The 57,671-nt window shown below is 62.0% G+C and carries 51 protein-coding genes and 1 pseudogene (1 of these 52 only partly in view); 25 read left to right on the top strand and 27 right to left on the bottom strand.

Annotated elements, in window-relative coordinates:
• Positions 1 to 564 precede the first annotated feature (564 nt).
• From AC1DVN_RS25555 to AC1DVN_RS25505, 11 genes are all read left to right on the top strand, one after another.
• The gene (locus tag AC1DVN_RS25555; protein WP_283567240.1) at positions 565 to 1,137 is read left to right on the top strand and encodes a LysM peptidoglycan-binding domain-containing protein; all 573 of its coding nucleotides are present in this window, start codon (positions 565 to 567) and stop codon (positions 1,135 to 1,137) included.
• A gap of 58 nt (positions 1,138 to 1,195) precedes the next feature.
• On the top strand, positions 1,196 to 1,957 hold the full coding sequence (gene lepB, locus AC1DVN_RS25550) for a signal peptidase I (RefSeq protein WP_477994356.1): 762 nt from the start codon (positions 1,196 to 1,198) through the stop codon (positions 1,955 to 1,957).
• 106 nt (positions 1,958 to 2,063) lie between these two features.
• Positions 2,064 to 2,417 carry a VOC family protein gene (locus AC1DVN_RS25545; protein WP_477994341.1) on the top strand — a complete coding sequence of 118 codons (354 nt, stop codon included), beginning with the start codon at positions 2,064 to 2,066 and terminating at the stop codon, positions 2,415 to 2,417.
• A 54-nt stretch (positions 2,418 to 2,471) separates the two neighbouring features.
• On the top strand, positions 2,472 to 3,521 hold the full coding sequence (locus AC1DVN_RS25540; protein WP_019745747.1) for a saccharopine dehydrogenase family protein: 1,050 nt from the start codon (positions 2,472 to 2,474) through the stop codon (positions 3,519 to 3,521).
• On the top strand, positions 3,518 to 4,102 hold the full coding sequence (locus AC1DVN_RS25535) for a TetR family transcriptional regulator (protein ID WP_021345843.1): 585 nt from the start codon (positions 3,518 to 3,520) through the stop codon (positions 4,100 to 4,102). The genes AC1DVN_RS25540 and AC1DVN_RS25535 overlap by 4 nt, the downstream gene beginning before the upstream one ends.
• Before the next feature lie 21 nt (positions 4,103 to 4,123).
• On the top strand, positions 4,124 to 4,750 hold the full coding sequence (locus AC1DVN_RS25530) for an SMI1/KNR4 family protein (RefSeq protein WP_020971117.1): 627 nt from the start codon (positions 4,124 to 4,126) through the stop codon (positions 4,748 to 4,750).
• Positions 4,747 to 5,847 (top strand): galactose-1-phosphate uridylyltransferase, encoded by a 1,101-nt coding sequence (gene galT / locus AC1DVN_RS25525; RefSeq protein ID WP_477994340.1) that lies wholly within the window; start codon positions 4,747 to 4,749, stop codon positions 5,845 to 5,847. The genes AC1DVN_RS25530 and galT overlap by 4 nt, the downstream gene beginning before the upstream one ends.
• Positions 5,847 to 6,977: a galactokinase gene (gene galK, locus AC1DVN_RS25520; protein ID WP_477994339.1), complete on the top strand. Its 1,131-nt coding sequence runs from the start codon at positions 5,847 to 5,849 to the stop codon at positions 6,975 to 6,977. The genes galT and galK overlap by 1 nt, the downstream gene beginning before the upstream one ends.
• Positions 6,978 to 7,096: 119 nt before the next feature.
• Positions 7,097 to 7,546: an RrF2 family transcriptional regulator gene (locus AC1DVN_RS25515; protein ID WP_003943059.1), complete on the top strand. Its 450-nt coding sequence runs from the start codon at positions 7,097 to 7,099 to the stop codon at positions 7,544 to 7,546.
• 31 nt (positions 7,547 to 7,577) lie between these two features.
• Complete coding sequence (locus AC1DVN_RS25510; RefSeq protein WP_477994338.1) at positions 7,578 to 8,771, top strand: globin domain-containing protein; 1,194 nt, start codon at positions 7,578 to 7,580, stop codon at positions 8,769 to 8,771.
• 92 nt (positions 8,772 to 8,863) lie between these two features.
• The gene (locus tag AC1DVN_RS25505) at positions 8,864 to 9,487 is read left to right on the top strand and encodes a LysE family translocator (protein ID WP_019745753.1); all 624 of its coding nucleotides are present in this window, start codon (positions 8,864 to 8,866) and stop codon (positions 9,485 to 9,487) included.
• Between the two features lie 2 nt (positions 9,488 to 9,489).
• On the opposite strand, the gene paaK is transcribed toward AC1DVN_RS25505, so the two are convergent.
• The 9 genes from paaK to AC1DVN_RS25460 form a co-directional block, all read right to left on the bottom strand.
• Positions 9,490 to 10,791 (bottom strand): phenylacetate--CoA ligase PaaK, encoded by a 1,302-nt coding sequence (gene paaK / locus AC1DVN_RS25500; protein ID WP_019745754.1) that lies wholly within the window; start codon positions 10,789 to 10,791, stop codon positions 9,490 to 9,492.
• A 41-nt stretch (positions 10,792 to 10,832) separates the two neighbouring features.
• On the bottom strand, positions 10,833 to 11,912 hold the full coding sequence (gene paaE / locus AC1DVN_RS25495; protein WP_477994337.1) for a 1,2-phenylacetyl-CoA epoxidase subunit PaaE: 1,080 nt from the start codon (positions 11,910 to 11,912) through the stop codon (positions 10,833 to 10,835).
• Between the two features lie 4 nt (positions 11,913 to 11,916).
• Entirely contained in the window at positions 11,917 to 12,375 is a 459-nt protein-coding gene (gene paaD / locus AC1DVN_RS25490) for a 1,2-phenylacetyl-CoA epoxidase subunit PaaD (protein WP_069145762.1), read from the bottom strand.
• A gap of 50 nt (positions 12,376 to 12,425) precedes the next feature.
• A complete protein-coding gene (gene paaC, locus AC1DVN_RS25485) occupies positions 12,426 to 13,343 on the bottom strand; it encodes a 1,2-phenylacetyl-CoA epoxidase subunit PaaC (RefSeq protein ID WP_007730623.1) in 918 nt (305 codons plus the stop codon).
• 28 nt (positions 13,344 to 13,371) lie between these two features.
• Positions 13,372 to 13,689 carry a 1,2-phenylacetyl-CoA epoxidase subunit PaaB gene (gene paaB / locus AC1DVN_RS25480; protein ID WP_020909477.1) on the bottom strand — a complete coding sequence of 106 codons (318 nt, stop codon included), beginning with the start codon at positions 13,687 to 13,689 and terminating at the stop codon, positions 13,372 to 13,374.
• The gene (gene paaA, locus AC1DVN_RS25475; RefSeq protein ID WP_047890228.1) at positions 13,686 to 14,654 is read right to left on the bottom strand and encodes a 1,2-phenylacetyl-CoA epoxidase subunit PaaA; all 969 of its coding nucleotides are present in this window, start codon (positions 14,652 to 14,654) and stop codon (positions 13,686 to 13,688) included. The genes paaB and paaA overlap by 4 nt, the downstream gene beginning before the upstream one ends.
• Positions 14,655 to 14,746: 92 nt before the next feature.
• On the bottom strand, positions 14,747 to 15,532 hold the full coding sequence (locus AC1DVN_RS25470) for an enoyl-CoA hydratase/isomerase family protein (RefSeq protein ID WP_477994336.1): 786 nt from the start codon (positions 15,530 to 15,532) through the stop codon (positions 14,747 to 14,749).
• 27 nt (positions 15,533 to 15,559) lie between these two features.
• Positions 15,560 to 16,417, bottom strand: coding sequence for a 3-hydroxyacyl-CoA dehydrogenase family protein (locus AC1DVN_RS25465; RefSeq protein WP_477994335.1), 858 nt, complete (start codon positions 16,415 to 16,417; stop codon positions 15,560 to 15,562).
• Entirely contained in the window at positions 16,414 to 17,142 is a 729-nt protein-coding gene (locus tag AC1DVN_RS25460; RefSeq protein WP_046379474.1) for an enoyl-CoA hydratase/isomerase family protein, read from the bottom strand. The genes AC1DVN_RS25465 and AC1DVN_RS25460 overlap by 4 nt, the downstream gene beginning before the upstream one ends.
• Positions 17,143 to 17,249: 107 nt before the next feature.
• On the opposite strand from AC1DVN_RS25460, the gene AC1DVN_RS25455 reads away from it, so the two are divergent.
• From AC1DVN_RS25455 to paaI, 4 genes are all read left to right on the top strand, one after another.
• Entirely contained in the window at positions 17,250 to 17,861 is a 612-nt protein-coding gene (locus AC1DVN_RS25455; protein WP_019745762.1) for a TetR/AcrR family transcriptional regulator, read from the top strand.
• 88 nt (positions 17,862 to 17,949) lie between these two features.
• Complete coding sequence (gene paaZ / locus AC1DVN_RS25450; RefSeq protein ID WP_477994334.1) at positions 17,950 to 19,992, top strand: phenylacetic acid degradation bifunctional protein PaaZ; 2,043 nt, start codon at positions 17,950 to 17,952, stop codon at positions 19,990 to 19,992.
• Between the two features lie 6 nt (positions 19,993 to 19,998).
• Entirely contained in the window at positions 19,999 to 20,310 is a 312-nt protein-coding gene (locus AC1DVN_RS25445; protein WP_003943191.1) for an EthD family reductase, read from the top strand.
• 66 nt (positions 20,311 to 20,376) lie between these two features.
• On the top strand, positions 20,377 to 20,745 hold the full coding sequence (paaI, locus tag AC1DVN_RS25440) for a hydroxyphenylacetyl-CoA thioesterase PaaI (RefSeq protein ID WP_046380079.1): 369 nt from the start codon (positions 20,377 to 20,379) through the stop codon (positions 20,743 to 20,745).
• 18 nt (positions 20,746 to 20,763) lie between these two features.
• Here the strand turns inward: paaI and AC1DVN_RS25435 are convergent, their stop codons facing one another.
• Both AC1DVN_RS25435 and AC1DVN_RS25430 read right to left on the bottom strand, forming a co-directional pair.
• The gene (locus AC1DVN_RS25435) at positions 20,764 to 22,554 is read right to left on the bottom strand and encodes a CocE/NonD family hydrolase (protein WP_477994333.1); all 1,791 of its coding nucleotides are present in this window, start codon (positions 22,552 to 22,554) and stop codon (positions 20,764 to 20,766) included.
• Between the two features lie 81 nt (positions 22,555 to 22,635).
• A complete protein-coding gene (locus AC1DVN_RS25430) occupies positions 22,636 to 23,082 on the bottom strand; it encodes a cupredoxin domain-containing protein (protein WP_019745766.1) in 447 nt (148 codons plus the stop codon).
• Between the two features lie 272 nt (positions 23,083 to 23,354).
• Here AC1DVN_RS25430 and AC1DVN_RS25425 point away from each other — a divergent pair, with 272 nt between their 5' ends.
• Together AC1DVN_RS25425 and AC1DVN_RS25420 are read left to right on the top strand one after the other, a co-directional pair.
• Positions 23,355 to 23,717, top strand: a complete 363-nt coding sequence (locus AC1DVN_RS25425) for a hypothetical protein (RefSeq protein WP_029537164.1) — start codon at positions 23,355 to 23,357, stop codon at positions 23,715 to 23,717.
• Between the two features lie 7 nt (positions 23,718 to 23,724).
• Complete coding sequence (locus tag AC1DVN_RS25420) at positions 23,725 to 24,864, top strand: cation:proton antiporter (protein WP_019745768.1); 1,140 nt, start codon at positions 23,725 to 23,727, stop codon at positions 24,862 to 24,864.
• Here AC1DVN_RS25420 and AC1DVN_RS25415 read toward each other — a convergent pair.
• The gene (locus AC1DVN_RS25415; protein WP_021331716.1) at positions 24,848 to 25,609 is read right to left on the bottom strand and encodes a DUF2127 domain-containing protein; all 762 of its coding nucleotides are present in this window, start codon (positions 25,607 to 25,609) and stop codon (positions 24,848 to 24,850) included. The two genes, AC1DVN_RS25420 and AC1DVN_RS25415, sit on opposite strands and share 17 nt — an antisense overlap.
• Before the next feature lie 75 nt (positions 25,610 to 25,684).
• Here AC1DVN_RS25415 and AC1DVN_RS25410 point away from each other — a divergent pair, with 75 nt between their 5' ends.
• From AC1DVN_RS25410 to AC1DVN_RS25400, 3 genes are all read left to right on the top strand, one after another.
• Positions 25,685 to 26,491 carry an alpha/beta fold hydrolase gene (locus AC1DVN_RS25410; RefSeq protein WP_019745770.1) on the top strand — a complete coding sequence of 269 codons (807 nt, stop codon included), beginning with the start codon at positions 25,685 to 25,687 and terminating at the stop codon, positions 26,489 to 26,491.
• Positions 26,492 to 26,597: 106 nt separating this feature from the next.
• Entirely contained in the window at positions 26,598 to 27,971 is a 1,374-nt protein-coding gene (gene gabT / locus AC1DVN_RS25405; RefSeq protein WP_021331715.1) for a 4-aminobutyrate--2-oxoglutarate transaminase, read from the top strand.
• A gap of 17 nt (positions 27,972 to 27,988) precedes the next feature.
• On the top strand, positions 27,989 to 29,425 hold the full coding sequence (locus AC1DVN_RS25400; protein WP_477994355.1) for an aldehyde dehydrogenase family protein: 1,437 nt from the start codon (positions 27,989 to 27,991) through the stop codon (positions 29,423 to 29,425).
• Here the strand turns inward: AC1DVN_RS25400 and AC1DVN_RS25395 are convergent.
• Complete coding sequence (locus AC1DVN_RS25395; RefSeq protein ID WP_477994332.1) at positions 29,401 to 30,933, bottom strand: PucR family transcriptional regulator; 1,533 nt, start codon at positions 30,931 to 30,933, stop codon at positions 29,401 to 29,403. The genes AC1DVN_RS25400 and AC1DVN_RS25395 overlap by 25 nt on opposite strands.
• Positions 30,934 to 31,081: 148 nt before the next feature.
• Here AC1DVN_RS25395 and AC1DVN_RS25390 point away from each other — a divergent pair, with 148 nt between their 5' ends.
• Complete coding sequence (locus tag AC1DVN_RS25390; protein ID WP_283567243.1) at positions 31,082 to 32,521, top strand: amino acid permease; 1,440 nt, start codon at positions 31,082 to 31,084, stop codon at positions 32,519 to 32,521.
• A gap of 121 nt (positions 32,522 to 32,642) precedes the next feature.
• Positions 32,643 to 33,767, top strand: coding sequence for a GGDEF domain-containing protein (locus tag AC1DVN_RS25385; protein ID WP_259118329.1), 1,125 nt, complete (start codon positions 32,643 to 32,645; stop codon positions 33,765 to 33,767).
• A 1-nt stretch (position 33,768) separates the two neighbouring features.
• Here the strand turns inward: AC1DVN_RS25385 and AC1DVN_RS25380 are convergent, their stop codons facing one another.
• From AC1DVN_RS25380 to AC1DVN_RS25350, 7 genes are all read right to left on the bottom strand, one after another.
• The gene (locus tag AC1DVN_RS25380; protein ID WP_021331710.1) at positions 33,769 to 36,105 is read right to left on the bottom strand and encodes a putative bifunctional diguanylate cyclase/phosphodiesterase; all 2,337 of its coding nucleotides are present in this window, start codon (positions 36,103 to 36,105) and stop codon (positions 33,769 to 33,771) included.
• A 237-nt stretch (positions 36,106 to 36,342) separates the two neighbouring features.
• Positions 36,343 to 37,965, bottom strand: a complete 1,623-nt coding sequence (locus AC1DVN_RS25375) for an MFS transporter (protein ID WP_029256518.1) — start codon at positions 37,963 to 37,965, stop codon at positions 36,343 to 36,345.
• A gap of 82 nt (positions 37,966 to 38,047) precedes the next feature.
• Positions 38,048 to 39,211, bottom strand: a complete 1,164-nt coding sequence (locus AC1DVN_RS25370; protein WP_046379481.1) for a VWA domain-containing protein — start codon at positions 39,209 to 39,211, stop codon at positions 38,048 to 38,050.
• Positions 39,208 to 41,394, bottom strand: coding sequence for a DUF5682 family protein (locus AC1DVN_RS25365; RefSeq protein WP_283567244.1), 2,187 nt, complete (start codon positions 41,392 to 41,394; stop codon positions 39,208 to 39,210). The genes AC1DVN_RS25370 and AC1DVN_RS25365 overlap by 4 nt, the downstream gene beginning before the upstream one ends.
• The gene (locus AC1DVN_RS25360) at positions 41,391 to 42,506 is read right to left on the bottom strand and encodes an ATP-binding protein (RefSeq protein WP_020909497.1); all 1,116 of its coding nucleotides are present in this window, start codon (positions 42,504 to 42,506) and stop codon (positions 41,391 to 41,393) included. The genes AC1DVN_RS25365 and AC1DVN_RS25360 overlap by 4 nt, the downstream gene beginning before the upstream one ends.
• Entirely contained in the window at positions 42,503 to 43,987 is a 1,485-nt protein-coding gene (locus AC1DVN_RS25355; RefSeq protein WP_172932711.1) for a DUF5691 domain-containing protein, read from the bottom strand. Before AC1DVN_RS25355 ends, AC1DVN_RS25360 begins: the two co-directional genes overlap by 4 nt.
• Positions 43,984 to 45,282, bottom strand: coding sequence for an SWIM zinc finger family protein (locus AC1DVN_RS25350; protein ID WP_283567245.1), 1,299 nt, complete (start codon positions 45,280 to 45,282; stop codon positions 43,984 to 43,986). Before AC1DVN_RS25350 ends, AC1DVN_RS25355 begins: the two co-directional genes overlap by 4 nt.
• Positions 45,283 to 45,398: 116 nt before the next feature.
• On the opposite strand from AC1DVN_RS25350, the gene AC1DVN_RS25345 reads away from it, so the two are divergent.
• Positions 45,399 to 46,706, top strand: coding sequence for an HNH endonuclease signature motif containing protein (locus AC1DVN_RS25345; protein ID WP_477994331.1), 1,308 nt, complete (start codon positions 45,399 to 45,401; stop codon positions 46,704 to 46,706).
• Positions 46,707 to 46,800: 94 nt separating this feature from the next.
• On the opposite strand, the gene AC1DVN_RS25340 is transcribed toward AC1DVN_RS25345, so the two are convergent.
• The 5 genes and pseudogenes from AC1DVN_RS25340 to AC1DVN_RS25320 all read right to left on the bottom strand — a co-directional run bounded on the left by AC1DVN_RS25340 (position 46,801) and on the right by AC1DVN_RS25320 (position 53,903).
• The gene (locus tag AC1DVN_RS25340; protein ID WP_019745783.1) at positions 46,801 to 48,090 is read right to left on the bottom strand and encodes a PucR family transcriptional regulator; all 1,290 of its coding nucleotides are present in this window, start codon (positions 48,088 to 48,090) and stop codon (positions 46,801 to 46,803) included.
• A gap of 35 nt (positions 48,091 to 48,125) precedes the next feature.
• A pseudogene (locus tag AC1DVN_RS25335) lies at positions 48,126 to 49,448 on the bottom strand (phytoene desaturase family protein); the annotation flags it as partial.
• 23 nt (positions 49,449 to 49,471) lie between these two features.
• Complete coding sequence (locus tag AC1DVN_RS25330) at positions 49,472 to 51,319, bottom strand: DUF3556 domain-containing protein (protein WP_477994330.1); 1,848 nt, start codon at positions 51,317 to 51,319, stop codon at positions 49,472 to 49,474.
• 85 nt (positions 51,320 to 51,404) lie between these two features.
• Positions 51,405 to 52,877, bottom strand: a complete 1,473-nt coding sequence (locus tag AC1DVN_RS25325; protein WP_477994329.1) for a class I adenylate-forming enzyme family protein — start codon at positions 52,875 to 52,877, stop codon at positions 51,405 to 51,407.
• A 132-nt stretch (positions 52,878 to 53,009) separates the two neighbouring features.
• The gene (locus tag AC1DVN_RS25320; RefSeq protein WP_269576734.1) at positions 53,010 to 53,903 is read right to left on the bottom strand and encodes a LysR family transcriptional regulator ArgP; all 894 of its coding nucleotides are present in this window, start codon (positions 53,901 to 53,903) and stop codon (positions 53,010 to 53,012) included.
• Positions 53,904 to 53,978: 75 nt separating this feature from the next.
• On the opposite strand from AC1DVN_RS25320, the gene AC1DVN_RS25315 reads away from it, so the two are divergent.
• Together AC1DVN_RS25315 and AC1DVN_RS25310 are read left to right on the top strand one after the other, a co-directional pair.
• Positions 53,979 to 54,599, top strand: a complete 621-nt coding sequence (locus AC1DVN_RS25315; RefSeq protein ID WP_020971145.1) for a LysE/ArgO family amino acid transporter — start codon at positions 53,979 to 53,981, stop codon at positions 54,597 to 54,599.
• Between the two features lie 113 nt (positions 54,600 to 54,712).
• Positions 54,713 to 56,035 (top strand): ClC family H(+)/Cl(-) exchange transporter, encoded by a 1,323-nt coding sequence (locus tag AC1DVN_RS25310; protein WP_477846041.1) that lies wholly within the window; start codon positions 54,713 to 54,715, stop codon positions 56,033 to 56,035.
• 123 nt (positions 56,036 to 56,158) lie between these two features.
• Here AC1DVN_RS25310 and AC1DVN_RS25305 read toward each other — a convergent pair whose 3' ends face one another.
• Entirely contained in the window at positions 56,159 to 57,346 is a 1,188-nt protein-coding gene (locus AC1DVN_RS25305) for a 4-hydroxybenzoate 3-monooxygenase (RefSeq protein WP_477994328.1), read from the bottom strand.
• Positions 57,347 to 57,445: 99 nt separating this feature from the next.
• A protein-coding gene (locus AC1DVN_RS25300) for an IclR family transcriptional regulator (RefSeq protein WP_019745792.1) crosses the window boundary here: on the bottom strand, positions 57,446 to 57,671 show its 3' end. 527 nt of this gene lie beyond the right edge of the window; the window shows 226 of its 753 coding nt (coding positions 528-753); the start codon falls outside the window, past its right edge; it ends in the stop codon at positions 57,446 to 57,448.

Below are 57,671 nucleotides of genomic sequence, written 5' to 3'. Positions count from 1 at the left end.
GATCGCCCCAGATCATTGTCCCCCAAACGTCCGGTTTTCGTGCGGTCAATCGAAGGTCGAGAGAATGCCCTCCTGCGGTATCCGATTCTCTGGATTCCGCAGGAGGGCTCATCCCGGGGCGCAGACAGCGGCCCGGGGCGCGACACATCTCCCTCATAAGGGTGCGCCAATCGATCAACAGGAGGCGCCGGCGTGCCGCAAGCTTGAATCTCGGAGAGACCCTGTTTCGGTGTTGTTTCAGCATGCCAATCGGCGCTCGTCTGCACATGGGTCGAATGGCCTGTTCAACTACCTGTTTCCGCTCAGCACCGAGTACACCGACGTTTTGTATCGGTCCGCAAAACAGGTATGTAACCGGGTAATTGAGCCGTTGTCGGCAAGCGTGTGAGACCGCGAATCTAGTCACGCCTCCGAACTGCAATCTGGAGACGAGGCCTTCACAGTCTGTCCACCTCAATCACATTTCAGCACTGACGATTTCGTCTACCGCGATATGCAGCAGAACACTCGATCCGCACGCCGAGCCGAGATCCCTGTCCCGTCAGACCGATCAAGGAAAATATCATGGGAAACCACCGGAAAAACAAACGTTCACACACCAAACGATTCGTCACGATAGCCGCAGGAGCAGGCGTTCTGACAATTGGCGGTGCAATCGTCAACACCGGCGTAGCCAGTGCGCACGACTGGTCGCAGGTGGCCATGTGCGAGAGTTCCGGCGACTGGAACATCAACACCGGCAACGGCTTCTACGGCGGACTTCAATTCACGCAGTCGACGTGGGATGCATACAAACCGGCAGGTGCACCGGCTCGCGCCGACTTGGCGTCGACAGCCGATCAAGTCGCGGCCGCGGAAGCAACCCTCTCAGCTCAAGGCATCGGCGCGTGGCCGGTATGTGGCGCTTACCTAGGTTGGGGCGGCACCACCCCTGATTCGACCTCCCCGACTCCCTCGACGGTAGCGTCGGCCGCGGCCGAGCCTGGCACAGCGGGAAACACGGTGACAGTCTCCGAGGGCGATACGTTGTTCAACCTTGCCGCTGCGAAAGGTATTCGTTGGCAGGATGTTTGGGTCATGAATGCGTGGATCGCCGATCCCGACCAGATCCGTGTGGGTGATGTGATCCGATTCTGAAGCAAATCGGCCGACAAAGTAGACCCTCGAATCGAGAACGTCGGTATCGGGCCGCCGACTGGTTGCGCCATCTATTGTCGGGAATGTGACGGAATCCGACGCCCACGAGGACTCGACTGAATCGACGACGGCTGATCACCCGAGAAAACGTCCACTGTGGCGTGAGATTCTCATCCTCGTTGTCGTCGCACTTGTCCTGAGTGTTGTCATCCAGAACTTCGTCGGACGCATATTTCTGATCCCGTCCGAGTCCATGGAACCGACGCTTCACGGATGCACCGGCTGCACGGGAGACAAGATTTTCGTCGACCGGATCAGCTATAGATTCGGGGATCCGCAACCTGGGGATGTGGTCGTGTTCAAGGGACCCGAATCCTGGAACGACGAGTATCAATCCATTCGATCGGACAACTCGGTGGTCCGGGCACTTCAAGGTCTCGGATCCATCGTCGGTTTGGTCCCGCCGGACGAGAACGATCTCGTGAAGCGGGTAATCGCGGTCGGTGGCCAAACCGTGCAGTGCCTGTCCGAGGAAGAGGGGCTTCGAGTGAATGACAAGCCACTGACCGAGCCGTACGTCGACAATCGCATTCCGGGCAACGGTACCTCTTGTCAAGGAAGTTATTTCGGGCCGGTCACGGTTCCCGACGGGAACCTGTGGGTGATGGGCGACAACCGCGCCCATTCGAAGGATTCACGTTTCCATCTCGATGACGAACGCAGCGGAACGGTGCCGATCGACAATGTCATCGGCAAGGTTCAATTGATCGTCCTTCCCTTCTCCCGGTGGGGCACCGTGGGCTCGTTCGATCCGCAGTGACAGATCGAATCAGCCAGTTAGCCCGCATCTTCGGACGGCACAGTCGACATGACTCCGCTTTCGGACGATCATCGAGCACATCTGTTGCCGAGGGTAGGAGAACCACATGCGTGCACGACGCATCACCGCCAATCTCAAAGTCGCCGATGTCGGAGCCGCCAAGAATTTCTACTCCGACTATCTCGGTCTGAGCACCGAAGAGTTCAACATGGGGTGGGTCGCTCGCTACACCTCTCCCGACACCGGCGCGAACGTACAACTCGTCACGCACGACGCCACTGCAGCCGAGGACTCGGTCATCTCCGTCCACACGGACGACGTCGACGGCGCCTACGAAGAGGCCCGAAGACTCGGCTACGAAATCGTGCACCCCGTTACGACCGAAGAGTGGGGTGTTCGCCGATTCCTCGTCCGGGCACCCGACGGCAACGTCGTCAACATCGTGCGACACCGGGACTGAGCACTGGAAAGACTCCATTCGACGTTTTAGGTCATTTGACCTAGAGTTGAGTGCATGACCGATTCATTGCAGTATTCAGCCGACGGCCCGATCCTCGTGGCAGGCGGATACGGAACCGTGGGCAGCGCCCTGACCGCCTTGCTCGCCCCCGACTTCCCACTACTCCTCACCGGACGCACCCCCGAGCGCGGCAACGAACTGGCCAGCCGTCACGGCGCTTCCGTTCGCCGCTGGGACCTCCTCGACCCGACGCCCTTCGACGCGTCCGTACGCGCGGTCGTGTCGACGGTCAACGATCCCCACGATCGTGTCCTGTCCGCCGCCGTCGAGGCCGGAATTCCCTACGTGGACATCACCCGCTGGACAACCCGCGTCGCTCGCGCCGCCACTCTGGCGGGTCAGAAGTCGCCGAGCGCACCGGTGTACCTGTCGTCTGGATGGATGGGCGGAGTAACCAATGTCGTCGCCGCAGCGCTGGCCGAGGAACTGGGTGGCGCGAGCACGATCGACGTCTCGATTCGCTACGACGTCAACGACATTGCCGGGCTCGACTCCGTCGACTTCATTGATCGCCTCGGCCAGGATTTCGAGGTGATGCAGCAAGGAAACCCGATCACCGTCAGCCCGTTGACGGATACTCGCTGGGTCGACTTCCCCGGATCGCGCACCAAGGTCGGAAGAATCGACACTCCGGAACAATTCACGTTCCCCATGACCCTGGGCGCCGAAACTGCCAGCACTCGAATAGGTTTCAGTTCGCATGCATCCACAACTGCGCTGCTCGCCGCCAAGAAGGTGGGTCTGTTCCGTTGGGGTCGCGGCGACCGCTTCACACCGCTACGACGCGGACTCCTGTACTCGCCTGGCAAGGGCGGGAGCGCGCAAGTACGCATCGACGTCACCGGCCCGAGCGGCACGACAAGCGCAACAATCGTCGACCCGCAGGGCCAAGCTCACCTCACCGCGGTGGGCGGCGCGCTTGCCGTCAGACAAGCCTTGGCCGACGATGCCCAGCCTGGAGTCGCTTTCCCCGAGTCGCTTCCGAACCCGCGCCGCACCGTCTCCGAGTTGGAGAGCTTCGGGGTGGCAGTATTGCGGGCATGACCCCCTCCAAGGGCGCCGCCCGCGCGGAAGCACTTCTCGACGCAGCAGAACAGGTCCTCGCCACGCAGGGCAATGCCAACTCGGCGATGCGCGATTTCGCAGCCGCAGCCGGAGTGCGGGTGGGGCACCTGCAGCACTACTACCCCACTCGTGCAGATCTCATCCGCGCAGTCATGTCACGGGCATTGTCCCGCTCACTGGATCGCCTTGCCGTCGTCACGGATACGGATCAGAGTCTTTCCCGTGAGGAATCCGAACACTTCATCGGAGTCCTGCTCGGAGAACAGGACGACCAGGCCACGGTGCGTCTGTACGTCGAAGTATGGGCCATTGCGGCGGCAGACCAAGAAGTGGCGGTCGTGGTTCGAGACTTCTACGCGCAGTACATCGCACACGTAGAGCGCGCTGTTGCGTGTGCACAACCGGATCTGGATGCGGCGGACCTGGGCGCGGCAGCGCAGACCATCGTGAGCCTGCTCGAGGGTTCCGCAATTCTCCGATCGGGAATCACCGGCCGAAAGTCCGAGGCTTCGGACCGAAAGCTCGTGGACACACTGCAGTACCTGATTCACGGGTCCTGACTCGGACGTATCGTAAAGCCCATGAGCGTTGCAAACGAATGGAGCCGAATCGAAGCGTGGTGCCGTACACACGCACCGGTGACGGCTGCAGCGTTTCAGCCAGGGCTCGGTGACGCCGTTATCGAGGAATTCGAAGCGTCGACCGGCGTCACGTGGCCCCACGAACTTCGCGAGCTGTATCGGGTGCACAACGGCAGCCTGACCCACGACGACCGGACCGGGCTCTTTCTCGGCAGCGTGCTTCCCGACAAGTTCTTCTACCCCATCGACGTCGCAACCGAAGTTCGACTCACTCTGCTCGAAACGTGGGACGAGACGATCTACGAGAATCCGGACCTCTACGCCGAGGACGAGATGGATCGACACGATCAACGCGACGCAGGCACTGCCGCAACCATGTTCATCCCCTCGTTCCTTCCCTTTGCCGGACTGGACGAGTACCACTACTTCGTGGACACACGAAACGGCGCACTCCATCATTGTGTGACCGAGTATGCGTCGGACGCCACTGACAACGGCGGTCCGATCTGGGCGTCCATCTCGGTCATGTTGGGCGCCCATGCCGCAGCGTTGGAAACAGGATCCACGATCGGAGTGTGGAAACCCGTTGTCAGCAAGGGTGTTCTGGAATGGGAAGTCGACGCATGACACCCAAGCAGGATCCGACCCGTCGTACCCTCGCCGACGGGCGTCAGATCTTCTACTTCGACGATGCCGGCCGTACCCGCGCCCACTCTGCGCGAGATTCCCGCGAATTGCCGGCTCTCGACCACTCGTCTCGGATGAGGTTCGACGTTCTCACCGGGGAGTGGATCACCATGGCTTCGCATCGCATGACACGGACACATCTCCCCTCCGCCGCCGAATGTCCATTGTGCCCGACCAACGAAACACGCACGCCCACAGAGATACCCGACGGAGACTACGACGTCGCGGTGTTCGAGAATCGGTTTCCGAGCTTTGCCGCGGCGCCCGAGGAAGCCATTGACGGTCCCGGAGACGGTGTGGGCGATCGCCCAGCTGTCGGCCACTGCGAAGTGATGTGTTTCTCGAGCGATCACACGGCGTCCGTCGGCGAGCTTCCACTCGAACGCATGCGCACGATTGTGGGTGCATGGATTTCTCGGACCGAAGAGTTGTCGGCGGATCCGGTTGTGGAACAGGTGTTCTGCTTCGAGAACCGCGGCGAAGAAATCGGGGTGACACTCACCCATCCGCACGGACAGATCTACGCATACCCGTATGTCACGTCACGCACCCGATCCATGTTGACGCAGGCGGACAAACACTTCGAGCGCACCGGTCGCTCACTGCTCGCCGATGTTCTGGCGTTCGAGCGCGAGGACGGGGCCCGGTTGATCTACGACGGCGATCACTGGAGCGCCTACGTCCCGACCGCCGCACGATGGCCCATCGAAATTCACCTGGCACCGCACCGAGACGTCCCGGACCTTCCCTCGTTGAACGACCAAGAGCGCGAAGAGCTTGCGGTCGTTTACCAAGATCTCCTGCGCCGTATCGATCGCTTCTATCCGGGCGTCGATCGGGTACCGTACATCGCGGCCTGGCACCAAGCTCCCGTCCGCATCGACCGACCTCTGGGTCGACTGCATCTTCAGCTGTTCTCGATCTTGCGCGCACCAGGCAAGCTCAAATACCTCGCCGGGTCCGAGTCCGCCATGGGCGCCTGGGTGAACGACACCATTCCCGAGGCAGTCGCGGCCCGCCTACGGGAGTTGAAATAGTGGATACCGTCTCGAAACCATCTGTGCTCCAACAGTTTCACGACACCCATGGCTATCCGGCAACCGGAGCCTGGGCGGCACCCGGTCGAGTCAACCTGATCGGTGAACACACGGACTACAACGGTGGATTGTGCCTACCGGTCGCTCTCGAGCAGCGAACGCTGGTTGCCGTCGCACTGCGCAGCGACGGGGTCGTCCGCGTGCACAGTCGGCAATCCGACGAGACATACACCGGGCCCCTCGGCGACATCGCAGCAGGATGGGCCGCCTACCCCACAGCCGTTCTGTGGTCTCTTGCGCGCCGAGGCCTCCCGCTCGGAGGAATCGATCTGGCAGTCGACTCGTCGGTACCGGTCGGGGCCGGGCTGTCGAGTTCCGCTGCCCTCACCTGTTCGGTTGCGTTGGCCGTCAATGAACTTCACGATTCACCATTCACCCGCGATGAGCTGGTACAGATATGCATCCAGGCGGAGAACGACGGCGTCGGCGCACCAACCGGCGGGATGGATCAATCCATTGCCCTCTTTGCCCGACCCTCGACTGCGCTCCTGTTGGACTGCCTGGACGGATCCACCGAACCCATCCCTTTCGAACTCCACGGTGCGGGGTACGAACTGATCGTCATCGACACTCGGGTCAAACACTCGCTCGCAGACGGACAGTACGGGTTGCGACGCTCTCAATGCGTCGATGCAGCAGCAGCTATCGGCGTCGGCAGCTTGCGAGAGGCTACTGCAGACCAAGCCGAGACAGTGCGAGACCCGATCCTCCGGGCGCGGGCACGGCACGTCGTGACCGAGATCGAACGGACACGGAAGACCGCAGAGCTTCTGCGCAGCAACAGATTCAGCGACGTCGGCGAGCTGTTCGACAACTCCCACGCGTCGTTGCGCGACGACTTCGAGGTCTCGTGTGAAGAACTCGACGTCGCCGTTGCCGCAGCACGACGCGGCGGCGCGATCGGTGCGCGGATGACCGGCGGCGGATTCGGAGGTTCGGCCATCGCATTGGTTCCGGAAGGAAGTCATGCGGAGGTCATCGCGTCGGTGAGCCGCGACTTTGCGGCGCGGGGTTGGCGAGCACCCCACTTTCTCGACGTCGTTGCCGGGGGTTCGGCCGCCCGCCTCTGAGCGAACGGTACGTTCAGCGCACTGGAGGCGCCGAACGTACCGTTCGCCCTGGTTGGGACCCCTCGAGATCCCCCTCACATAAATAGTCATCTCAGATGCGAATTATGTAGGTTCAGGTCATGCAACTGACGCAGTTCACCGATCTGGGATTGCGCGTCGTCATGCGGTTGGCCGTACTCGACGCGGATGCCTCCCCCAGCACCCGGGATGTTGCGCAGCAGCTCAACGTGTCGTACTCCCATGCCACCAAGGTGGTTACACGGCTCGGTGAGCTTGGCATCGTCACAACCAGGCGTGGTCGCGGCGGTGGGCTTTCCATCACCGAACTCGGCCGCACCGCCACCATCGGCTGGCTGGCCAGACGCCTCGAAGGCCCGGGTGAAGTCGTCGACTGCGAAGGCGACAAACCGTGCCCACTTCGCGGCGGCTGCCTCCTTCGGAGCGCTTTGCGCGAAGCACAGGAAGCGTTTTTCGTTTCACTCGACGCGGTCACGATCGAAGACGTCATCCGGCAGCCGTCCAAAACTGTCCTGCTACGCCTCACCACCCGGAGCGACGAAGCAGGCTGATCAATCGAATTTCGACCGAACGGAGCAGCTCATGCTTTCCCCACAGTCAACCGAGGTCATTCGCGCCACCCTTCCCGTGGTCGGCGCCGCCATCGGCGATATCACAACCCTGTTCTACCGCAAGATGTTCGACGCACATCCTGAACTCGAACGTGATTTGTTCAATCGCGGCAATCAGAAACAGGGCGAACAGCAGAAGGCTCTCGCCGGCGCCATCGCGGCATTCGCGACGCTTCAGCTCGAGCCGGACAGCGCCAAGGTCGATCTCATACTCTCACGTATCGCGCACAAGCATGCGTCGCTGGGAATCACGCCCGACCAGTACGCAATCGTGCACGAACACCTCTTTGCCGCGATCGTCGAAATACTAGGCGATGCAGTCACTCCCGACGTCGCAGCAGCCTGGGACGAGGTCTACTGGATGATGGCGGAAACCCTCATCACGATGGAGCGTGGCCTCTACCAACTCGCCGGCGTCGACGCCGGTGACGTCTGGCGCACGGTCAGGATCAGCGAACGAGTTCTTCAGTCCGCCGATACCGTCTCACTGACGCTCACTTCGCTAGACGGCAGTGCACTCCCCACCTTCGCGCCCGGACAGTATCTTTCGGTCGGGGTTACGCTGCCCGACGGCGCTCGCCAGATCCGCCAATACAGCCTGTGTTCGATACCGAGCAGCGCAGACTGGCGGATCAGCGTCAAGCGAATCTCCGGCACTCCTGATGGCGAAGTGTCGAACTTCCTCTACAACAACGTATTCGAAGGTCAGGAACTCTCCGTCACCACGCCTTTCGGTGATCTCACCATGCCGGATGACAACTCACCTCTCCTACTCGCGTCGGCCGGAATCGGTTGCACACCGATGATCGGGATGCTCAATCATCTCGTGGACACCGGCGCCGAGCGTTCGGTCTCTGTCATTCATGCTGATCGATCCATCGCGGATCATGCGCACCGAGCGGAACTCAGCACACTCGTCGACAAGATTCCCGCCGCAACTTTGCATCGTTGGTACGAGGATCTCGGCACGCACGTGGCGTTCGGATCGGTTCACGAAGGACGGGCGGATTTGCAGGACATTGCAGTGGAGCCCGATACCCAAGCCTTCCTCTGCGGGCCGATGCCGTTCATGTTGGCGATGCGCGCATCGTTGCTCGAAAGGGATGTTCCGGCACAGAATATCCACTACGAGGTCTTCGGGCCCGACAGCTGGGCCAATACCTGAGCGGACCACTGCCTGCGAACTGGACCTTGGCGCGCCACGGTAATCCCTTGTGTACTCGACGAAACATACGTACCGAGTAGTGGGAGACCGACATGATCACGTCAGCGTCGATGACGGGAGTCGCGCTGATAGCCCTGGCGATGGTTCTGACACCGGGCCCCAACATGATCTACCTGGTGTCACGCAGCATCAGCCAGGGCCGTCGGGCAGGCTTGATCTCGCTCGGCGGAGTCGCAACCGGTTTCCTGGTCTACCTCGCCGCCACGTGCGCTGGACTGACAGCGGTTCTCTTCGCCGTACCCACGGTGTTCACCGCGGTGAAAATCGGCGGCGCCCTGTATCTGGCCTATCTCGCCTGGTCGACCCTTCGACCAGGTGGGAAGTCCGCCTTCGAGGTGGGCGAAGTCGACCGCCACGGTAGCGGCCGTCTGTTCGGGATGGGGTTGACCACCAATCTGCTCAATCCCAAGATTGCGCTGATGTACGCGGCCCTGATCCCCCAGTTCGTCGATCCCACTGCGGGCCCGGTCTGGCAACAGGCACTCGTACTCGGCGGCGTGCAGATCCTGGTCGCAGTCACTGTCAACGCGTTGATCGTGTGCTGTGCGGCGGCCGTGTCGACCTTCCTCGTGGCACGTCCGGTATGGATGCGGGCTCAGAAGTGGCTTGCTGGTGGCATTCTCGGAATCTTCGCCACCCGCATGGCCCTGGAGTAGTTTCAGTCCTTCGGACGTTGGTCGATCAGACGACGCGCTTTGCCGATCGAGCGTTCGAGTCCGCCGGGTTCGAGAACGTTTACCTCGACCGTGACACCGATCTTGTTCTTCACCAGCTTCTGCAATGCAGACGACGCTGCCGCATGGTCCGAAATTGCCGCGTCGGGGCGAGCCTCGACGCGCACTGTCAGGGTGTCCATACGACCCGGACGCTCCAGCACACACTGGAATTGAGGCGCGAGGGCGGGGACGGTCAGGATCAGTTCTTCAATCTGTGTGGGGAACAGATTGACTCCACGCAGGATGATCATGTCGTCGGTCCGGCCGGTGACCTTCTGCATCCGTCGCATCGAGCGCGCCGTCCCGGGCAACAGACGGGTCAGGTCCCTGGTCCGGTAGCGAATGATAGGCAGCGCTTCCTTGGTGAGCGAGGTGAAAACGAGCTCACCTTCCTCTCCGTCCGGCAGCACCTCACCCGTGACCGGGTCGATGATCTCCGGGTAGAAGTGGTCTTCCCAGATATGGAGTCCGTCTTTGGTTTCCACACATTCCATTGCCACGCCCGGGCCCATGATCTCGGAGAGCCCGTAGATGTCGACGGCGTGCATGTCGAGTTGTTGTTCGAGCTCGGTACGCATCTGTTCGGTCCACGGCTCCGCTCCGAAAACTCCAACCCGCAGCGAGGTTTTCGAAGGATCAATACCCTTCTTGATCATCGCATCCACGATGGTCAACATGTACGACGGCGTCACCATGATCGCGTCGGGTTCGAAGTCCTCGATCAGTTGGATCTGCCGCTCGGTCATGCCACCGGACATGGGAATGACCGTGCAGCCCAAACGCTCCGCACCGTAGTGTGCTCCCAACCCGCCGGTGAACAGACCGTACCCGTAAGCCACGTGCACCTTGTCCGAAGACCGCACCCCGCCGGCCGAGAGACTGCGCGCGATGAGATCGGCCCAGTTGTTCAGGTCGTTGCTCGTGTACCCCACCACCGTCGGGCGACCGGTGGTCCCCGAAGACGCGTGAATTCGCGAGACCTTGTCCTGGGGCACCGCAAACATCTTGAACGGATAGTTCTCACGCAGATCCGCTTTGGTGGTGAAGGGGAACTTCGCGAGATCGCTCAGATCCTTCAAGTCGCTCGGGTGGACGCCGGCGTCGTCGAAAGCTTTGCGGTAGTGCGGAACATTGGTGTACGCGTGCATCAGTGACCATTGCATCCGCTCGAGTTGGAGCGTCGAAATGCGGTCCCGGCTGGCAAATTCGATTTCTTGCGAAGTAGCTGTGGCGAGTTCGGTCATGATTGTCTCCGGTGGGCTCAGTGAGGGCGCTGTGCGGGCGGTCAGGCGTCGAAATCGACTGTTATCTGTTCACCGACAGGAAAGGTCTGGCAGGTCAGCACGAAACCCGCGTCGACTTCGTAGTCTTCGAGTGCGTAGTTCCTGCGCATCTCGACATCACCGCAGGTGACCTTGGCGCGGCAGGTTCCGCACACTCCGCCCTTGCAGGCAAAGGGCAGATCCGAGCGGTACTGTTCAGCCGCATCGAGAATCGACTGGTCGCGTGGCAACGTCGCGGTGGTCGATCGACCGTCGAGAGTAATAGTCACCTCGCTGCTCGGTCCGACAATTCCGCGCTCACGATGCACTGCGACCGGCGGAGCGACGTCGTCGACGTAGAACAGCTCGTGATGGATGCGGTCCTTGGCAATTCCCAAGCCGGCCAGCACTTCCTGGGCGTCGTTGACCATCCCGAAGGGGCCACACAACCAGAAGCCGTCGACTTGGTCGCACGGCACGAGAGAGGTGAAGATCTCACGCAACCGGTCGGCGTCGAGACGGCCCGAGAACAACTCGACCTCCCGCGGCTCGCGAGAGAGAACGTGAATGACGTCCAGGCGTGCACCGTACCGGTCCTTCAGGTCGGCGATTTCTTCGGCGAACATCACCGAACGAGTACGCCTGTTCCCGTACAGCAGGGTGACATCGGCCTCGGGGTTCGCCAAAAGTGTTGCAGCGATGGAAAGCATGGGCGTGATGCCGGAGCCCGCCGCGATCAGAACGTGCCCTCCACCCAATGCCGGATCGGCGACAAAATTGCCCGAAGGGCCCTGGACGTCGATCTGATCCCCGGCCTTGACGTCGCGCACCAACCAGGTGGAGAAGAGCCCGTCTGCTACTTCGCGAACCCCCACACGTGGAGACGCCCCTACCGGTGCACAGATCGAGTAGGAACGACGGTGTTCGACGCCGTCGATCATCCGCCGCAGTGTCAGTGACTGCCCGGCGCCGAAATCGAATTGATCGGCGATATCGGCAGGCACGTCGAAGGTGACGGCAACTGCGTCGTCGCACAGTGATTCGACACCGGCGACCGTCAACGGGTGAAAGGGTTTGTTCCGGTTCGTCGTTGCGGTACTCATCTGTTCAGATCTCCTTCACGTGATCGAACGGCTCGAGGCAGTCGAGGCAGCGATACAGCGCTTTGCACAGGGTCGCACCGAATTCCGAACTCAGTCTGGTGTTTGCCGAACCGCACTGGGGGCAGAGGATGTCGCGGGGCTTTGCCGTCAAGGTCAATGCGATCGGCCCCGAGGTGCGGCGCGGCGCTGCCCCCGGCACCGAGTACCCAGCCGTCCGAAGTTTCGCGAGCCCCTCTTCGCTGATCCAATCCGAACTCCAAGGCGGCGACAGTTGAGTCTTGATCTGGACGCTGCCGTATCCGGCGTCGGTCAGTTTGTGCTCGATGTCGTCTCGCATCGTCGCCATTGCGGGGCACCCAGAATAGGTGGGAGTGATTGTCACACAGACGAAGTTCGCTTCGACGTCGACCGATCGGATGACGCCGAGGTCGGCCAGAGTAAGCAGTGGCATCTCCGGATCCATCACCGAGGCGACGATCTCCTGCGCGGAAGAGACGGTGGTGGCAGCCACGGTCACCACACCCCTTCCGGGTGCTCCCGAGCGACGCTCTGCATTTCGGCAAGAAGTAGTCCCAGCGCCCCGGTGTGCAGTCCGGCACGTCCACCGCGGCCGCCGACGAAACCGGAGAAACGTGAAGGGGGCTCTTCCATTTCGGCCGCATGGAGGACCTGGGCAAGAACAGCGTCGAACTCCGGCCGAACAGTACGCGGATCCACTCCGACGCCAACTTCTGCCAAAACGAGTTCGTCCTGGGTGGGAACAAAGAGTTCGTCCACGAACGGGAAGATCTCGAGCAGGGCGTCGGCCGTCCGACGCTTGGATTCTGCCGTGCCGGCGCCCAAGGTGACGACCCATCTTGCCGCGTAGTCGCGGTGATAGGTCAGTTCCTTGACACCTTTGTTCGCCACAGCTGCGAGAACCGGATCGCGCGACATGCGCAGCCGATCGAACAGCGCCAGCCGCCAGGTCGAGAACACGAGTAGCCGAACGACCGTGTGCGCGAAGTCGCCGTTGGCGAGTTCCACCAGTCTCACGTTGCGGAAACCGAACTGATCACGAAAGAAGGCGAGCGCATCTTCGGCCGGCACCGGTGACGTATCGGAGATGAACGGAACCACAGTGGAATCGGCTGCTGCCGCGCGAGCCAGCAGCAGCCTGGCCTGCCCGATCAAGTCCAGGCCGACGTTGGCGAGAGCTACCTCTTCTTCGAGTTCCGGTGCTCGCGTGGACCATTCGGCGAGTCGCTGCGAACTGACGAGCGCGTCGTCGCCAAGCATGAGGCAGTAGCGCGCCAGCGCACCGAGATCGACATCGCCTGGCACCGTGGTGTCGACTCCGGCGAGGGGGTCGTCGAAGCTTGTTCCGAACGCCCACTGACCGTGGCCGTCACCGTCGACCAGGCCGTCGTAGGCACTGTCGTGATCGTTCATCTGTTGGTCCTCGAAGTCGAAGTGATTCTCACATGTGCGGAACGGAGTCCGGGATGTCGTAGAAAGTCGGGTGCCGGTAGACCTTGTCGCCGCTCGGCGCGAAGAACGGATCCTTTTCTGCCGGACTCGAAGCCACGATTTTCGCGGATGGCACGACCCAGATACTCACGCCTTCGTTACGTCTGGTGTAGACGTCGCGCGCGTGGCGTAACGCCATCTGGTCGTCTGCCGCGCGCAGGGATCCGACATGCACGTGGTTCAGTCCGCGCTTTCCCCTCAGAAATACCTCGTACAAAGGCCATTCGCCCCGCACCTGATCGCCCTGTACCTGATCGTTCTCGCTCATGATGTTTCCCCAGTCGTGCGATCGTGCGCGAGTCTCTCGCGCTGTGCAAAGGCGTAGGCGGCGTCGCGAACCCAGGCCCCGTTGTCGTGTGCGGCTTTCCGATTGGTGATCCGCTCGACGCTCGCCGCTCCGTTGCCGCGGACCACATCCATGAATTCGCTCCAGTCCGGCTCACCGAAATCGTGTGCGCCACGCTCGGGGTTCCAGCGCAGGTCGGGATCAGGGAAGGTCACACCGAGGACCTCGGCCTGCGGTATCGACATGTCCACGAATCGCTGCCGCAGTTCGTCGTTCGTGTGCCGCTTGATGCGCCACTTCATCGACTGCTCGGTGTTCGGCGATTCGTCGTCCGGCGGTCCGAACATCATCAGAGCGGGCCACCACCATCGGTCGACGGCTTCCTGCACCATCGCACGTTGAGCTTCCGTGCCGCGCATCATCGTCGCCAACAACTCGAAGCCTTGCCGCTGATGGAACGATTCCTCCTTGCACACACGGATCATCGCGCGCGCATACGGCCCGAAGGAGCTGCGGCACAGCGGAACCTGATTGCAGATGGCGGCTCCGTCGACCAGCCAGCCGATCACACCCACGTCGGCGTAGGTAAGCGTCGGATAGTTGAAGATCGAGGAGTACTTCTGCTTTCCCTCGATCAGTTTGGTGGTCAGATCGCCACGATCGGCACCGAGCGTCTCGGCCGCGGAGTAGAGATACAGACCGTGCCCGGCCTCGTCCTGGACCTTCGCCATCAAGATCGCCTTGCGTCGCAACGAAGGCGCACGGGTGAGCCAGTTTCCCTCGGGCTGCATTCCGATGATCTCGGAGTGGGCATGCTGGGCAACCTGACGAATCAGAGTCTTGCGGTAGCCGTCCGGCATCCAGTCGCGAGGCTCGATGCGCTGGTCTGCCGCGATCGTCTCGTCGAACAGGTTCTGCAGGTCTTGTGGAGCTTCCACGTTGGTCATCGTACCTACCTTTTATTACCGAATGATCGGTTGGTAACTAGTATGCACCGAGGTGTCCCAGCGCACAAGAGAATCTTTCGACGCACCAGAAATCAGCGGCCCTCGAAAACCGGCTTCTGCTTCGACAGGAAAGCCGTGACTGCGCCTTGATGATCTGCCGTGGAACCCAGCTCCACCTGCGCGTTCGCCTCCGCCTCCAGCGCCTGGGAAAGCCCAGGAGCAACGGCACGGATCAGCGATTTCACGTGAGCGAAGGCCGCGGTGGGTCCGTCGGCAAGTCGACGGGCAAGTACCCGAGCCTCAGCTGCGACGTCATCGTCGGCCACGACGCGATGAACCAATCCCCACTCCAGTGCGCTCTGCGCGTCGAACTTGTCGCCGAGCAACATCAGGCCACTGGCACGGCTGGGTCCGAGCGCGTGCACGAGCGCATGACTGAGCCCGGAGTCACTGGCCAGACCGATGCCGGTGAATGCCGTCGCAAAGCTCGCGCGAGCCCCCACGACCCGGATGTCTCCGGCCAACGCGATTCCCAACCCGGCCCCGACGCAGGCCCCACCGATACCCACCACTACCGGGACAGAGAGCGTCGACAGCGCCGTGACGATGGGGTTGTAGTGCGCGGCGACGGTATCCATCGCGTGCGCCGGATCAGCATCCAATGCTGCCGCGTGCTCGCCCAGATCCTGACCGACGCAGAAGTTCTTGCCTTCGGCGAGAATCAACACCGCTCGAACGCCTGCGTCCGCGCGGACCTGCAGCAACGCTTCGAGCAGCTGAGACTTCATTTCGCCGTTGACGGCATTGGCTGCCTCAGGCCGGTCGAGAGTGATTGTCGCCAAACCTCGCTCGATCTCCAAGCGGATCACGTCAGTCATCGATGTTCCTTTCGCAGGCAGTTCGGTTCAGCTCCATGTGTGAAAACCCTGTCCCGTCTTGCGCCCCAACTCGCCGCGAGCCACCTTCTCTCGCAGCAATGCTGGAGGAGTAAATCGATCACCGAGAGTGCTCGCGAGGTGTTCGGCGATCGCCAGGCGCACATCCAACCCGACCAGATCTGTCGAACGAAGCGGCCCCATCGGATGCCGGTACCCCAATTCCATGGCCCGGTCGATCGATTCCGCGTCCGCCACACCTTCTTCGAGCATGCGGATGGCTTCGAGCCCGAGACCGACGCCAAGCCGGCTGGTTGCAAAACCAGGTGAGTCGTTGACGAGCACCTCGGCCTTGCCGAGCATCGACACCCATGCCCGTACCGAGTCGACAACCTCGGGGCGGGTCTGAGGTGCCCGGACGATCTCGACCAACAGCGATGCCGGGACTGGATTGAAGAAGTGCATACCGATGAACCGGCTCGGATCCGTCAGCGCTGCGCCGAGTTCGGCGATCGACATGGAACTGGTGTTGCTGGCGATCACGGTGCGTTCTCCGGCAACGGTTTCCGCAGCGGCGAGCACCTCGACCTTGAGGGCCGCAATTTCCGGGACCGCCTCGACGATCAGGTCGAGCGACGGGGGTAAGGAGCTCACTGCGCCTACGACGCTCACGCGCGCGAGGACCGTCGCGGGATCCTGGTCGCCGAGTTTCCCTCGCTCGTGGGCGCGGTCGAGGCCGGTGGAAACACGCTGTAACGCTGCCTCGGCGTCGCCGCTCTCCGCGATGGTGACCGCCCCGCCGAGACCGGCGAACACCTGGGCGATACCTGCACCCATACGTCCACCGCCGATGACTCCGACGGTCTTCGGCGCAACTGTTTCAGTCATGATTTCTTCTCCAGGAAGGCCGTCATGCGATCGTGCTTGTCCGAACTCTCGAACAGGACGGCTTGGGCGATGTCGTCGGCAAACGGATGCGATCCCGGCGCGTCGACAATGATCTTCGTCAATCGCAGTGCCAGCGGGGACAGTCGGGAAATACGGTCGAGCAGCCGATGCGCTGCGTCGACATGGCAGTTCGGTTCGGTCACCTCGGCAACCAGGCCCGCTCGTAGCGCCTGCTCGGCGTCGAGGTTCCTGGCACCGAGGAGCACTTGCTTCGCGATCGAGACTCCGACGAGCTTCGGCAGCCGATAGCTGGCGCCGGCGGCTGCCATTATGCCGAGATTGGGCTCGGGATTACCGAAGACCGCCGTCGTTGTCGCGATGCGAATGTCGCAGGCGTAGGTCAACTCTGCCCCGCCGCCGAGCGCATAGCCGCTCACGGCGGCCACGGTGGGCAGCGGGAGCTTTCCGATACGGTCGAACAGGGTCCGGTTGATACCCGCAAACGCTTCCTCCCGTCCGCGCTCTCGGAGCTCCGCGATGTCAGCGCCGCCCGCGAAGTGGTCTCCGCGCCCGGCAAGCAGGAGCAGCTTCGGATCCCGTTCGAGGCGTCCACAAATCTGATGCAGTTCGTCGATCATTTCCGCGTTGATCGCGTTGCGTTGCGCGGGCCTGTCGAGGGTGACCACGACGCGATCCTCGCGCTCGTCCACGTGCAGGGTGTTCACATTCGCTCCTTCTCGCTCTCTTACATTAATAACCGAACATTCGGTCGTTTGGCAAGGATGAAAACAAGGATGGTGCACAGCTTTGCCCGAACTGAGAAGATGGGGACATGACTACGGCACGCCCCACTCGACGCACCGGCCTCCCCGGACGTCCCGGCTACGACCTCGATTCGCTCCTGGCCGTGGCCGTGAAGGTGTTCAACGACAAGGGCTACGACGGCGCCAGTATGGAGGTGCTCGCCAAGAAGCTCGGCATCACGAAGTCCTCGATCTACCACCACGTGTCCGGCAAGTCGGAACTTCTCGAACTCGCACTTTCGCGTGCCCTCAACGCCCTGTTTGCGGTCACGACCGAAGAAGGCGCCACCACCGGTCCGTACATCGACCGGCTCGAATACCTGGTCCGGCGCAGCGTAGAGGTGCTGGTCGCAGAGCTTCCGTACGTCACCCTGCTCCTGCGCGTCCGCGGCAACACGACGGTCGAGCGGGCCGCACTCGCCCGTCGACGCGAATTCGACAACTTCGTCGGAGGCCTCGTCTCGTCCGCCGCAGCGGAGGGAGACCTGCGCCCGGACATCGAACCGGCCCTCGCGAGCAAGCTGATGTTCGGCACCGTCAACTCACTGATCGAGTGGTACAAACCCCGAGCGGGCGAGTCCGTCTCCGACATTGCCGACGCGGTCGTCGCCGTCACTTTCGACGGACTTCGCAAGGCCTGATTCCAGGCAGTTCTGCCGAATCCTTGACAACGCGGCGTTACCGGGCGATCGTAATTACCGACCGAACGTACGGTGAGATGGAGTTGTCGTGAGCAGACTGTTGGAAAGCTATGTAACCGGTCGCTGGTACGCCGCACCGGACGCAGGTACCCCGTTGCCGAGCGCAGTGGACGGATCGGAGGTGGCCCGGATCTCCGCAACCGGCGTCGACCTCGCCGAGATGGTTACGTACGCACGCGAGGTCGGCGGGCCTGCACTGTCTGCGATGACCTTCCATGAACGTGCCGGCGCGCTCAAGGCTCTCGCCCTCACGTTGATGGCAGGAAAAGCCGAGTTCTACACACTCTCCACTGCCACCGGCGCGACGACGCGAGATTCCGGCGTGGACATCGACGGTGGATTCGGAACCCTGCTGAGCTACGCGAGCAAGGCTCGCCGCGAATTGCCCGACAGCACAGTCTTTCTGGATGGAAACGTCGAAGCTCTGGGCAAGGGCGGAACTTTCCTCGGGCAACACATCTATACGTCACGCCGCGGCGTCGCCGTACAGATCAACGCCTTCAATTTCCCGGTGTGGGGGTTCCTGGAGAAGCTGGCACCGGCATTCATCGCGGGTGTGCCGTCCATCGTCAAACCTGCCAGTTCCACGGCATATCTCACCGAACTCGTCTTCCGGCGCATCATCGAATCAGGCTTGCTCCCGGAGGGTTCCGTCCAACTGCTCTCCGGTAGTGCACGGGGCCTCCTCGATCACCTCGGCGGGCAGGACTCAGTGGCATTCACCGGATCCGCCGACACCGCCGCAACGCTGCGTGCTCACCCGAACGTCGTCGGCAAGGGCGTCCATTTCAATGCCGAGGCCGATTCACTCAACGCGTCGATCCTTGGCGAGGACGCCGTACCAGGAACGCCCGAATTCGATTTGTACGTCAAACAACTCGTCACCGAAATGACAGTCAAGGCGGGTCAGAAGTGCACGGCGATCCGGCGCGCCCTGGTGCCGGTCTCGCTGGTCGACGCCGTTGTCGATGCCGCATCCAAGCGACTGAACAAAGTGGTCGTGGGACACCCCGATGCCGACGGCGTCACGATGGGTGCGCTCGCCAGCATCGAGCAGCGCGACGAAGTCTTGAAATCCATTCGCGGTCTGACGAAGTCGGCAACTATCGTATTCGGAGACCCGGACAACGTCGACGTGATCGGTGCCGACGGCCAGTCAGGGGCCTTCCTTTCCCCTGTCCTTCTCCGGGCGGAAGAGAATGCGCACGAGGTACACGAGCTGGAGGCCTTCGGACCCGTCAGCACCGTCATCGGATACGACGGCATCGATCATGCGATCGAACTCGCGGCCCGTGGCGAGGGAAGCCTCGTCGCCTCGGTGGTCACTGCCGACACCGACATCGCACGTCGACTGGTGCTGGGCCTCGCAGCTTTTCACGGCAGAGTGCTCGTCCTGAACCGCGACGATGCCAAGGAATCCACCGGCCACGGCTCTCCCCTTCCAGTCCTCGTACACGGCGGTCCGGGCCGTGCCGGCGGCGGTGAGGAGCTGGGTGGCATCCGCGGAGTTCTACACCACATGCAGCGGACGGCCGTGCAGGGCACACCCGACGTGCTCACCGCGGTCGGCGAGCGCTGGTTCACCGGGTCAGCGCGCACGACCGGATCCGAACATCCATTCCGAAAGAGTCTCGCCGAGTTGAAGATCGGCGACACCGTTGTCGGCGGTCCGCGCCAGGTCACACTCGCAGACATCGATCATTTTGCAGAGTTCACCGGTGACACCTTCTACGCACACACCGATCCGGTGGCCGCAGCGGCGAACCCGCTGTTCGGCGGCATCGTCGCACACGGCTATCTGGTTGTCTCACTCGCTGCCGGTCTGTTCGTCGACCCGGCTCCCGGCCCGGTTCTCGCGAACTTCGGCGTGGACAGCCTCAGGTTCCTGACCCCGGTGAAAGCCGAAGACAGCCTGACGGTCACCCTCACAGCCAAGACCATCACACCTCGCAGCAGCGCCGACTACGGTGAGGTTCGTTGGGATGCCGTGGTGACGAACCAGGACAACGATCCGGTCGCGACATACGACGTCCTGACTCTGGTAGCCAAGACTCGCCCCGAAGGGAATTGAAAGCACATGACCTATCGAGTAGCAGTATGTTACGGACGCCCCACCGATCCGGAGGCTTTCGACAAGTACTACAACGAGATCCACGTCCCGCTCGCCAGCGCAGTGCCAGGACTCTCGGACTTCACGTTCAGCAAGTGCTCGACGCTTGACGGCTCCGATCCAGTCTTCTACGCCGTCGCCAACCTGGTGTTTCCCGATCTCGAGACGATGCAGAGCGGCCTGAAGTCCCCGGAGATGGGCGCCGCAGGAAAAGATGTCGCAAACTTTGCCACCGGCACAGTCGACATGTACGTCCAGGAAGTTGTCTCGGTCCTCTAGACCCCTGCAATTCTCCGATCCCACAGGAGTTGTCTCGTGAGTACAGGAAGCATCACCGCCAGAGAGATGTTCGACGCGGACCAGGCGTCGCAGGCACTCGGTATCGAGATTTCCGAGCTGGCGCCCGGTAGCGCTACCGTGACCGTCACCGTGGGCGAAACCATGGTGAACGGTCACGGAATCACACACGGTGGTTATGTTTTCCTGCTCGCGGACACCGCGTTTGCGCTCGCCTGCAACGGCTACGAGGATTCAGCCGTTGCAGCGCGCGCGGACATCCGATTTCTACGTCCGACCCGTCTGGGCGACACCTTGACCGCGGTCGCCACCGAGAAGGCACGAGGCGGTCGAAGTGGGATCTACGACGTGACCGTTCGCAACGGCGACACCGTCGTGGCCGAGTTCCGCGGCGACAGTCGAACCATCACCCGCTGAAATTCAGCCCACGGTGTTTCAGCTCACGACGGGAAGTTCGAGGGGGCCGGAACCGTCGGCAAAGATCGTCACCGGCATACCTTGCAGTCCCCCACGGAAACTGATGTCACCACCGGTGATCGCGAAACGCACGGAATGTCCCGGCTCGAATCGATGCACTATCGCCGGCATCGTCACCGGTACCGGTTGGGACGGATCACTGATACGTATAGGCGCAATCAGTCCGTTGATCAGCGAGGAAGTTCCGTCCGGGGCCACGTCGTAGAGTTTCGCGAACACCACCGGCTGTCCGGGCGCCGCAACACGCAGCGTCACAGTGGGGGCTCCCACCACGTCCATTGCCTCGGTCATCGGCGCAGTGGTCCAGAGCGCCTCGGTTCCCGGAATCTGTGCATTCGGAATGTTTCCGGCCGGATTGATATTGAGCGGCTCGACGCCTGTCGGCAGCCCACCCGGTGCCGTGACGATCGTCTTCGGACCAGGTATCACCGGCGTGCCGTCCGGCAGCAGTCCCCCGTCAGCGGACAGATGGAAGGCGCGGGCGGTCCCGACATCGACGGTGTCGGACGTCGCGTATGCCGGCGCCGCGTTTCCCTCGTAGTCGATCCAGTTACGGAAATACGCGAATTCCGGTCCCGTCTCCGTGTTCTCGTCCTTGAGGTAGTGATCGAACCAGTCCATGAAGCGACCGGTTTCGTATTGCGCGTCTTCGTCGGGAGCGGAAAAGCTGAATTCGCCGGGCGCAGCGGCCAAATGGCTGTGCCCCCACGAATGCCAGATCATCTTGGCATCGACGCCACGATCCTTCAGCGCGTCGTAAGTCGCGGTTGCCTCGTTCAGATCGAACAGGGTGTCCTGTTGTCCCTGAGCAAGCAGTACCGGAATGTTGATCCGGTCGACGAACGACGAGACCGACGACGCTCGGAGCTCACTCACTACCTGCGGTCCGATGTCGCCGGTCACCACCGCCTCGGCGATCGCGTTGCACATGTAAGGGACGTAGTTCGGGCAGCCGGGTAGCCGTGCGGGATCTGCGATGTAGCCGTCCACACCGGGATTCGCGATGCCCGCGCCGAAGAGCAGCGATGCAAAGAGCACCTTCGCAGCTCCCGGCTCCGCTGTCGACACACCGGAGATGATTCCCGTGCTGTTGGGCGCCAGAGAATACGAGAGATCGTTCCAGGTGATCATGGGGATGATCGTGTCGATACGGGGATCGACACTCGCGGCGGCGAATTGAATCCCGCCGCCGTAGGAGCCACCCGTCATTCCGACCCGCGGGTCGTTCGTCGACGGTGCACCGGTGTGATCGACGGAGTCCTGTACCACCGCGGTGAGCGCCGGATAGGGCTGCGTCAGAGCCTGATCCGTGAAGGCAATCCCTTCTTGGCCGCCGAGGAAGCTGACCAACTGGGAGGCGGCGACGCCGTCGTACGCGGGAGAGTCGAGTGTGACCTTGCAACTCGAGCCACCGAAACCCAATCCCGAATACGTCAGTCCGACATACCCGTTCTCGGCGAAGTTCTGCAGCGCGGGAATCTGGTCCTTGTACGAACCACCGAACCCGTTGGTGGTCAGGATCGCGGGCGCTGGGTTGTCCGCATCGACGCCGTCGGGAACAAAAAGTTCACCGACGACGGTGCACGGCGTCGAGAGTTCAGGCCCGACATCGACCGAGAAGTACAGCAGCTGTGACGAATACGAGCCGTTCGGTGAATCCGCGAGCGCCGGCGGCGAAAAGCCGAGGGCACAAACCACGAGCGTGACGACACTGATCGCTATTCTCCGGCGCACCTGAAAACCGTACACCCGGATCTGTTCTCCACCAGCCTGATCGGGTGCGCGCCGCCGAAGTTTCCGGAGCAAAAGCTACGCCGGACGGGCCGACCACTACTTGACCGTCAAGGTGCCGCGCATACTCGGGTGGTAGGTGCAGTGGAACGTGTACGTTCCCGGCTCGTTCGGCACCGTGATGGTTTCCGTCTCACCCGCTTCGATGTCCTCGTTGAACAACCCTGAGGTATCGGACGTGACCGAGTGCTCGACGGTGTCGTTGTTCTGAATGGTCAGTACCTGTCCGGGCATCACCGACTCCGGCGTCGAATATCCGAAACCGCTGATCACGATTCCCATCGACGACGCTCCCGGCGTCGACATACCCAGAGGCATACTCGGCATCGACATACTGGTCGGCATGCTGGTCATCGACATACTGGTCATCGCCATGCCGTCGTGATCGGCCGAATCGTTGTCCGACGAATCGTTGTTGTCACTGCACGCGGTCAGTGCGAACACCGCCAGGATCAGCGCTGCGAGCACTGCGAGAATCCGCTTCATTGCTTCGCCTCCTGCTCGTTCCCCCGCAGTCTGCTGATTACCCGCCGCCTAGGGGGCCAAACAGCTCCGATGTGGTGCCTGCGGCGCTGATAGTGCACGATTTCTGCACCAGCTCCACTCGCGGACCGACACTGAAGGAAACAGCACAGATGGCCAAGAGCAAAACGTCGAAGGCAGCCCAGCCGAAGGCGCCGAAGCCAGCCCAGCCGAAGGCTCCCAAGACAGCAGAGCCGAAGGTAGCCGAGAAGGCTCCTGCCGTTCTCTGGAAGGACCTGCCGGACGAGCACGACTACCCGGCGGCCCGCGATTACCTCCAGTTGGGCGCGACACCGGTTCAGGTCCAAGCTCTCGTGTACGCCCTCAAGACGGCGACGCTGGTCTCGAAGAAGGCCAAGGACATCCTGCGGGCCGCCGGGCTACCCCTGCTCCCGGTCGACAACCCGCACGTTGCTGCCGACCTGTTGAAGATCCGCAAGGGGATCGCGCTGTCTCCGATCCTGCTGGTGCAGGGAGACTTCCGCGCCGGAGTACCGGCGCAGATCGCCGACGGCTACCACCGTGTCTGTGCGAGCTACCACGTGGACGAGAACACCGGCATCCCTGCAAAGATCGCTCCCTCGACAGTGACGTCGTAGGTCGTCGATGACCTTCGGCATCCTTGCCCTCGTCGCGCTGGCCGGCATCCTCGGTCCGCTGCTCGGCGCTCGCGCCAGTTGGCATGTCCCCGTGGTGGTCGGCGAACTTGCCGCGGGCGTCGTCTTCGGTGTCACCGGTTTCGGGCTGCTCGACTCTTCGGACCAGACTTTCACGTTCCTGGCCGATATCGGGTTCGCGCTCACGATGATGGTGGCCGGCTCACACGTCCCGGTCCGCGATCCGGCAGTTCGTGCGGCAATCGGCAAGGGTGCCGTTCGCTCGGTTGTCGTCGGACTCCTGTCGGTGGTTGCCGGCTACGGTGCGGCGACGGCATTCGGCACCGGTCACGCCGCGCTGTACGCGGTCCTGATCGCGTCGTCGTCCGCGGCGTTGATTCTCCCCATCGTCGATTCGCTGGGGCTCGGTGGAACCTCGGTTCTGCAGATGACTGCCCAGGTCGCGATCGCGGACACCGTCTGCATTGTCGCGCTGCCTCTGGTGATCGATCCGGACAATGCCCCTCGTGCCGGTGTCGGCGCATTGGCGGTGGCGGCGTGTGCGGTTGCCTTGTTCTTCGTACTGCGAGCCTTCCACCGGTCCGGCCATTGGCGAAAGCTCCACAAATTCTCGGAGAAACGAAAGTTTGCACTCGAACTCCGGATCAATCTGGTGATCCTCTTTTCTCTGGCAGCGCTGGCCTCCAGCACTCACGTGTCGATCATGCTCGCGGGCTTCGCCTTCGGACTTGTCCTGGCCGCGATCGGCGAACCCCGCCGTCTCGCCAAACAACTCTTCGCGATCACCGACGGCTTCTTCGCGCCCCTCTTCTTCGTCTGGTTGGGAGCGGCGATCAATCTGCGCGACCTCGTCACCCATCCGTCCGCCATCTGGCTCGGATTGGTCTTGGGCGGAGCAACTCTCGTGGTTCACGCCGCGATACGCGTCCTCGGTCTTCCGCTCCCTCTCGGCGTGCTGTCCGCCGCACAACTGGGAGTACCGGTTGCCGCAGTGACGGTGGGCACTCAATTGGGGGTGATGGGCGACGGTGAACCCGCAGCCATCCTCCTCGCCGCCATGATCACGATCGGGGCAGCAACACTGGCTGGTGCTGCCGCGTCGAAAGCCGGTCTCACGAAGCCTGTTTGACCGCGGCCCGCTCCACCGTCATCAGGCTCTCCTCCGAATGTTCGGCGTGATACGCCGCGCCGCCGCCGCGGACACCGAATAGCCGCTTGCTCCAGATCAGCCACACGACGGCGGCGACGTTCACCAGCAGCAGCCCGGCCCTCAACCACGTGATCTTCTCGGTCAATTCGTAGATTTCGAGGGGCAGGAACAAGCTGGTCGCCACCACTGCGAAGTACTCGCCCCAGCGTTTGACCATCCACAGCCCAACGGCCTCGATCACTTGCAGGCCGGCGTAGACCAACAGACCGACCGCGATCCAGGTGAGCGTCGTCGCCGACAACGAAAACGCCTGCTCGATGTGATGGACCAGTTTGGAATCGTCGATGTTCCAACCCAGCTGGCGGGCCAATGGTCTGATCAACGGCAATTCGTTCTCGAAGGCGTCCTCGACGCGCCCCTTCGACGATCTGAGTTTGAACACCCCGATCGCGAGAAGAACCAACCCCAGAGCGCGGAACATTCTCTCGGTGGCAAGAAGTCGCATGATCAACCGGTCGCGAAGCAGCCGTCCCCGCGGAACCTCGGGAGCGGCGTCCGCCGGCCCGGACGCTCGCGGCGCTCCCGGGACGAAGTTGCCGCAACGTAGGCACCGCCATGCCTGGCCCACCGCAGTGTCCACATGTAGTCGATCCCGCAGCTCAGGTTCGTCCGGAGCGTAGGTCTCGTGACCGTGCCAACTGCACGAGCGCAATGCGAAGTCCACGGGTGAACTCTATGCCGCATATGCCCGGTAGCGTGGATACCCGCTGACCGTGCACTTCGAACGATGAGGATTCCGATGACAACCACCAAGATCGAAACCCGGCATGGCGTCATGGCAGTCGACGACAGTGCCACCGATGGTTTCCCGGTTGTCTTCATCCACGGAAACTCGGCCAGCCGCTCCATCTTCCGTCATCAGGTCGACGCCGGCTGGGCGGGCGACTACCGCATGATCACTCTGGACCTGCTCGGCCACGGCGACTCCGAGGACGCGAGCGAACCCGAAGCCGCGTACACGCAGAACGGTTACGCCGACGCCATCGTCGATGTTCTGGCCGAACTCGGCGTCGAACGAGCGGTTGTCGTCGGGTGGTCGCTCGGCGGACACATCGCCCTCGAGTTGATCGCGAAATTCCCCGGGCTCACCGGAGTCGTCATCACCGGTACGCCGCCGGCAAATCCCGAGACGCTCGGCGACGCATTCAATGCCGGCGACGGATTGTCCATCGGCGGCACCGAGGTCATCACCGCGCAGGAAGCCGAACTCTACGCACGGATGACCGCCGTTCCCTTCGAGCAGTCCGCCCTCGACGCCGCGATACGCACGGACGGGCGCGCTCGCAAGATCATGTTCGACGCATTCGGCGCCGGCCGCGAATCGGATCAGAAGGCTCTGGTTGCAACGGCGTCTGTGCCACTCGCGGTGATCGACGGCGCCGAGGACCCGTTCGTGAACACGTCCTATGTCGCGTCGTTGACCTTCGCGAATCTCTGGGAGGGCACCTACCACGTGATCCCGGGAGTCGGGCATGCAGCGTTCTGGGAAGCACCCGAGATCTACAACCCACTGTTGCAGCGGTTCCTCGCCAGTTTCGCGAAGTAACTAGCTGGACGCGGCGTCCTATGAGATAGAAGCCACTCGACAATCCGGCCATGTCCGGTCCATTAATCGCCGTCCTACAGTTCGGAAAACAACTGGAGGCACTGCGATGACCATTCTCGAGCACGGCACGGAAACGTGCACCGGTGGACCGGCCCTTCCCCAGGTACGACGCCTCGTCACCGAAGTGCCTGGCCCCAACTCACGCACTTTGGCGAAGCGCCGGAGCGCCGCACTGCCGGCCGGACTGACCAGCGGATCCAGCATTTACGTAGCTGCAGCGGGCGGAGGAGTTGTCGTCGACGTCGACGACAACTCGTTCATCGACTTCGGCAGCGGCATCGCCGTGACCACCGTCGGAAACAGTGCGCCGCGCGTGGTCGAACGCACCACACGCCAGCTCGGTCAGTTCACCCATACGTGTTTCCTCGCAAACCCCTACGAGGGGTACGTCGAGGTCTGCGAAGCGCTCAACCGCCTGACCCCGGGAGATCACGAGAAGCGAACAGCGCTGTTCAACACCGGCAGCGAGGCGCTCGAGAACGCCGTGAAATACGCACGTGCCGCCACCGGTCGCCCGGCAGTTGTCGTCTTCGACCACGCATTCCACGGTCGCACGTTGATGACCATGACGATGACGGCCAAGAACCAGCCGTACAAGGCCACATTCGGCCCGTTCGCACCAGAGGTCTACCGGGTTCCGATGGCCTACCCCTACCGTTGGCCGAGCGGCCCCGAAAACGCTGCCGACGAAGCATTCGCCCAATTCCGTCTTGCGATCGACACTCAGATCGGTGCCGAATCGGTAGCCGCTGTGGTCGTGGAACCGATTCAGGGTGAGGGAGGTTTCATCGTTCCCGCTCCGGGATTCCTGAAGCGCATCGCCGAATTCTGCCGTGAGCGGGGCATTCTCGTCGTCGCGGACGAGGTCCAGACCGGTATCGCTCGAACCGGAGCCTGGTTCGCCAGCGAGAGTGAGGACTTCGTCCCCGACATCATCACAACTGCAAAAGGTCTCGCCGGCGGAATGCCACTCGCCGCCGTGACCGGCCGTGCCGACGTCATGGACGCCGCGCATCCCGGTGGTATCGGCGGTACGTACAGCGGCAATCCCGTAGCTTGCGAGGCCGCCCTGGCAGTTTTCGAGACGATCGAGGTGGAAGGCCTCCTCGACCGCGCAAAGGACATCGGCGAAATCCTGACCACAGGGCTGTCCGAAATCGCTTCGGACACAAATATAATCGGCGACATTCGTGGACGCGGCGCCATGATTGCAATCGAGCTGATCCACGACGAAGACAAGGCTCCCAATCGCGAGGCCGTCGCCCAGATCGTCAGCTACGCCCACGCGCACGGCCTACTTCTCCTCGCTGCCGGCACCTACGGAAACGTCGTTCGATTCCTCCCGCCGCTGAGCATCTCCGACGAATTGCTGGCCGAAGGACTGGGCATCCTTCGCGACGCTGTGACAGCAGTCCGATGAGCGTCGACAGCAGTCCGATGAGCGTCGTTGTTCACAGCTTGATCGGCGGAGCTTGGGTCACGGGTAGCGAAGGCACACTGACGGACACCAACCCGGCCCGCCCGGACGAAGTTGTCGCCACCGGAGGCCGCGCCGGCGCATCTGAAATGGCGACCGGTGTTCGCATCGCCCGCATCGCCGCGAACGACTGGGCGCGCCTACCGATGTCCGAACGCGGCGCATACCTCACTCGCGCAGCGGAAATCATCGAAACCAACGCCGATGCCTGGGGCGAAGAACTCACCCGTGAAGAGGGGAAAACGCTGGCCGAGGGTATCGGAGAAGTGCGCCGGGCTGCGCAGATTCTGCGTTACTACGGCAACGCCGCAGACCGCGAGTCCGGGACGGTGTATTCCTCCCCACGTAGCGGCGAGCAGATTCTTGTCACTCGCAAACCTCTCGGCGTGGTAGGCGTCGTCACGCCGTTCAACTTCCCGATCGCGATCCCGGCGTGGAAGATTGCGCCCGCCTTGGTGTACGGAAACACTGTTGTCTGGAAACCGGCTGCCGCGGTGCCCCTTCTGGCCTTCCGTCTCGCGCAGGCATTGACCGAAGCGGGCCTACCCGACGGCGTCCTGAACATGATCCTTGCCGACAGCGCAGCAGGTGAAGCGCTGGTCGACCACCCGGACCTCGACGCCATCACCTTTACCGGTTCCACCGGCGTCGGCCGAAGAATCGCGGGATCTGCTGCAGCGCGCGGAGTTCCGGCCCAGGCGGAAATGGGTGGAAAGAACGCAGCCATCGTACTTGCCGACGCAGATCTCGAGCTTGCAGTCGAGCAGGTCATGTTGGGAGCATTCCGGTCAACCGGCCAGAAATGCACGGCCACTTCGCGTCTGGTGCTCCATGAATCCATCGCCGAGGAATTCTTGGCGAGACTGACCGTCGAGGTCGAAGAACTGAGAGTCGGAGATCCACTCGATCCCGACGTCACTACAGGTCCCGTGGTCAGCGCATACGCGCAGCAAACGATCATCGAGGGAATCGATCGAGCCGTCGGCGGCGGCGCCAGAGTTGTGGCCAGCGCCGAAGCGCCTGAATCGGGCCACTACGTCCGGCCGACGGTGCTGGAACTGTCGGCGAGCACCGAACTATGGTTCGAGGAACTTTTCGGCCCGGTGCTTGCGGTGCAGCGGGCAGCAACAACTGCAGACGCATTCCGCTTGGCGAACGAGGGCGAATTCGGTTTGTCCGCAGCGTTGTTCACTCAGGATCTGACCAGCGCACTTGCCGGTATCGATGATCTGGACGTAGGGATCCTGCACGTCAACTCGGAATCGGCAGGCGCTGATCCTCACGTACCTTTCGGCGGTGCGAAGAAGAGTGGATACGGGCCCAAGGAACAAGGCGACGCGGCGCGAGAGTTCTTCACTCACACCACCACCGTCTATCTCAGGGGTGGCCGAGCGTGATCTGAATTCGATTCCGCCTGCAGCAGTTCACGAGCTTTGAGTGCGATCCACAACTCGGACCGAGTGTGGGCGGAATCGAGATCTCGGCCGATCAACTCGGCAGCCTTGTCCATGCGGTTACGCAGCGTGTGCCGGTGAACACCCAACTGCGTTGCAGCGGACTCCCATTGACCATTGTGGTGCAGGAACGCTTCGATCGAGTCCACCAGACAGGAACCGTTCTCAGCATCGTAGCCTTCCAGCACACCGAGGCCGCCGGCCGCGATCGACTGCAGAACATCGTTCGACTGCACACTCAACAAGAGACTGAAAGTCCCGAGTTCCGAGAACGGAACGAGCGTGTGTCCTTCGACCTGCCCCACTTTGGCAGCAGAGACGGCCTCGCGCAGACTCGCTGCTACACCGCTCATCGGCCGGACGCTACCGATTCCGCCGTTGATACTCCGGCGTGAATTCTCCCGCACTCTCGCATACACACTGCGCGTGACCTTCTCCGCAACTTCACTTTTCACGACGAACCACACGCCGGTGCCGTCATTCAGTGGAGCCAACAGGTACGGCACCGCCACTTCTTCGAGGGCCGCTGAAGTGATATCGGTTGCCGCCAGCAAAGGCCCGACATCTGTCAAGGCAGTTGCAACCACCGGGGATTCGGATTCGAATCCGAAGTACCGCAACAGACTTTCGTCTACTTCGCCGCCAGCCTCGCGCACCATCGTCGCGACCGCCAACCTCAGCCGTTGTTGGGCATCGACAACCCGCAACGGCTTGGCGAGCTCGATGGTCAACAGCGACACCGCGTGGCCGACCAGCAGTCGTTCGGACTGATCCAAGGCAGCATCGGACGCCACCGCCAGCGTGCCGCTCACAGCAAGCTTGTGAATGGCCAGATGGCCGTCGTCGTCCACCACGACCCGGCTGCGCTCCTTGCCTGATCGCTCCCTGATGCGTTCGGGCAGAGACGAACTCGCACCTTCCGTCAGAGCCAGCACCGCTCCGTCCCGATCGAGAACGCACACTGCTGCGTGAACCGCTCGACCCAGTGCAGCGATCAGGACCGGCACTCCGTCGAGCAGGGCACGCGCCAACTTCTCCTGGGCATCGACCACCGCCTGCACCGTTCGTATCTGGTCGGCGGTCAGCTCGTCGATCACGGCCCGCGAGATGGCGATGAACGGCGTCGCCTTGGCGACGGAAAGCACAGCAAAACCCAGTTCGTCGCCGGCCCTGATGATCGCGTTCGGTACCTTCTCGTGCACGGTGCCGGTGTCGAATGCCAGTGCCACGGCGCCGGTCCGCGCAATGCGCTCGACGTACTCGTACTGCTTTGTCGCCGATCGCGAAAGGTGCAGCCCCGTCGTCATGACAAGCTCTCCACCGGCGAGCCATCGACTCGGATCCTGCAACTCGATTGCGTGCGCCCAACTGATCGGCAGATCGACGTGGCCATGACCTGCAACAACCGAGAGACCGAGAGAGCTGGTAGCCGCCAAGCGCCGGACAGTCATCGGCATTACCGGAACCTCCGAAGGCAGTGGACAGAACTGACAGTCTTCAGTTCCAATTTGTACATCAGGTCCATGTTCTGGATCACACGACGAGCTTAGCGTCTCTCCGAAAGAACTGATCGCGTCATGCAATAGGAGCTGAGCCCAGATGCCCGACAGCAGCACCGAAACAGCCGAAGCCGCCAGCGTTCATTCGACGCTCAAGACAGGCTTGAAGAAGCGCCACCTGACCATGCTTTCCATGGGTGGTGTCATCGGCGCCGGTTTCTTCGTCGGGCTGAGCGGAATCATCAACCAGGCCGGCCCCGGCGCAGTCATCACTTGCGCGATCTGCGGCATCATCGTGTTCCTGGTGATGCGCATGCTCGGTGAAATGGCCGTCGCCAAGCCGTGTACGGGATCATTCACCGAGTACGCGCGAATGGCGTTGGGCGACTGGGCGGGTTTCACCACGGGCTGGCTCTACTGGTATTTCTGGGTGATCGTCGTCGGCATCGAATCCGTCGTCGGAGCTACCCTGCTCTCCCGGTGGATCCATGGCGTACCGCTCTGGCTCATGTCAGCAACCCTCCTGTTGGTGATGACCGGGGTCAACCTTCTCTCCGTCAGCAACTTCGGTGAGGCCGAATACTGGTTTGCAGGTATCAAGGTCGCCGTCATCATCGGCTTCATCGTGCTCGGCAGTCTGTTCGTCTTCGGCATCTGGCCCGGCAGTGAAGTCGATTTCAGTAATCTGACCGGCCACGGAGGATTTCTGCCGAACGGCTTCACCCCCGTGCTGGTGGGCGTTGTCGCCGTGATCTTCTCCATGACCGGAGCCGAGCTGGTCACAATCGCCGCAGCGGAATCCGCCGAACCGGCCGGAGCGATCAGACGAGCCACGAACACCGTCGTCTTCCGCATTCTCGCGTTCTTCGTTGTCGCCACCTTCCTCCTCGTGACGATGCTGCCGTGGGATTCGTTCGTCGTCGGCGATTCTCCGTTCATCTCCGCACTCGACCTGCTCGGCATTCCCGGCGCCGCCGACATTCTCAATCTCGTGGTTCTGGTCGCTGTGCTGTCCTGCCTCAACTCCGGCCTGTACACGGCGTCACGGATGCTCTTCGCACTCTCCGTCTACAACGACGCGCCGGCATGGATGACACGGACCAACAGTCGCGGCGTGCCCGTGAAGGGCGTACTCGCCTGCACCGTGGCCGGGTATTTCTGTATCGCGGCCGGTTACATCTGGCCAGACACGATCTTCCTGTTCCTCGTGAATTCGTCCGGCGCAATCTGTTTGTTCGTTTACATCCTGATCTGTGTATCCGAACTACGCCTCCGACGCCGATGGGAACGCGAAAGTCCCGAGATTCTGAAATTCCGTGTCTGGTTGTATCCCGGCCTACCGATAGTGGTCACCGGCCTGATTCTCGTGATCCTGGTGGGAATGGGTCTCAACGAACCGACGCGCGCGGAGTTCGTCCAAAGCCTGGTCGCGCTGGGAGTCATCCTCGTCGCTTACAGGGTGAGAAGGTCTCGTACGCGAAAAGTCGTATCGTTCGCGACCGCCTCGAACAACGCACACAGCAGTTCGAAGAAGGCTTGAAACAAGCATCGAGTAAGCGCTCGACTCGATAAGAGAACCTCTTCCCCGAAAAAAATCGAACCGGTAGAACCGGTCGAACACAGATTTTCTCTTTACCTAAATTCAAGGCAAAATAGACAGCATGCCGAGCCCTGTCATCGCCTCCGAAGGGCACAGTTCTTGGCAAACACTTCACGAATGGTTCAACGAACCACACGACTACGAGTGGATAAAGCACCAGAGATCCGGCCGAGCAATCATTCCGATCTTCCGAACCTTGCTCGGAATGATGACGATCATCTTCGGACTCTCCGCGTTCTACAAATTGATCGGCCCGGATACGCCGCCGACCACAACCGGCAAAGCACTTTCGATCTTCATGATCTGCACGTGTGTGGGAATCGCCGCATGCTGGTTCACACAACCATTTCCCGGACGCCGGGGGTTGCTTGCTTTCGGGATATTCGCAGATCTCGGGATCGCGGCCGCAGTCCTTCTGGTGCCGGATCGCTCGTCCGGGACCTTCGGTTGCATCGTCTTCGCGGTCACCGGAACCTTTGCGACGCTCTTTGTCAGCGCAAGGTGGCTTGTCGCTCATGTCGTTTGGTCGACGACCATCACGACTACCGTTTTTGTTCTTGCCTATCTAGAAGGCGACGTCGATATCACGACGCTTCTGGCCCGTGGCACCGTTCTTTTCGGAGCTGTCACACTCGTTCCCATTTTTGCGCACCTGACCTGGCGCACTCTCTACCGCGATGCCCAGTATTCGGACCGCGATCCCCTCACTGGCCTGTTCAACCGTCGGGGACTGGAAGGGGCAGTCGGCGATCTCTTCGAGAGCACCCGAGACGATTCTTCGTCTCTCGCTTTCGTCGTCGTCGATATCGACAAATTCAAGACGGTGAATGATCTTCACGGTCATGCCGAAGGCGATCATGTCATCAGAAGAACCGCGAACCGATTGAGCACACATCTCGGCGAACACGGAATCATCGCTCGTACGGGCGGAGAAGAATATCTGGCTGTCATTGCCGGTGATCCCGAATCGACAACCCTGTTGATCGAAGGGATAAACGCGGCGCTGTCGGATTGTTCCGACGCGATCCCCACAACGGTGAGTGTCGGAGCTGTGATGATGACCGCCGAATCGAAGGCGTGGAGCGGCGGTGCTTCCGCAATCCTGGCGGCGACAAATGTCGCGGATTCGATGATGTATCAAGCGAAAGCGGCAGGCGGTAATACGATCCGCTCGGCTCAGATCTGATTCACAGCCACGTAAGTGGGTGGACGCTGCGCCCGGTTTCCGTGTCCGTGGCGGCAAGATACACATCGACCCGCTCAGCGGTCAGAGCCTTGCTGATGTGATAGCCCTGGACCAGGTCACACCCGACCCACTGAACGCGGCGGAACTGCTCGATGGTCTCGACGCCCTCGGCCAACGATTTCATACCGAGGGCCGCGGCCAATTCGACAATGGACTTCACCACGGACATCTTCGGATCGTCCGAGTCGGTGACCAGCATGCGATCGATCTTGAGAACGTCGATTGGAAGTCTCTGGAGCGTGGCGAAGGAAGAATAGCCGGTCCCGAAATCGTCGAGTGCGACGGTAACCCCGAGCTCACGCAGCTTGTAGAGATCCCGGATCGCGCGATCGTCCACAACACCTGTCTCGGTGATTTCGAGCTGCAGCAGATGCGGAGCCAAGCCCGAATCCGTCAGAGCTTTCTTCACCATCGCACCGAACTCTCGCGACACCAACTGCACTGGTGAAACATTGACCGAGACGCCGATTCCGGTCGGCCACCCCGCAGCAGCCGCGGTCGCCATCGCCATTGCCTGCGCACCGAGGGGAATGATCATTCCGGTTTCCTCCGCCACCGAGATGAACTGGCTGGGCCCGATGAGGCCGCGGCTGGGATGGTTCCACCGCAGAAGAGCCTCGAAGGCCACCACTTCACCGGTCTGAGTATCGACTTGAGGCTGATAGTGGAGATCGAACTGCCCTTCCTCGATCCCTCTGTCCAGCTCGTGGAGCGCAGTCGCCCGCGCCGATGCCCTCGCCCGCAGCAGCGGCGAGAACTTGCCTACTCGATTGCGCCCCGTCGACTTCGCTTCGTACAGAGCCAGATCCGCCAGCATCACCAATCCGTCTGCGTCTGTTGAATCCTCGGGCGCGCTGGAGTAACCGATCGTGGCCCGCACTTCTATTCGATTGCCTTCGACGAAGAATGGTTCGTGCAGCACTTCCAGGTACCGATCGAAGATCACTCCGGGATCGTCGCGCGACGACGTGCAGACGATCAGCCCGAATTCGTCGCCGCCCATCCGCGAGCACATGTCCGAACCTACGACCTTGCGCAGGCGTTTCGTGACTTCGAGAAGTAATTGGTCCCCGATCGGATGTCCAAGGGTGTCGTTGACCGATTTGAAATTGTCGAGGTCGAGAATCCCGACGAGAACCTGCTTGTCCGGCGCCCGAGAATTGATCGCTTCCTCGAGCGCCACACCGAACGCACGACGGTTCGGCAACCCGGTCAACGAGTCGGTGGCCGCAAGGCGAAGGATCTCCTGCTCGTGGACATACCTCTCCGTGATGTCGGAACCGACACCGCGCCAACCCAGAATCACACCGGATTCGAGAACCCGCGGATTACCGGAAAGAGACCACCAGCGCCGCCTACCGTCGACATGCACCGGCACGACGGTGTCCCGGAAGGGGGCACTCGATTCGAGTTTGTCGATCATCTGGGCCGCGGCCGCACGTCCCTCCGGACTCGACGCGATCTGGAGTCTGGTGAGGAGTTGCCCGAAGGTGAGTTGCTGCAACTCGTCCACCGTCATACCTGCGACCTCGGCGAGACGTGCCGAGGTGTGGGAGAACCGGCCGTTGGTGTCGCACTCCCACAGCCAGTCGCGGGAACCGCCTTCGAAACCGTCGAGCAACAACGCCACCGTCTGACGCTCGGATTCCGCCTGAAACTCTGCGAGACAACGTCTCTGGAACGAGGCCGACAGATAGACCGCCCCTACGGTGAGCGCAAACATGTAGATGCACAACTGAATCGCAAGTACGCGAAAGTGGGGTTCGGCGTGGACGATGAGAACAGTGAAGACGCCGAGGCCGTGAATGTAGATCCAGGTCAGGCTCACCGATCTCAGACTGGAGAACGTCACGGTCCCGGCGCCCATGATTCCTGCCATCGTCGCGATCAGAACCAAGTCGCGGAAGACGTCCATGTCGTGAAAGAGCAGGGCAAAAAGTGCGACGTCTAGGGTCGCGACAACGATCACTTCGACGAGCAGACCCACGTAGTCGTAGCGCGGTGTGTGCTTCGACGGTCGCCAGCGAAGCGGTATCCATACTCGAATCGAATTCGCGAGGACAAGAAAGATGAGGGCGCCGCCCAACCACCTGAGCGTCTGACGTCCGGGCGGGACGGTGTAGGTCAGAATCACGACCAAACTCGCCATGTACGCAAGATTGGCGAACGGCGCGACGGCCGCAGCCTCGTCGATCTGACGGCGAAACAGGCTGTTGCAGTCGGTCTCCGAAGCAGGATCTTGCCGACTCAATCGACTCAATCGACTCAGACGGTTCATCAGTGAGGCATCCCGACACCAGCGCAGGCGCCATCAGCGGGCGTCGAATCCGCTCGCCTGGCCATCCGAACCTCCCCTGGCTCCCCACCGAACCCTTATCCGGTGAAACGTCAGTGTTTCAGACTCGCTGCTTGTTTCCTTCACAACGGTAGCCATCTGACGAATCGATTGTGCGCAGATCACTATATCCAGAGGTCGTTCCGTCGATCGTCCAGGTCGATCCGCGATTGCTGATTCTTAGCTCGAACCACGTTTGTCGCCGACCGCGACGCGGGGGATTCGAGCGGTCGGGAACAACGCGGCGATTGCGAGCAGCGCTGCCACGGCAAAAGCGACACGCAACGCGTCCAGCCTGGCTTCTTCGTTCACGTCCACGATCGCATCCGCCGTGGACTCGGCGACGCCGGCGTCATTGAGAGCGGATCGGAGTTGCGTCGTCGACAGGAACGGCACGCCCGAGGCCATGTCGGTGCTCGCTTGCTGCTGCACCGATGTCGGAACCGCCGGATTGTCTTCGATTCCGGCGATCGCCGACGTCGTGAGAGTGGCAATGAGAACCGATCCGATCAGGGCAGTTCCCAAGGATGCGCCGAGGTTGGTGGCGGTGTTCTGCAACCCGCCGACCTCGGTACTGCGCTCGTCCGGGACCGAGGACACCGTGACGGCTCCGAGCTGCGAAGACAGGCACCCCAAGCCGAAACCCATGAACAGCATGGGAATCATCACGATCGCCGCATTGGCGCCGGGGTCCATGCCTGCCACGAGCATCAGAATGCCGACGACCATGACCAACAATCCGACTCGGACCACGCGTCGAGGGTTCGCGGTAGGCCGTAGCTTCGGAATACCGATCGCCGCCACGACGAGCGCCGCCGACAACGGCAGGATGCGAATTCCGGTCTCGAGAGCGCTGAGCTCCAGAACTACGGACAAGAACAAAGGAACCGCGAAGAACACGCCCGCCTGCACCAGAAACTGCGCGAAGAACATCGACAGCCCGCCACTGAGTTCGCGGTTTCGCAGCATCGCCGGATCAAGCAACGGCTCCTTCCCCGCAGCGGCCAGTCGACCTTCCCAGCGTAGGAATCCGTAAACGACAAGGAGCCCGACGATCAGTAGCCACACCACCGGAGACAACCCCACCAGCTGCGGCCCGCCAGGTTTGGCCTGTACCCAACCCCACTCGCTCGAACGCAGCACACCGAAGACGATCATGCCCAGTCCCACCACGGACAGGATCGAACCGAAGTAGTCGAGGCGCGACTTCGACGGTGGGACGTCGACCACCTTGCTGAGCACCAACAAGATCAGGACGACGATCACGACTTCGCCGACGAACACGTAACGCCACGACGCAAATGTCGTCGCCGCGCCGCCGATCAGCGGCCCCACTGCCACGGCTATCGCGCCTGCTGCAGCGACGAGGCCGTAGGCCGCCGGACGCTTCTCCGCCGGGAAGTTGGTGGCGACGAGCGCAACGATCGCGGGCATGATGAGCGCCGCGCCGACGCCTTCGAGGAACGACCACCCGATCAACAGGACCACGAGATTCGGAGCGAGCGCAGTCGTCAGAGACCCAGCGCCGTAGATGACCAAGCCGAGTGCGAAGGCTCGGCGACGGCCCATCATCGAACCGACTTTGCTACCCGTGATCATCAGAGTCGCCATGACCAGGGTGTACAGCGTGATCGCGGTTTGAATGCCGGTGATGCTCGTGCCGACGTCCTCGGCGACGGTCGCCATCGAAACATTCATGACCGAGCTGTCCAGGGTCATCAGGAACTGGCTGCTCGCCAACACCGTGAGAACCAGCCCCGAACCCGCCTGCGTAGTCGAACCAGCAACCTGTCCGTCACCCATCGTGCGGGTGTACCCGGTGCTCAGGTCTTCGAAGCAGACCGGTCAGTGCTGTTTGAGGCTGTTTGAGTCAGTGCCGTTCGAGTCAGCGCTGTTCGAGTGCAAGTTGATCGGCCCAGGCCGACACGTCGCCGCGTTCCAGAGCGACCGCGAGCAGTTCCGGAAACTTGTCCGGCGTGCACGCAAACGCGGGAATCCCGAGGGCACTCAGCGCCGCTGCATTGTCGTGATCGAACGATGGAGCGCCGTCGTCCGAGAGCGCCAGCAGAACCACAACCTGAACGCCGGCATTCTTCATGGCCGCCATGCGCCGCAGCATCTCGTTCCGAATACCGCCCTCGTAGAGGTCCGAGATCAGAACAAACATCGACTCGGCAGGACGCGAGATCAGCGACTGGCTGTACGCGATTGCGCGGTTGATGTCCGTGCCCCCACCAAGTTGGGTCCCGAACAGGACGTCGACGGGGTCGGACAGTTTGTCCGTCAGATCGACGACGGCGGTGTCGAAAACCACGAGCGAAGTCTTCAGCGCTTGCATCGACGCCAACACCGCGCCGAACACGGACGCGTAGACGACGCTGGAGGCCATCGAACCCGATTGGTCGATCGCCAGGACCACGTCGCGCTGCACAGATTTCGACTTGCGGCCGTATCCGACGAGCCGCTCGGGGACGACGGTTCGATACTCCGGCAGGTAGTGCGACAGATTTGCTCGGATGGTTCGGTCCCAGTCGATGTCACGCAACTTCGGATTCGACGTTCTGGCCGAACGATTGAGTGCCCCGGTCACCGCGGCCTTCGTTTTCTGCGCGATTCGCTCTTCGACTTCCCGAACCACCTTCCCGACGACCATTCGCGCAGTGGCCTTGCTGGCCTCCGGCATGACCTGGTTGAGGCTCAGCAGCGTCCCGACCAGATGTACATCGGGCTCGACGGCATCGAGCAGTTCCGGTTCGAGCAGCAACTGCGCCAAACCCAGTCGGTCGATTGCGTCCTTCTGCATCACCTGCACCACCGTGCTGGGAAAGTACGTTCGGATATCGCCGAGCCATCTGGCGACGGACGGCGCCGACGCCCCCAATCCGGCGGAGCGGCGGCGCCCCTTGGTCGGGCCGGACGAGTCGTAGAGCGCTGCGAGAGCTGCATCCATTCGACTGTCGCCCGGTTGGCCCAGCCCTCCCGTCGATTCTTCGGCGGATTCCCCGAGCATCAATCTCCAGCGCCGAAGGCGCTGATCGTCGTCGCTCATACGCGCGCTCCCAGTATCTCGGCAACAACCGCCATTGCCGCTCGGCCGCGTCGAGTATCGGTCTCCACTGTCGTCTCGACGCGTCGTCCACCTCTGACCGCCTGACCGATCGCTCGACGCTCCCCTGCCTCGAAGGCTCCGAACGTGCGTCGAAGCAACGGAAGCGTGTCGATGAAGTCCTGCTCACGAAGTTGGCGGACCCACGTGTCGATCAGCGTGAGCAACGCTCGATCGTGAACTAGCACAAGCCCTCCGCCGCCGAGAAACCCGTCGACCCACCCGGCTTTGGCGGTCGGCGCGCTGCCCACGGACAGGGCCCGAGACAAGCGCTGGGCTGCAGCGGTTTCCGTGATCGAACCGCTGTCGCGCAGTAGCCGCACCATCCGTCCGACGAGTAAACCGTTGACGTCGTCACGGTCGATCACGCCGGCCATCGCCTGCAGCCACCGTGCGCTCGCATCGCGATCGTCACGGACCATGACTGCCGAGTGAACCTTGTCGAGGTGATCGCGAAACTCCTCGGCGCTGGGATCGTCCAGTCCGGTGACGGCGACTGCGAGGCCGGTGCAGATCCGGATCAACAAACTGTCGGCGACGTCGATCAACGCCGTCACATCGGTTCCGCGCACATCGCCGTATCGCAGCGTTCGGGTCAGCGCCGGTAGCGCAGCCATCAGATGTGACACGTCATGGTCTAGTGCCGCAACCGTTTTCACACTCTCCAAAACCGCAGACAAAGCTGCCGGGAGGTTTGCGAGCAGTGAGCTCTCCAGTAGTCCGATCAGTGACGCGAGAGTGATGTCCGGCTCGTTGATCTTCGAGACGACACGTGATGCCGCCGCTGCGGCCACCGTCGTACCCCACAGCGACGCCTCGATCACCGAGACCGAGAATTCGGGCTTCCATTGCAGCGCCCAAGTCTCTCGGAAAGTTCCGGTGGAACGGACCTCACTGTCGGCCGGGGTTCCCCAATCGATCTCGAGGATCCCCAGTCGGTGCAGGAACTGGGAACGCTCGACGTCGATATCGCGTCGCAGGTCCAGATCGAGATTCTTGGCTCCCGCTTGTTGTTTGAGCCGCAAAGTCTTCGAACGTGCTCGCAGGTCTGCTTCGAGCGGAACCGTCGGAGTTTCTTCGGGCACCGTGCCCAGGGCTTCGCCCACAACGAGTCTTCGTGTGATCAGATCCAGAAGAACGTCGTTTCCGTCGCACATTACCGACCTCGTAGCCTCGGTAACTTCCGACAATCCGGCCAGCGGGCGAGAACGCAGTGCAGCCAACGTATTTGCCAATCGGACAGCTTCGATGACGTGAGCACTCGAGATCGGAAGGTCCTCGTCCCTGAGCACCCTCGCAACTTTGGTGAGCCACCGCGTGATCGTCTTGTCGTTCGCGGTGAACAGATGGTGATACCAGCCCGGCGAGGTAATTCCGGCTCCGTAACCCGATGCCGACGCCAGGCGTGAATGTGTCCAGGGAACCCAGGTCAGCGAGGTCTTGACCTTGGACATCCCCTTGAGAATGCGGGCGTCGGGTGCCGCAGGCCCCAAGGCTCCGACCAACGCCGGCGCGTGCCAGGCACCGCAGACGACCGCTACCCGCTCGGCGCCATCCTTCAACGTCTTTCGCAGCACCTGCCGCATATATGCTTCGCGATGCGCTGTCTCCTCGTCGATCGGCACCGTCTCACGCAGCGCCTCCATCGCCTCGGTGATCGCATCGAAAGAATCTGCGCCCGAGCTTGATTCGATCACCGAATCCCACCAGCGTTCGGTGTCGTCGAAACCCGCGGCCGCGGCCAGTTCAGACAGAGGATCGCCCTCGCGGACAGTACGAATCCCCTGATCCGCCAACACGTTGAACGCGGGCAGATCGCAGAACCTTGCCTGCACACCGTTCTTCGCAGCCCACTGCAGCGCTTGCCATTCGGGTGAGAATACTGCAAACGGCCAGAATGCCGCCTTCGACGGTTCGCCAGTGGCGTACGCGAGCAACGCAATCGGCGGTTCCATCGACTCCGATGCCGCCAGCATCACCAACGGGTCTGCATCCGAAGGACCTTCGATCAGGACCACGTCGGGGGAAAACTCGTCCAGGCCCTGCCGAACCGAACGAGCAGATCCCGGGCCGTGGTGACGGATACCGAAGACCCGGACACGCAGGTCCGGAATCACGATGGTCACCCGGTGACCTCGCGGCACGCCCGGTAGAAGTCGGACCACTCGCCGCGTTCACGCACTACTGCCTCGAGGTACTCGTTCCACACAACCTTGTCTGCGACCGGATCCTTGATCACCGAACCCAGGATTCCGGCAGCGACGTCGGATGCCCGCAGTACGCCGTCCCCGAAATGCGCAGACAACGCCAAACCGTTGGTGACCACCGAGATCGCCTCCGCCGTCGACAGAGTTCCGGACGGGGACTTCAACTTGGTGCGGCCGTCGGTGGTCGTGCCTGATCGCAGTTCCCGGAACACGGTGACGACCCGGCGAATTTCCTCGGCTGCTGCGGGGGTTGTCGGCAATTCCAGTGCTGCGCCCAACTGTTCGACTCGGCGTGCCACGATAGCCACCTCGTCCTCCTCGCTGGCCGGCAACGGGAGAACAACTGTGTTGAACCGTCGACGCAGTGCGGACGACAGATCGTTGACACCGCGATCGCGATCGTTGGCGGTAGCGATCAGATTGAAGCCCTTGGCTGCCTGCACCTCGATACCCAGTTCCGGCACCGGCAACGTCTTCTCGGAGAGAATGGTGATGAGGGCGTCCTGCACGTCGGCCGGAATGCGCGTCAACTCTTCGACGCGGGCGATCTTCCCGGTTTCCATCGCGGTCATCACAGGTGACGGCACCAGCGCACCGGCGGTCGGCCCCTCCGAGAGAAGGCGTGCGTAGTTCCAGCCGTAGCGGATAGCTTCCTCGGGTGTACCCGACGTGCCTTGAACCAGGAGCGTCGACGCACCCGAGATTGCAGCCGAAAGATGTTCGGAGACCCAGGTCTTGGCTGTACCCGGCACGCCCAACAGCAGTAGCGCCCGGTCGGTGGCAAGAGTTGCGACGGCCACTTCCATCAACCGCCGAGGACCGACGTACTTCGGTGAAATGACCGTTCCGTCGTCGAGTGTGCCACCCAACAGATACGTAACCACGGCCCAGGGCGACAAGTTCCACGACGGTGGACGCGGACGGGTGTCCTGCGCGGCCAGTGCTTCGAGTTCGAGTGCGTACTCCTGCTCTGCGTGGGGCCGCATCAGCTTTGCCGGTTCTGTGGTGGGCACGGTTACGCTGTCAGTCATGTGAGCTCCTCGAGCAGGGTCTTGCGGTGGGTGATGGCGCTGGCAGTTCTGGCGAAGGTCTGCCGCCAGTCCGGGTCACGTGCACGCTCCGCAGCCCGATCGAGCAAAGTTACTGCGCTGTAGGGAAATCGACTCTCGGCTAGGCGTAGCGATGCGCTGTATTTGTAGCGCGAGAATTCGCCGGCCTTGGCGCCCCCATCGGCGCGTCTGGCCGCAACTCGTTCCCACTGGGCCACGACTGCCCGGGTGATGTCGTCTGGCCATGGACCTCGCAGAGCGTCGTAGATCGCTGCCCGGCCCGGGTTCAGAACATTGGCGTCGCCGTTTCCAGACCTCAACAGGTCAGCCAGCGCCTTGGCCGGCACCAACGGGAGTAGGCGTCGATCGGTTGCCGTGCCGCGTATGCGAAAGAGTTCCAGCGCCCATTCCGCATTGTTCTGCGCGACTGCAGCGGTGGACCAAGCGTCGTGAAGGATCGGCTCCCAGCCTTCGTCAACGCTCACCCCCAAGACCTTGCCGGGTTCACCGATCATATTGTTCCACAAAGACAACGGCGCAGAACTGATCGCCTGACGCACGTACTCAGCACGATAGTCGGTGTGTGGATTCGGCCGATCTTCGATGCCGTCTCGCCTCGCCGCCGCATCGACTTCCTCAGGCGGCAAGATGACCAACGTGGATCGAAGCAGTTTCCGCTCCACCCGCGCCCATTTCTGAACCCGCGCGGCCATTCGCTCCCCGAACTCCGATTCGGGAATACGTCCGAGCACCTCCACTGCTGCGCGTCGCACGTCCTTGCGACGGTCGTCGAGGGCTTCCTCCAACAATGGTTGATCGTCGGCGCTCGATCCGATTGCCAGAGTCGAGACAAATGCAGCCTTCTGTTCGCCCCGCTCGGTGCCCCACGATTTTCTGAGTTCGGCCAGTGCCAGCGCGGGATCTGTTCGGCGAGTGTCTATCAGCCACTGCGTGCGCTGGGACGAACTTCCGTGACGCCAGACATCCGGATTTGCATCCCTGGTTCGGACGAGCTTGCTCCACTCGGGGTTTTGCGCGGCTAGCCATCGGCCACGCTCGCCGACGATCTGCAGGATGCTCTCCCGGTGAGCTTCGCTCGCACGTGCAAAGGAAAGCAACTCGGCGACCAGATGATCAGGCGCACGGTAGTTGCGCTCCAACGCGACTGCGAACCACTCGTCGAGCAAGGTCGCCTTGGCCGCGAGCATCGACAGCAGGTGCGCCGATGAGGATTCCGGCAGCGTGAATCGCACATCGTCTGGAGCAGGTGTCGGCACGGCCGCCGTGGTGGAGCCCGCACCGCCACGGCGGTACGCCCTCTCCACCGCTGCTGCTGCCAGAAGCATCTCGGCAGGATCGCCGTCGAGTTCGCGGGCATGGCCTCGCACTTCGGCCGGCAGCTCCTCGAATGTTGTCGAGGTTCTGGCAGTCCCGAGAAGAGCAGCCGAGATCAAAGTGCTCACAGCACGATCACCTGCCCTCCCGTGAAAACCGAGATCGGAGTAAGAGCCAGCGCATTCCACGTTCCGCAGACCGTGACCGGGTAACCGCCGGAAATACCGAGCAACTTCCACAGAAGATCCGAATCACCTTCTGCCCGAAGCGCTGTGCCCGATTCGTCGACGAGAAACCAGGAACCGTCGACGAACGACGGGACCACCGAACTGATCACTGCCGGCCACGAGCGCAACCAGGGATCTGCGGCGAGGGCATCGGTAAACTGCTGCAACGCAGCGTCGATGCTTCCGAACGGCATGGTTGTGAAGGGCTCCGGTTCACCGTGCGTTGCCCCCATCCGCGCCCGCAATGCCGCGGCACCGGGATAGAAATGAACATCGGCATTGAGCAGAAACCCGACTGGCGGCGTTTCGGTGGCAAAATTGGGTGACCCGTGGGAGAAGTCGAGCAGCATGGCCCACCGTTTCGAATTCCTGCCGAGCATCCACACGGTTCGGGTGAACAGTCGCTTCTCCTCGGTGATCCCGGAACCGAGAATCATCCAGTTCTCTTTCACCGGAATCGATTCCATCACACTCTCGGTTGAGACGGGATAGCCGACGTGCGCTTTCACCGAATGGGCAAGATCTTCCGGCAACTCGGACAGCTTCTGATGCGCAGCGACCAGCAGGTGCAACCGAGCCAACTCGTCGAGGACCTTCTCGGGCCAGTTCTCCGTAGACGCAACGATTCCCGCCAATGCTCGAAGCGCGCCTGCAATACCGGGCGCCTGAGCATCCACCATGCGAGCGGCTACCGCGTCGAAGCCCGCCCAGGACGTGTCCATCGCCGCCAGACCACCGCGGATCTGATCGGTGATCCACAGGTCCAATTCGACGAGCCCGCTCGCAACGCGGTCGGCGCGCTTCTGCGCTGTCGCCGGGTCGGGAGACTTCTTGGGCGCCTCGTCGCCGCTTTCGCCGGTGTTCTCGGTCTTCTCCTCGCGGCGCGACAACCACTCTGCCGCGAAGTCGGCGGGCTCGTCCGCCGACGGCACACGCCCTTCCGACCATTCCACCAGCAGCCCCAGAGCATGTTTGCACGGAAACTTTCGACTGGGGCACGAGCACTTGTATGCAGGGCCCCGCAGGTCAATCACTGCTTGATACGGCTTCGAGCCGCTGCCCTGACACAGCCCCCAGAGCGCGAGACCGCTACTTCCGGCATGGCTCCACGAACCAGCCAACTTGCGCGCAGCGGCCAGCGATGCGGCGTCGGGAGCTACCGACGCCACCTGCCCAGCTGTCCACGGCGAAGTCACTCGACCACAGTATGACAACCCGCTGACATCGCAGAGTCAGGCCGATTCTTTAGTGAATCAGCTCTTGACTCGAACACATATTCGAATATGGTTTGAGGTGGGGATCGGGGGATTCAATGAGTATCAACACATCATCTGACGTCGTTTGTGGTTCTGCGGTGGGTTTGCGCGGACGCCTGTGGCGGTTGACGGCTGCGGAGTTGCGGGCCGCTGCTATCGAGGCGAGTGCGGAGATTCTTCGTCTCGAGGCTGTTCGGGTGGCGGTGGTGGACGAACTCTCGTTGCGGCCGGATGATCAGGTGATTGCGAGCCGCGGGGTGGGTTGCTGGTTGGCGGCGAACACGATGCTGCAGGTCCGGGACGGGAAGAAGATCGCCGCCCTCGGTGCAGCGCTACGCCCGTTTCCGGCGGTGGCGGCCCGGTTCGATGTCGGGGATTGCTCGTTCGATCATGCAGTGTTGATCGTGGCGTTCTGCGAGTCACCTCCGAAGGGGATGCCGGAGGAGGCGCTCCCTCGCTGTATCGATTTGTTGTTGGCTGCTGCGTCGGGGGTGGAGGCGACAACGACGAAGGTGCGGAGTGTTATCGCGACCTTGGAGCGGGTGTTCGAATCCGATGAGATTCCGCCTGCCGAAGATACCGATCGGAAYGAGTTGCGGATCGCGTCGACGTTGAATGGTCGGGTGGTGGTGCGCGGKGATTTCGATGCTCTCACCGGGGAAATGTTGYTGTCGGCGTTGTCGAATCTGACGATGCCGACCCCGGCACCGGATGGAACYCCGGATTCTCGGTCTGCGGCGAAACGCACGGCGGATGGGTTCACCGAACTGATCCGCCGGTACCTCGATTGCGCGAAGACCGGTTTCGATGGTGGGCAGCGTCCGCACGTGAACGTGCACATCAACGCGCGTGATCTGGCTGAGCATCGGGATTGCGCCGCCGCGCCCGCGCCCGATGGTGGTGGAGTGGCTGTGTCGGATCTTGATGTCGGGCACATGCCGTGGCTCGGGCCGCTGTCCGTGTCGCAGACCAGACTCCTCGGATGTGACTGCTTCCTCTCGACCGTTCTGCTCGACAGCCACGGCGCACCGTTGGATGCGAAACCCGGGAAACGGTTGGTCTCTGCCGAACAGCGAGTGGCGTTGATCGCCCGCGACAAAGGCTGCGCGTTCCCCGGATGCACATGCGTGCCGGCATGGACGGATGCGCACCATATCCGGCACTGGGCCAACGGCGGCCCGACGGTGATGAACAACCTTGTCCTACTGTGCCGTTCGCATCATCGGCTGATGCACCGCAAGTCCGGGTTCGTCGGGAAATGGGTGATCCGCATCGGCGCCGACAACAAACCCTGGTTCATCCCACCACCCTCGATCGACCCGCAACAGCACCCGCGGCCCGCGAACACCACCTTCAAAACCTGAGGTGGTACTCCTCGGGCACAACAGAACACGGCTAGGCTCCGCATCGGACATCAAACCCCGATACGGAGCCCACAGGCCGTGGCGCGTCCACGACTCACGAGGTTTTAGCGGGGCGCAGGACCGATCTACCCAACAACTCACAAACCTGTAGGGCCAGAGCGAGATCCAACTTGTCTCGGCCGGCAGCGACTGGATCCCCGAGCGCCTTGTTGATGCGGTACTTCACTGTATTCCGGTGCAGATTCATGTGATTGGCAGTGTGCAGATGGCTTTCTCCGTGGGCGAAGTACACACTCAACGTCGTCCGCAAGGATGCAGCAGAAGGCGTATCGTCCGCCAACGGGCCTAGCACCTCCCAGACCCATGACTTCGTAGAATCGATGTTCTCGGACAGAAGTGAAACCACAGCGACGCCGCGGTCCCCGAAGCTCACCACCGGCCGTTGCGGCGTATCCGGCACGGCAGCAACCGAATAGGCGGCGGTTGCCTGTTCGTGAGATCGCTTGAAACCTTCGACCCCTGACCCTGGCAGTCCGATTGCCACCCGCGCTCCGCCGTCCAACGGCACTGCCGCAGCGAGAACCTCCGGATCCGGCGCAGGCACCCGGCGACCGAACGGCAGCCACGCCCACACCGTGCGTCGATCGATGGCGGTGATGATCGGCGGCTTGTCCGCTCCCGCCGCTGCGCCGAGATCACGTACGAGTCGATCGAGCGTGTTGATGCCCATGACGTCCGCATCCCACGTCGACCAAACCACCAGGGCGACGTGGTTCTGACCGAGTCGGTATCCGGTCTCAGCTTCGAATGCAGCGGTATCTGCGTTGGTGCCGGACAGGAGGGCGTGGATCGCGGCCGAATGGAGGTTTCCCTGCGCTGCCATCCATCGACTGCGTTCCCGCTCGTACGCGTCGAAGACGTAGAGCGTGATCCAGTCGATGTAGCTGTAGACCACATCCGAAGTGTGTTTCAGGACAGCCAAAGTGAGTCGCGCCGGAATATCCAGTGTGCTGATTTCGTCGTGACAGATCCGCATCAGATCGCCTTGGCCCATGTGGTAGGCCCGAACGAGAGAGTTGGACGGAACGTCCCGCTGCGCCAGACGCAGAGCGTATTCCACTGCGGCAGTAGTCGGTTGGAGATGGTCGATCGGAATGTCGTTGGCCAATACGTGGATGATCGTCGTGATGTTTCCCTGCACGCTGGCCTCGAGCATTTCGAGCAATTTGGCGTCTGCATCCAATTGGTCGATTTCGTGAGCCATCATGAAGGCCATCTCACGCGCGATGTCGGCACTGCGCTCGTCGAGTCGTCGGGCCAACTCGGCAACCACCGCAAGCACTTCCGGCTCCGCGGCTGCAGGCACTCGGGCGAGACGCCGCATCGCGCCGGCGCCTCGCTCCTTGTGCGATGGACTACTCACAGAACTTCCGCACCCTTTCGTCGCAGGTACTTCAGAGCCGATTCGGCCGCGTTGTACCCGCACATTCCATGTGCTCCGGCACCCGGCGGGGTCGAGGCCGAGCACAGGTAAGTGCCCGCGATCCCCGTGCTGTACGGATCGACTGCGACGCGCGGACGCAAGACAACCTGCAGTTCGGTGTTGGCACCTCCGATGATGTCGCCGCCTACCTGATTCGGATTGTCTTGTGCCAGGTCAGCTGTACCACTGCTCGATGTCGCGACGATCTGATCCCGGAATCCTGGCGCAAACCTCTCGATCTGACGAATGATCGCCTCTGTAGCGTCGCCGGCATATCCGTGTGGCACGTGCGCATAGGCGTACAGCGGATGAACGTTCCCGGCGGATCGGGTGGGATCAGCCAGGTATTGCTGACCGAGGAGCACGAACGGCCGGTCCGGCATGCGGCCTGAATTCGTCTCACGCTCAGCGGCCACGATTTCGTCGAAACCACCTGCCAGATGGACAGTTCCGGCCCGAGCGCAATCCGGATTGGTCCACGGCACATGACCTTCGATCGCAAAATCGACCTTGAACGCTCCGGGAGCCTGCTTGAACTTTCGATAGGCTCTCGCCACTCGGCCCGGGAGTCGATCGCCCAGTATTTCGAGCGCACCCCCCGGATTGACATCCAGCAGAACAACATCGGCGTCCGGAATCTCGGAGGCCGTGCGAACCCGAATGCCGGTGTCGATCTTGCCGCCGTGATCGAGGAGCATCGCGGACATGGCGTCGGTGATCGAACGCGAACCTCCCTCGGCAACCGGCCAACCGTAGCGGTGACCAGCAGCAGTGATCATCAATCCCACCGCCGAGGTGGCCGGACGGTTGAGTGGATAGAAGGCGTGCGCGGCAACCCCGCCGAACAGCGCCTTCCCTTTGTCGGTCTTCCACAACTTCGCGGTCACGGTTGCCGGAAGCAGCGCTCGCGGACCGAAAGCTGCGAGCCGCAGCGGATGCCGCGGGACATTGACGATCGGGCGCATCAGGTCGGACGCCAATGCATCGAATCCCGTCGACAAGTCACCGAACATGCGTTGCCATCGAGGTCCGTCCGCGCCGAGTCCCGCCGCCGTCTGCTCCAGCGAGCGGTACAGAACACCGGCGTCCCCGTTGTCGAGCGGATGCGCGCAGTCCACCTCTGCCCATCTCCAGATCAGCCCGTATCGCTCGAGGTCCAGCTTTGACAGGTACGGCGAGCCGATACCCATCGGGTGAAACGCCGAGCAGTGATCGTGAATCAACCCCGGCACGTCGATCGGACCGGAGCGGGTGCCTCCGCGCCCCACGACTACGGCCTTTGTCACTTACTCACCTCTTGCTCGCTACCGCTGGCCCTCGTACGCATCTTCGGCTCGGAGACAACCTGCGGATCTGTTGCCGCGCGGTCGGCCCGTACGTCCAGTGTCCACTGAACGTCGAACGGAATGGGCCCGTTCGGCAACCACGGTTGTTCGGCAACTGCGTCGGCGACCTTGAAAGTACCTCGTTCGATGACGCCGAGAGCTGCGTCGATCACCTGGTACTCCTGCGTTCCCTTGTGGATGGGCTGCGATTCGATCCAGGTCACCAGGAACTCGCCGGGCGCGAAATTGCAGCGACGCTGAATGGCGGCGATCAACTTCGCGTCGTGCAGGTGCCCGTCACCGAAGTTGAAGGCGACGATGGAGTTGCACATGAACTCGGCTTCCCGCAGCGAGTACGTGTTGATGTCGTCGCCGAGGTGTCTGATCATCAGTGAGAACAGTGCACGCCCCTGGCTGTGCATGGAACGCCAACCCAACAGCTGATGCAGAACGACATCGGACACATCTTCGGGGTACATCGTCATCAACTGATTACGCGTATCCGGCGACGGACGCTTGATGTACTGGTCGATCTTTGCTTCGGCGCCCGGCGCGAATGCCCACGTCGCAGATGCCCAGTTGCCGGCGTACTGACGCATCGACGGCAGGAACGACACCAGATCGGGTCGAAGGTTTCCGAGAATGGGGAAGAAGGCAAGGGCTGCAATAATTCCCGCTGTGATCCAGGGTGAAGACATGGCGCCGAGGCCGTAGCCGTTCCACGCCGGAAAGCCCAGGAACAGGAAGACCGAGGCGTAAGCGAACAGAAGATTCCATTCCAGCGGAACGGCCAGCGGGAAGGTCGACGCGATGAAGAGATGGAATCCGACCATGAGGATCACCGCAAGGATGGTGAGTGTCTTGTTCGTCGAGAACAGCAGTATCAGCGGGGTGACGATCTCGACCATCGTTCCGGCCACGTGTGCGACCCCGCCGCCGAGGTGCGAGGGCCGCAGATCCTCCGGGAAATTCCGGTAGTGCGCACGCTTGATCTTCTTCGACGGGATCCACGGCGTATTGCTGAGCATCGGGGGGACCACCAGCGAGAAGTGACGGCCGAACTTCGAGACACCGGCACCGATCCACACCATGACGATCAGCAGTTTGAGCGCCAGAATCATGTCGACGAATGGCAGGAACGTGAAGAAGAAGATCGCCGGCAGGTACTGCTCACTACGGGCAGCGATGAAGGGCACCTTGTCCCGCAACCCGAGAATCACCATGAGCACGAGGAAGGAGTACAAGACCGTCGGGCGTACCAGTCCGGCATTGTCGGCGATTGCCGAATCGATTCCTGCGGTGTGAACGCCGGGAAGAACCGCGGCAACAAGAAGATTGGCGACTACGGCGACGTAGATGAAGACGTCGAACACCGTGCGGGTGTCACCCGAGGTGAGCGGCACCTTGCCCGGCCACGGTGGAAGGCGAATCGTGCCGGGGCGGATCCAGTAAAGAACTCCACCGGTCATCGGTTTGAAGTGGCCGGCCAATGGACCCCAAGACCCTGCCAGGCCCAGGATTTCGAGCATCATCGTCCAGATGATGAGTTTCTGGTAGACGATCGGCTGGTTCCACCATGATCCGATGTCGAACCACGAGAGGCCGGAAGTCAAAGTGGCAACGGCTGTTCCAGCTACCAGGTAGAGGAACAACAGTTTCATGATGTAGACGGTGTGGACCATCTTCGGTGTACCGAAGCCGTAATCCACCCAGTGCGTGGACATGTCACGCAGACGCTCGAGAAACGGCTTGTCCATGAAGGTTGCCGGATCGACGGGAGGGAAGTTTCCTTCTTTGAATCCCATGATGTGCTCCTGAAATACGGAATGTGGGCATGACGGATCGACTCGACGCACGTCGTCGAGTTGTGCTGGTATTACGGGGAAGGGACTAGTGAGCGGGAGTTGCGCTCAGAGCTCGTCTCATTCCGGGTTTATCGATCTTGCCCACCGGGTTTCGGGGAAGCGTATCGACGACGTAGATCGCCACTGGCACCTTTACTCGGGTGAGCAAGGCCGTGACATGTTCGAGCAGTTCGCCTTCGGTGACGGGCGCGTCGGGGTAGGCAACGACATAGGCAACTGGCACCTCTCCGTAGACCTGGTGCGGAGCGCCGATGACGGCGGCCTCGAGCACGGAAGGATGTGTGGCGAGCGAATTTTCGATCTCCTTGGGGTAGATGTTCTCGCCCCCACGGATGATCATGTCCTTGATGCGATCGACCAGGGTCAGGTAGCCGTCTTCGTCGAGGACCCCGACGTCGCCGGTATGCAACCAACCATCCTTGACGGTCTTCGCGGTCTCCTCCGGCTTGCCCAGATAGCCACGCATCACGTTGCCGCCCTTGATGACCACCTCTCCGGCAGTTCCGACGGGAGCAAAGGTTCCGTCCTCGGCAAGAATGGCAATCTGCTGGCCGGGCAACGCCGGGCCGACCGTACCGAGTTTGCGCAGGCCCTCCACAGGATTACAGGCCGACGCACAGGTCCCCTCGGTGAGTCCGTAACCCTCCACGATCACGAAACCGAAACGCTGCTCCGCGCGTTCGAGGAGTTCCTTGCTGATCGGCGCCGCACCGCACACGGCAAACCTCAAGGACGACGTGTTGATCGAGGCGTCTTCCGGCTGCGAGGTCAGCATCGCGTAGATTGCCGGCACCGCCGAGAAATACGTGGGGCGAAGCCGCGCAACGTCGTCGAAGAATCTCGAAACCGAGAACTTCCCGGTGACACTCACCTGTCCGCCGACAAGCAAGGGCGTCAGGACGCTGACGCAGATCGCGTTGACATGGAACAACGGCAGAATCAGCAGGCAGTGATCCGCGCCGGTAACACCGATGTTCTTGCCCATCGACGAAGCCATGAACTGCAGGTTGGAATGCGTGAGCATCACTCCCTTGGGCCGTCCAGTGGAGCCGCTGGTGTAGATGAGCAACGCCAGATCGTCTGCTGCAACATCGATTCCGGGTCGGGGATCGGTCGGCGGCACTGTCGCCAGATCGTCGACGACCAACACCGCACGGCCACCCGAGGGCGCATCGGCAGAGGCGGTGATGACCAACTCGGCCCCGGAGTCCGCGATCTGGTAATCCGCTTCGTTCGCGGTGAACATCGGATTGATGGGCGTAGCTGCAGCACCGATGCGCCAGGCAGCCATGATCGCGATCAGCAACTCGGCGCGATTGGGCAGCATGATCGCCACCACGTCACCGAGTCCGATTCCGAGTCCGGCCAATTGCGCGGCAACAGCTTCCGTACGATCTGCGAACTCTTCATACGTGAGTTCGACGTGGTCGTCCCGCAGGCACGGCTTCTTCCTGTACTTCTCCGCAAGATCCCAAGCCAGATATCCGATGTCCGCCACGAGAGTCAGCACCTTTCATTCGTGTGTGACTCAAAACACTATCGGCGTCCTGCGGCCGAAGAAACGGTCTCAGGGGATCAACTTATCCAGGTTCTTTGTTCCCTGAGCACAACGCCGCAAGGGCGGCGAACATCAGATCGAGGGCTGATGCAACACCTCGTGAGCGCGTCGGGTCACCACTTCGGAGATCCGGCGCAAGACGGGTGACGACAGTTTCCACTGCTGCCAGTACAGCGGAACGTCGTCCACGAAGTCCGGATCGAATCCGATCAACACCCCGCCGCGATCGTCTTCGCCGCACTGCAGGTCCGGTATCAACCCCCACCCGTATCCCCGCCTGACGGCGTCCGCGAAGTCTGCCGATGACGGAACAAGATGGCGAGGCGGATCTGCCGGGTGGCCGACCTTTTGATCGAGGTACCGATCCTGCAGCAGATCCTTGCGATTGAACACCACCAGCGGTGCCTCCGAAAGAGATTCGGCCGTGACACCATCTGCGAACCAGCGACGGCAGAACTCTGCGCTCGCCATCGGCCGATACCGCATGATGCCCAACCGACTGGAGGTACACCCTTGAATCGGTGACGCAACCGACGTGACGGCAGCCATGACCGAACCGTCGCGCAGCAGTTCGGTGGTGTGGTCTTGATCGTCGAGATGAAAATCGAAACTGACTTCTTGCGTGAACTCCGCGAGGGCCCCGAGAACCCAAGTGGACAGCGAATCGGCATTGACCGCGATCGAGACGCGGGCGAAGGTGTTCGAACCGTTTTCCAAACCGAGTTCTCGCACGGTGTCACGCGACAGTGCGTCTATCTGACGGGCAAGACGCAGGACTTCTCTCCCGGAATCGGTGACCTGGATGGGTTTGGTGCGCTGCACCAGGATCCGGCCAACCGAGGTCTCGAGAGCTTTGATTCGTTGGCTGACCGCCGAAGGCGTGATGTGCAGCTTCCGCGCCGCCGCCTCGAAGGTTCCCTCGTCGACCGCAGCGCGCAATGCCCTCAGTTGCTCGAAATCCAACATAATCTGAAGCTACTCTGATGCGTCCTAAGAATCATTAGCTGGACTGAATGAAATCTGAGCGGCAGGCTCGACAACATGCTCAGCACCAACGACCCTGCGTCGGCCCTCGTCGGTTTCGGAGTCGGACTGTCATTGATCGTCGCAATCGGCGCCCAGAATGCGTTTGTTCTTCGCCAAGGTCTGACGCGATCGCACGTACTCCCGATCGTCGCAGTGTGCGCGTTGTCAGACGCAATTCTGATCCTTGCAGGCATCAGCGGAATCGGGACCCTCCTCGAACACGCACCGTCGCTGATCACGTTCGTTCGTATCGCCGGTGCGGTCTTCCTCCTCAGCTATGCAATCTTCGCCGCCAAGCGGGCGCTTCGACCCCAGACGCTGGCGCCGGATCAGCACGGCAACGGTTCGAGGCTGGCCGCCGTCACGATGGCATTGGCTCTCACCTGGCTCAATCCACACGTTTACCTCGACACCGTGGTGCTCATGGGTTCAATTGCCAACGGTCGCGGCGAAATCGGACGTTGGTGGTTTGCGGCCGGTGCCATCACCGCGAGTGTGGTCTGGTTCAGCGCCCTCGGTTACGGCGCACGTCTGCTGACGCCGCTTTTTGCGAAACCCAACGCCTGGCGGATTCTCGACGCTCTGATCGCCGTGATGATGGCGGTTCTCGGAATCAGCCTGCTTGTCGAATTGTGACTCGGCTGCACAACCTCGATCCGACACTGCGGTATCGGGATGGGTTACCGTCCAAGGTGAGCAAGCTCAATTCACCTGTCGCGAGTTGTGACCATCAGGTAGGGCTGATCACGATGACCGAGGACGACGGCGGCACCGAACCGCGTGACTCCAACCGCGGACTGAGTTTGCTGTGCCTTCTCGCTGCGGTCGCCGGCGTCGGGGTCGGATTTGTCGGCGGCGCGTTCCGTTGGTGTCTGATCAGGGCCGACGAACTCCGTCGGACGATCGTGAACTGGGCGCATCACGTTCCGTACGTCGGGTGGCTCGTGCCGGTCGTCCTGGTGGCCTTGTGCACCGTGCTGGCCGTACTGATCGTCAGACGAGTCCCCCTCGCAAAGGGAAGCGGCATCCAGCACGTCGAGGCGGTGTCCCGCGGCGAAGCGAAACCGCCGGGAATCAATCTCGTGCCTGCCAGATTCATCGGCGGCCTCTTGGCGATCGGCTCCGGTCTGGTTCTCGGCCGCGAGGGCCCCACCGTACACATGGGTGCGGCGATCGGGGCAGAAGCGGGACGGCGGGCCCGCCTTGCCGAACCGGACGTCGCCATGCTGCAAACATCCACGGCCGGAGCAGGACTCGCCGTCGCGTTCAACGCGCCGATCGCCGGGGCACTGTTCGTCTGCGAGGAGGTGACGCACTCATTTCGGCTGCGCACCGTGCTGCCAACACTTTTCGGTGTTTCGGTCGCGGTGGGCTGTGCACGACTTGTCATCGGTGACCAACCCGATTTCGAGGTCGGCACCGTCCCGACGCCTCAACTCGCACTCTTGCCACTGTTTGTCGTCTTCGGAATCCTCACGGGGCTACTCGGTATCGCCTACAACCGCTTGATTCTGGGTCTACTCGACGCCGTTGCACGACTCGACAGGATCCCGCCGACTGTCATCGGCGCAACGATCGGCGCCACCATCGGCCTGGCGCTGTTCCTCGACCCGCTGGCCAGTGGGGGCGGCGACGTTCTTGCACAGATGATCGTCGGCGGAAGGACCTTCGTACTGCCGATCCTGCTGCTGTACTTGGCGGTTCGGTTCTTCACTGGCCCGCTCTCGTATGCCGCTGGAACTCCCGGCGGACTGTTCGCTCCCTTACTCGCACTCGGCGCACTCTGGGGGTCGATCTTCACCGGACTGTCGAGCTTCGTGCCCGGAGTGGACGCCGGGCTCACGGTCACCATGGCCACCATCGGCATGGCTGCCTTCTTCGGCGCTGTAGTGCGCGCACCGTTCACCGGCATCGTGATCGTGGTCGAGATGACAGCGGTGACGTCGACGCTCGTCCCGATGCTCGCTGCCACTGCGGCAGCGGTATTCGTCGCCACCGCGGCAGGGTCGGCACCTATCTACGACAGTCTCCGAGAACGGATGTTGGAAACTCGACACCCACCTCTGCGATGATCACGATCGACATCGTGCGCGGCGCACATCCCTGTGGCGCCGCGCCCCGATCGGATGGCAACTGGTACACCATCAAGGCACCCCGCTCCACTGATTACGCACCGCAAAATCTGCGACAGCTCTCTAGATCAAGGGCGTTCCGACGTAGTTCTCGGCGATCAGCGTTCGTCCGGCGACCGAACGCGTGACCATGTCCAACTCGGCCAGTTGACGGCGATGCCCGAAACCGCTGTCGCCTGGCAAGCGATGGAGCATCGACGACATCCACCACGAGAAGTGCTGCGTCCGCCACACACGCGGCAGCACCGTTTCGGTGTACCCGTCCAACATCTTTCGGTCGGACGCGGTGAAGAAACTGTCCATTGCCTTCGCCAGAGCGTAAACGTCGGCGATCGCGAGATTCATACCCTTCGCACCGGTCGGCGGCACGGTGTGCGCCGCATCGCCGGCAAGAAACAGGTTGCCGTGCTGCATCGGTTCACAAACGAAGCTGCGGAACTGAAGGATCGATTTCTGAAAGATCCTGCCGTCCTTGATCTCTGCGCCCTCGCCGTCGACGCGCATGTGCAGCTCGTCCCAGATTCTATCGTCGGACCAGTTGTCCACGGAGTCGTCCGGATCGACCTGAAGATAATGACGCTGCACCTCGGGCGTCCGCGTGCTGATCAGTGCAAACCCACGCTCATGGTTGGCGTAGATCAATTCTTCCGATGACGGCGGAGCCTCGGCCAGGATGCCGAACCACGCGAAGGGATATTGGCGGAAATGATCCGTTCGGATCGACGGTTCGGGAATCAGCTTTCGCGTTTGCGTACGTGATCCGTCGCAACCGGCCACCAGGGCGCACTCGAGCTTCTGGTCGTTTCCGTCCGAGTCGACAAAAGTGATGCTCGGGCGATCCGATTCGTGATCGTGCACTTTCGCGTCGGACACTCCGAATCGAATGTCCCCGCCGTCAGCAAGACGTCGCGCGATCAGATCCTTGAGCACCTCGTGCTGCGGATACACCGTGACGGCGCTCCCGTCGGTCAATTCGTCGAACGCGATTCGGTGCCCTCGCCCGCCGAATCGCAGCTCGATTCCGTGATGTTCGAGGCCCTCCCGCTTCAGTCGATCACCGAGTCCGGTCTCGACCATGAGATCAACCGTGTTCTGTTCGAGCACGCCGGCACGAATGGTGCCTTCTACCTCTTCACGGGTGCGACATTCCAGGACTACCGAATTGATTCCCTTCAGATGCAACAGATGCGAGAGCATCAACCCGGCGGGACCACCACCGACGATTCCGACCTGGGTGCGCGAAGAAGACATACAGAGAACTCCTGAGGTGAGTGACGATTGAGACCACCATCGACCACGATCACTCCCCTGAACAGCTGTAATTTCACTCAGTGAAAGACCGAATACGAACTATCCAAGTCCGCCGCCACCGAGCCCGCGTGAAATTCCACGGGCGGCCGCGACCAAGGCCGGCAGTAAAGGAGCCGGATCCTGCTCCACCGGAACAACTGTCGAGACTGCTGCGACGACATTGCCACCGGCTTCGCGTACTGGAGCGGCGACGGCAAGGGTTCCGACGTTCAGATACTCACGGCAGACGACAAACCCGGTGCGTCTGATCTCGTCGAGAGTTGCT

The sequence above is a fragment of the Rhodococcus sp. P4_E4 genome (genome assembly GCF_056401575.1).
This window is presented reverse-complemented; position numbering and strand designations above follow the sequence as displayed.

Excerpts from the sequence above, each read along its gene's own strand:
- paaD (WP_069145762.1), bottom strand. The coding sequence starts at position 12,375 with ATGGATCCGGAGATGCCACTGCTTACTCTGGCCGACCTCGGCGTCATC.
- paaA (WP_047890228.1), bottom strand. The coding sequence starts at position 14,654 with ATGACCAACGTGGAAGCTCCACAAGACCTGCAGAACCTGTTCGACGAG.
- paaK (WP_019745754.1), bottom strand. The coding sequence starts at position 10,791 with ATGACCGAACTCGCCACAGCTACTTCGCAAGAAATCGAATTTGCCAGC.
- paaE (WP_477994337.1), bottom strand. The coding sequence starts at position 11,912 with ATGAGTACCGCAACGACGAACCGGAACAAACCCTTTCACCCGTTGACG.
- AC1DVN_RS25535 (WP_021345843.1), top strand. The coding sequence starts at position 3,518 with ATGACCCCCTCCAAGGGCGCCGCCCGCGCGGAAGCACTTCTCGACGCA.
- AC1DVN_RS25360 (WP_020909497.1), bottom strand. The coding sequence starts at position 42,506 with ATGACTGACAGCGTAACCGTGCCCACCACAGAACCGGCAAAGCTGATG.
- AC1DVN_RS25540 (WP_019745747.1), top strand. The coding sequence starts at position 2,472 with ATGACCGATTCATTGCAGTATTCAGCCGACGGCCCGATCCTCGTGGCA.
- AC1DVN_RS25455 (WP_019745762.1), top strand. The coding sequence starts at position 17,250 with ATGACTACGGCACGCCCCACTCGACGCACCGGCCTCCCCGGACGTCCC.
- AC1DVN_RS25340 (WP_019745783.1), bottom strand. The coding sequence starts at position 48,090 with ATGCGGCGTCTCGCCCGAGTGCCTGCAGCCGCGGAGCCGGAAGTGCTT.
- AC1DVN_RS25385 (WP_259118329.1), top strand. The coding sequence starts at position 32,643 with ATGCCGAGCCCTGTCATCGCCTCCGAAGGGCACAGTTCTTGGCAAACA.
- galT (WP_477994340.1), top strand. The coding sequence starts at position 4,747 with ATGACACCCAAGCAGGATCCGACCCGTCGTACCCTCGCCGACGGGCGT.
- paaC (WP_007730623.1), bottom strand. The coding sequence starts at position 13,343 with ATGAACGATCACGACAGTGCCTACGACGGCCTGGTCGACGGTGACGGC.
- AC1DVN_RS25375 (WP_029256518.1), bottom strand. The coding sequence starts at position 37,965 with ATGGGTGACGGACAGGTTGCTGGTTCGACTACGCAGGCGGGTTCGGGG.
- paaB (WP_020909477.1), bottom strand. The coding sequence starts at position 13,689 with ATGAGCGAGAACGATCAGGTACAGGGCGATCAGGTGCGGGGCGAATGG.
- AC1DVN_RS25380 (WP_021331710.1), bottom strand. The coding sequence starts at position 36,105 with ATGAACCGTCTGAGTCGATTGAGTCGATTGAGTCGGCAAGATCCTGCT.
- AC1DVN_RS25370 (WP_046379481.1), bottom strand. The coding sequence starts at position 39,211 with ATGAGCGACGACGATCAGCGCCTTCGGCGCTGGAGATTGATGCTCGGG.
- AC1DVN_RS25320 (WP_269576734.1), bottom strand. The coding sequence starts at position 53,903 with ATGTTGGATTTCGAGCAACTGAGGGCATTGCGCGCTGCGGTCGACGAG.
- AC1DVN_RS25505 (WP_019745753.1), top strand. The coding sequence starts at position 8,864 with ATGATCACGTCAGCGTCGATGACGGGAGTCGCGCTGATAGCCCTGGCG.
- AC1DVN_RS25445 (WP_003943191.1), top strand. The coding sequence starts at position 19,999 with ATGACCTATCGAGTAGCAGTATGTTACGGACGCCCCACCGATCCGGAG.
- AC1DVN_RS25465 (WP_477994335.1), bottom strand. The coding sequence starts at position 16,417 with ATGACTGAAACAGTTGCGCCGAAGACCGTCGGAGTCATCGGCGGTGGA.
- AC1DVN_RS25530 (WP_020971117.1), top strand. The coding sequence starts at position 4,124 with ATGAGCGTTGCAAACGAATGGAGCCGAATCGAAGCGTGGTGCCGTACA.
- AC1DVN_RS25545 (WP_477994341.1), top strand. The coding sequence starts at position 2,064 with ATGCGTGCACGACGCATCACCGCCAATCTCAAAGTCGCCGATGTCGGA.
- paaI (WP_046380079.1), top strand. The coding sequence starts at position 20,377 with ATGTTCGACGCGGACCAGGCGTCGCAGGCACTCGGTATCGAGATTTCC.
- gabT (WP_021331715.1), top strand. The coding sequence starts at position 26,598 with ATGACCATTCTCGAGCACGGCACGGAAACGTGCACCGGTGGACCGGCC.
- AC1DVN_RS25315 (WP_020971145.1), top strand. The coding sequence starts at position 53,979 with ATGCTCAGCACCAACGACCCTGCGTCGGCCCTCGTCGGTTTCGGAGTC.
- AC1DVN_RS25410 (WP_019745770.1), top strand. The coding sequence starts at position 25,685 with ATGACAACCACCAAGATCGAAACCCGGCATGGCGTCATGGCAGTCGAC.
- AC1DVN_RS25420 (WP_019745768.1), top strand. The coding sequence starts at position 23,725 with ATGACCTTCGGCATCCTTGCCCTCGTCGCGCTGGCCGGCATCCTCGGT.
- AC1DVN_RS25390 (WP_283567243.1), top strand. The coding sequence starts at position 31,082 with ATGCCCGACAGCAGCACCGAAACAGCCGAAGCCGCCAGCGTTCATTCG.
- AC1DVN_RS25330 (WP_477994330.1), bottom strand. The coding sequence starts at position 51,319 with ATGGGATTCAAAGAAGGAAACTTCCCTCCCGTCGATCCGGCAACCTTC.
- AC1DVN_RS25305 (WP_477994328.1), bottom strand. The coding sequence starts at position 57,346 with ATGTCTTCTTCGCGCACCCAGGTCGGAATCGTCGGTGGTGGTCCCGCC.
- AC1DVN_RS25470 (WP_477994336.1), bottom strand. The coding sequence starts at position 15,532 with ATGACTGACGTGATCCGCTTGGAGATCGAGCGAGGTTTGGCGACAATC.
- AC1DVN_RS25400 (WP_477994355.1), top strand. The coding sequence starts at position 27,989 with ATGAGCGTCGTTGTTCACAGCTTGATCGGCGGAGCTTGGGTCACGGGT.
- AC1DVN_RS25310 (WP_477846041.1), top strand. The coding sequence starts at position 54,713 with ATGACCGAGGACGACGGCGGCACCGAACCGCGTGACTCCAACCGCGGA.
- AC1DVN_RS25515 (WP_003943059.1), top strand. The coding sequence starts at position 7,097 with ATGCAACTGACGCAGTTCACCGATCTGGGATTGCGCGTCGTCATGCGG.
- AC1DVN_RS25555 (WP_283567240.1), top strand. The coding sequence starts at position 565 with ATGGGAAACCACCGGAAAAACAAACGTTCACACACCAAACGATTCGTC.
- AC1DVN_RS25395 (WP_477994332.1), bottom strand. The coding sequence starts at position 30,933 with ATGACTGTCCGGCGCTTGGCGGCTACCAGCTCTCTCGGTCTCTCGGTT.
- AC1DVN_RS25430 (WP_019745766.1), bottom strand. The coding sequence starts at position 23,082 with ATGAAGCGGATTCTCGCAGTGCTCGCAGCGCTGATCCTGGCGGTGTTC.
- AC1DVN_RS25510 (WP_477994338.1), top strand. The coding sequence starts at position 7,578 with ATGCTTTCCCCACAGTCAACCGAGGTCATTCGCGCCACCCTTCCCGTG.